General features: G+C 71.4%; 43 protein-coding genes. 20 read left to right on the forward strand and 23 right to left on the reverse strand.

The genetic code is table 11. The annotated features are described in order from the left end of the window. The first annotated feature begins 425 nt into the window (after positions 1 to 425). From dusA to E4F61_RS04895, 7 genes are all read left to right on the forward strand, one after another. Positions 426 to 1,433: a tRNA dihydrouridine(20/20a) synthase DusA gene (dusA, locus tag E4F61_RS04865; RefSeq protein WP_274380527.1), complete on the forward strand. Its 1,008-nt coding sequence runs from the start codon at positions 426 to 428 to the stop codon at positions 1,431 to 1,433. Continuing rightward, the gene (locus E4F61_RS04870; RefSeq protein WP_133478549.1) at positions 1,430 to 2,353 is read left to right on the forward strand and encodes an arginine deiminase-related protein; all 924 of its coding nucleotides are present in this window, start codon (positions 1,430 to 1,432) and stop codon (positions 2,351 to 2,353) included. Before dusA ends, E4F61_RS04870 begins: the two co-directional genes overlap by 4 nt. A gap of 111 nt (positions 2,354 to 2,464) precedes the next feature. Further along, positions 2,465 to 2,791, forward strand: a complete 327-nt coding sequence (locus E4F61_RS04875) for a hypothetical protein (RefSeq protein WP_133478550.1) — start codon at positions 2,465 to 2,467, stop codon at positions 2,789 to 2,791. Positions 2,792 to 2,920: 129 nt separating this feature from the next. Beyond that, positions 2,921 to 3,604 (forward strand): response regulator transcription factor, encoded by a 684-nt coding sequence (locus E4F61_RS04880; protein ID WP_133478551.1) that lies wholly within the window; start codon positions 2,921 to 2,923, stop codon positions 3,602 to 3,604. Positions 3,605 to 3,801: 197 nt separating this feature from the next. Continuing rightward, positions 3,802 to 5,202, forward strand: a complete 1,401-nt coding sequence (locus E4F61_RS04885) for an ATP-binding protein (RefSeq protein WP_133478552.1) — start codon at positions 3,802 to 3,804, stop codon at positions 5,200 to 5,202. Positions 5,203 to 5,237: 35 nt separating this feature from the next. Beyond that, positions 5,238 to 5,954, forward strand: coding sequence for an HAD family hydrolase (locus E4F61_RS04890; RefSeq protein ID WP_133478553.1), 717 nt, complete (start codon positions 5,238 to 5,240; stop codon positions 5,952 to 5,954). Beyond that, positions 5,951 to 7,333 carry a leucyl aminopeptidase family protein gene (locus E4F61_RS04895; RefSeq protein ID WP_133478554.1) on the forward strand — a complete coding sequence of 461 codons (1,383 nt, stop codon included), beginning with the start codon at positions 5,951 to 5,953 and terminating at the stop codon, positions 7,331 to 7,333. Before E4F61_RS04890 ends, E4F61_RS04895 begins: the two co-directional genes overlap by 4 nt. Before the next feature lie 36 nt (positions 7,334 to 7,369). Here the strand turns inward: E4F61_RS04895 and E4F61_RS04900 are convergent, their stop codons facing one another. The 4 genes from E4F61_RS04900 to E4F61_RS04915 are packed head-to-tail and all read right to left on the reverse strand — an operon-like array spanning position 7,370 to position 10,883. Then, the gene (locus tag E4F61_RS04900) at positions 7,370 to 7,972 is read right to left on the reverse strand and encodes a response regulator transcription factor (protein WP_133478555.1); all 603 of its coding nucleotides are present in this window, start codon (positions 7,970 to 7,972) and stop codon (positions 7,370 to 7,372) included. Positions 7,973 to 8,022: 50 nt separating this feature from the next. Further along, positions 8,023 to 9,177 (reverse strand): sensor histidine kinase, encoded by a 1,155-nt coding sequence (locus tag E4F61_RS04905; protein ID WP_202908946.1) that lies wholly within the window; start codon positions 9,175 to 9,177, stop codon positions 8,023 to 8,025. Between the two features lie 42 nt (positions 9,178 to 9,219). Continuing rightward, positions 9,220 to 9,984 carry an ABC transporter permease gene (locus E4F61_RS04910; RefSeq protein WP_133478556.1) on the reverse strand — a complete coding sequence of 255 codons (765 nt, stop codon included), beginning with the start codon at positions 9,982 to 9,984 and terminating at the stop codon, positions 9,220 to 9,222. Continuing rightward, positions 9,981 to 10,883 carry an ABC transporter ATP-binding protein gene (locus E4F61_RS04915; protein ID WP_202908947.1) on the reverse strand — a complete coding sequence of 301 codons (903 nt, stop codon included), beginning with the start codon at positions 10,881 to 10,883 and terminating at the stop codon, positions 9,981 to 9,983. The genes E4F61_RS04910 and E4F61_RS04915 overlap by 4 nt, the downstream gene beginning before the upstream one ends. Before the next feature lie 203 nt (positions 10,884 to 11,086). Here E4F61_RS04915 and E4F61_RS04920 point away from each other — a divergent pair, with 203 nt between their 5' ends. The 5 genes from E4F61_RS04920 to E4F61_RS04940 are packed head-to-tail and all read left to right on the forward strand — an operon-like array spanning position 11,087 to position 16,214. Then, positions 11,087 to 12,337 carry an efflux RND transporter periplasmic adaptor subunit gene (locus E4F61_RS04920; protein WP_133478557.1) on the forward strand — a complete coding sequence of 417 codons (1,251 nt, stop codon included), beginning with the start codon at positions 11,087 to 11,089 and terminating at the stop codon, positions 12,335 to 12,337. A 39-nt stretch (positions 12,338 to 12,376) separates the two neighbouring features. Next, positions 12,377 to 12,934, forward strand: a complete 558-nt coding sequence (locus E4F61_RS04925; RefSeq protein WP_133478558.1) for a DUF7010 family protein — start codon at positions 12,377 to 12,379, stop codon at positions 12,932 to 12,934. Between the two features lie 53 nt (positions 12,935 to 12,987). Next, on the forward strand, positions 12,988 to 13,680 hold the full coding sequence (locus E4F61_RS04930) for an ABC transporter ATP-binding protein (RefSeq protein WP_133478559.1): 693 nt from the start codon (positions 12,988 to 12,990) through the stop codon (positions 13,678 to 13,680). Between the two features lie 49 nt (positions 13,681 to 13,729). Then, on the forward strand, positions 13,730 to 14,890 hold the full coding sequence (locus tag E4F61_RS04935; protein WP_133478560.1) for an ABC transporter permease: 1,161 nt from the start codon (positions 13,730 to 13,732) through the stop codon (positions 14,888 to 14,890). A 10-nt stretch (positions 14,891 to 14,900) separates the two neighbouring features. Beyond that, positions 14,901 to 16,214 carry an ABC transporter permease gene (locus tag E4F61_RS04940; RefSeq protein WP_133478561.1) on the forward strand — a complete coding sequence of 438 codons (1,314 nt, stop codon included), beginning with the start codon at positions 14,901 to 14,903 and terminating at the stop codon, positions 16,212 to 16,214. 6 nt (positions 16,215 to 16,220) lie between these two features. Here the strand turns inward: E4F61_RS04940 and yedA are convergent, their stop codons facing one another. Beyond that, a complete protein-coding gene (gene yedA, locus E4F61_RS04945; RefSeq protein ID WP_133478562.1) occupies positions 16,221 to 17,159 on the reverse strand; it encodes a drug/metabolite exporter YedA in 939 nt (312 codons plus the stop codon). A 246-nt stretch (positions 17,160 to 17,405) separates the two neighbouring features. Between yedA and E4F61_RS04950 the strand changes: the two genes are divergently transcribed. Further along, positions 17,406 to 17,789 carry a hypothetical protein gene (locus tag E4F61_RS04950; RefSeq protein ID WP_133478563.1) on the forward strand — a complete coding sequence of 128 codons (384 nt, stop codon included), beginning with the start codon at positions 17,406 to 17,408 and terminating at the stop codon, positions 17,787 to 17,789. Here E4F61_RS04950 and E4F61_RS04955 read toward each other — a convergent pair. From E4F61_RS04955 to E4F61_RS05005, 11 genes are all read right to left on the reverse strand, one after another. Continuing rightward, positions 17,735 to 18,553, reverse strand: coding sequence for a methylated-DNA--[protein]-cysteine S-methyltransferase (locus E4F61_RS04955; RefSeq protein WP_133478564.1), 819 nt, complete (start codon positions 18,551 to 18,553; stop codon positions 17,735 to 17,737). The genes E4F61_RS04950 and E4F61_RS04955 overlap by 55 nt on opposite strands. Positions 18,554 to 18,611: 58 nt before the next feature. After that, positions 18,612 to 20,780: a carboxy terminal-processing peptidase gene (locus E4F61_RS04960; protein WP_133478565.1), complete on the reverse strand. Its 2,169-nt coding sequence runs from the start codon at positions 20,778 to 20,780 to the stop codon at positions 18,612 to 18,614. Positions 20,781 to 21,071: 291 nt separating this feature from the next. Next, complete coding sequence (gene lipA, locus E4F61_RS04965) at positions 21,072 to 22,085, reverse strand: lipoyl synthase (RefSeq protein WP_133478566.1); 1,014 nt, start codon at positions 22,083 to 22,085, stop codon at positions 21,072 to 21,074. Between the two features lie 142 nt (positions 22,086 to 22,227). Next, entirely contained in the window at positions 22,228 to 22,899 is a 672-nt protein-coding gene (gene lipB, locus E4F61_RS04970) for a lipoyl(octanoyl) transferase LipB (protein WP_133478587.1), read from the reverse strand. Between the two features lie 17 nt (positions 22,900 to 22,916). Further along, on the reverse strand, positions 22,917 to 23,195 hold the full coding sequence (locus tag E4F61_RS04975; RefSeq protein WP_133478567.1) for a DUF493 family protein: 279 nt from the start codon (positions 23,193 to 23,195) through the stop codon (positions 22,917 to 22,919). Between the two features lie 96 nt (positions 23,196 to 23,291). Then, complete coding sequence (locus E4F61_RS04980) at positions 23,292 to 24,233, reverse strand: CsgG/HfaB family protein (RefSeq protein ID WP_133478568.1); 942 nt, start codon at positions 24,231 to 24,233, stop codon at positions 23,292 to 23,294. A 141-nt stretch (positions 24,234 to 24,374) separates the two neighbouring features. Next, on the reverse strand, positions 24,375 to 25,583 hold the full coding sequence (locus tag E4F61_RS04985; RefSeq protein ID WP_133478569.1) for a D-alanyl-D-alanine carboxypeptidase family protein: 1,209 nt from the start codon (positions 25,581 to 25,583) through the stop codon (positions 24,375 to 24,377). 104 nt (positions 25,584 to 25,687) lie between these two features. Then, positions 25,688 to 26,929 (reverse strand): septal ring lytic transglycosylase RlpA family protein, encoded by a 1,242-nt coding sequence (locus tag E4F61_RS04990; protein ID WP_202908949.1) that lies wholly within the window; start codon positions 26,927 to 26,929, stop codon positions 25,688 to 25,690. Further along, positions 26,926 to 28,059 (reverse strand): lytic murein transglycosylase B, encoded by a 1,134-nt coding sequence (gene mltB / locus E4F61_RS04995; protein ID WP_133478588.1) that lies wholly within the window; start codon positions 28,057 to 28,059, stop codon positions 26,926 to 26,928. The genes E4F61_RS04990 and mltB overlap by 4 nt, the downstream gene beginning before the upstream one ends. 62 nt (positions 28,060 to 28,121) lie before the next feature. Continuing rightward, complete coding sequence (locus E4F61_RS05000; protein WP_133478571.1) at positions 28,122 to 28,490, reverse strand: VanZ family protein; 369 nt, start codon at positions 28,488 to 28,490, stop codon at positions 28,122 to 28,124. Further along, complete coding sequence (locus tag E4F61_RS05005; protein WP_133478572.1) at positions 28,487 to 29,692, reverse strand: class I SAM-dependent methyltransferase; 1,206 nt, start codon at positions 29,690 to 29,692, stop codon at positions 28,487 to 28,489. Before E4F61_RS05005 ends, E4F61_RS05000 begins: the two co-directional genes overlap by 4 nt. Positions 29,693 to 29,752: 60 nt before the next feature. Between E4F61_RS05005 and E4F61_RS05010 the strand changes: the two genes are divergently transcribed. Together E4F61_RS05010 and E4F61_RS05015 are read left to right on the forward strand one after the other, a co-directional pair. Continuing rightward, positions 29,753 to 30,502 (forward strand): pteridine reductase, encoded by a 750-nt coding sequence (locus E4F61_RS05010; protein ID WP_133478573.1) that lies wholly within the window; start codon positions 29,753 to 29,755, stop codon positions 30,500 to 30,502. A gap of 55 nt (positions 30,503 to 30,557) precedes the next feature. Next, positions 30,558 to 30,959 (forward strand): hypothetical protein, encoded by a 402-nt coding sequence (locus E4F61_RS05015; RefSeq protein ID WP_133478574.1) that lies wholly within the window; start codon positions 30,558 to 30,560, stop codon positions 30,957 to 30,959. Here E4F61_RS05015 and folK read toward each other — a convergent pair. From folK to tsaD, 3 genes are read right to left on the reverse strand one after another with little or no spacing between them, the layout of a single operon-like run. Further along, complete coding sequence (gene folK, locus E4F61_RS05020) at positions 30,956 to 31,444, reverse strand: 2-amino-4-hydroxy-6-hydroxymethyldihydropteridine diphosphokinase (protein ID WP_133478575.1); 489 nt, start codon at positions 31,442 to 31,444, stop codon at positions 30,956 to 30,958. The genes E4F61_RS05015 and folK overlap by 4 nt on opposite strands. Beyond that, on the reverse strand, positions 31,441 to 31,797 hold the full coding sequence (folB, locus tag E4F61_RS05025; protein ID WP_133478576.1) for a dihydroneopterin aldolase: 357 nt from the start codon (positions 31,795 to 31,797) through the stop codon (positions 31,441 to 31,443). Before folB ends, folK begins: the two co-directional genes overlap by 4 nt. Before the next feature lie 54 nt (positions 31,798 to 31,851). Then, entirely contained in the window at positions 31,852 to 32,901 is a 1,050-nt protein-coding gene (gene tsaD / locus E4F61_RS05030; RefSeq protein ID WP_133478577.1) for a tRNA (adenosine(37)-N6)-threonylcarbamoyltransferase complex transferase subunit TsaD, read from the reverse strand. Between the two features lie 154 nt (positions 32,902 to 33,055). Between tsaD and rpsU the strand changes: the two genes are divergently transcribed. After that, positions 33,056 to 33,271 carry a 30S ribosomal protein S21 gene (rpsU, locus tag E4F61_RS05035; RefSeq protein ID WP_115647413.1) on the forward strand — a complete coding sequence of 72 codons (216 nt, stop codon included), beginning with the start codon at positions 33,056 to 33,058 and terminating at the stop codon, positions 33,269 to 33,271. Between the two features lie 151 nt (positions 33,272 to 33,422). On the opposite strand, the gene E4F61_RS05040 is transcribed toward rpsU, so the two are convergent. The 3 genes from E4F61_RS05040 to E4F61_RS05050 all read right to left on the reverse strand — a co-directional run bounded on the left by E4F61_RS05040 (position 33,423) and on the right by E4F61_RS05050 (position 35,403). After that, complete coding sequence (locus tag E4F61_RS05040; RefSeq protein ID WP_133478578.1) at positions 33,423 to 33,986, reverse strand: hypothetical protein; 564 nt, start codon at positions 33,984 to 33,986, stop codon at positions 33,423 to 33,425. A gap of 124 nt (positions 33,987 to 34,110) precedes the next feature. After that, on the reverse strand, positions 34,111 to 34,584 hold the full coding sequence (locus tag E4F61_RS05045) for a hypothetical protein (RefSeq protein ID WP_133478579.1): 474 nt from the start codon (positions 34,582 to 34,584) through the stop codon (positions 34,111 to 34,113). 69 nt (positions 34,585 to 34,653) lie between these two features. Further along, positions 34,654 to 35,403: an HAD family hydrolase gene (locus tag E4F61_RS05050; RefSeq protein ID WP_133478580.1), complete on the reverse strand. Its 750-nt coding sequence runs from the start codon at positions 35,401 to 35,403 to the stop codon at positions 34,654 to 34,656. A gap of 97 nt (positions 35,404 to 35,500) precedes the next feature. Between E4F61_RS05050 and E4F61_RS05055 the strand changes: the two genes are divergently transcribed. From E4F61_RS05055 to E4F61_RS05065, 3 genes are all read left to right on the forward strand, one after another. Next, positions 35,501 to 36,001, forward strand: a complete 501-nt coding sequence (locus tag E4F61_RS05055; protein WP_133478581.1) for a hypothetical protein — start codon at positions 35,501 to 35,503, stop codon at positions 35,999 to 36,001. A gap of 147 nt (positions 36,002 to 36,148) precedes the next feature. Then, positions 36,149 to 36,751 carry a DNA-3-methyladenine glycosylase gene (locus E4F61_RS05060; protein ID WP_202908950.1) on the forward strand — a complete coding sequence of 201 codons (603 nt, stop codon included), beginning with the start codon at positions 36,149 to 36,151 and terminating at the stop codon, positions 36,749 to 36,751. 102 nt (positions 36,752 to 36,853) lie between these two features. Beyond that, positions 36,854 to 39,796, forward strand: a complete 2,943-nt coding sequence (locus tag E4F61_RS05065) for a bifunctional diguanylate cyclase/phosphodiesterase (RefSeq protein ID WP_133478582.1) — start codon at positions 36,854 to 36,856, stop codon at positions 39,794 to 39,796. On the opposite strand, the gene E4F61_RS05070 is transcribed toward E4F61_RS05065, so the two are convergent. Beyond that, a complete protein-coding gene (locus E4F61_RS05070) occupies positions 39,742 to 40,266 on the reverse strand; it encodes a hypothetical protein (RefSeq protein ID WP_133478583.1) in 525 nt (174 codons plus the stop codon). The two genes, E4F61_RS05065 and E4F61_RS05070, sit on opposite strands and share 55 nt — an antisense overlap. Before the next feature lie 136 nt (positions 40,267 to 40,402). On the opposite strand from E4F61_RS05070, the gene E4F61_RS05075 reads away from it, so the two are divergent. Next, positions 40,403 to 40,613, forward strand: a 211-nt coding sequence (locus E4F61_RS05075; protein ID WP_133478584.1) for a hypothetical protein, incomplete at its 3' end; no start/stop codon positions are given.

A 40,613-nucleotide genomic window follows, 5' to 3' on the forward strand; every position in this document is an offset into this window, starting at 1 on the left:
GCCGCTTCGCGGCGCGGCTTAACTCAGGTGTTCAGTACCACTGCCGCAGGCCGGGCGGGTTGCGGTAAGCGAAACAGGCGCGCTATTTATCGGCGAAAGTCCATGGATGCCGCATAAAGCGACGCACCTGCCACTTGAAGCGGCACGCGAGGCGCTGTTTACGAGTGGTAGTGGCGCTTTCTACGCCACGTGAGGCGCTCGAAGCGCCACCTATGCCCCTTTCGAGGGCGCGCGCGCCTGGAAAAGTGGCACGCGTGCCGCAAGAAACCGGACACGCGCCGCACAAAGCGACACGAGAGCGGCGCGGCAGGGACGCGCGTGGCGTGTGAAGTGGGATCGATGCCGAATAAAGCGCCAGCGGTGCCGCTTTTTTCGCCTTCAAAGCCATCGGGCGGTGCGTGCAAGCCGCCAATTACAATGGCGAGGTGAATAGTTCGCCTCCCGCGCCCCTCTCCGTAGCCCCCATGATGGATTGGACCGACACCCACTGTCGGGCCTTCCACCGCGTGCTTGCGCCCAGCGCGGTGCTCTACACCGAGATGGTGCACGCCAACGCCGTGATCCACGGCGACCGCGCCAAGCTGCTGGCCATGGATGCCAGCGAGCACCCCGTGGCGCTGCAGCTGGGCGGCAGCGAGCCGTCGCTGCTGGCGCAGGCCGCGCGCATCGGGGCGGACTGGGGCTATGACGAGATCAACCTCAACTGCGGCTGCCCGTCCGACCGCGTGCAGGCCGGGCGCTTCGGCGCCTGCCTGATGCGCGAGCCGGCGCTGGTGGCCGATTGCGTCGCGGCGATGATCGAGGCGGTGCGCGGCAGCACGCGGCCGCACGTGCCGGTGACGGTGAAGTGCCGCCTCGGCGTGGACGACGACGACGACTTCGCCACCTTCCTCGCCTTCATCGACACCGTGGCCGCGGCGGGCTGCGCCACCTTCGTGGTGCATGCGCGCAACGCGTGGCTGAAGGGGTTGTCGCCCAAGGAGAACCGCGAGGTCCCGCCGCTGCGCTACGACTGGGGCTACCGGCTCAAGGCCGAGCGCCCGTCGCTCACGGTGCTGCTCAACGGCGGCATCGCCGCGATCGAGCCCGCCGTGGCCCACCTGTCGCACGTGGACGGCGTGATGCTGGGCCGCGCGGCGTATCACGACCCCTACGTGCTGCATCGGCTCGATGCGCGCCTGGCGGGCAGCCCCGAACGCCCCCGCGAGGCGCTGCTGCGCGATTACCTGCCCTACGTGCAGCGCCAGCTCGACCGCGGCGTGCCGCTCAAGCACATCACCCGCCACATCCTCGGCCTGTTCCTCGGCGAGCGCGGCGGCCGCGCGTTCCGCCAGGTGCTGAGCGAGGGCGCGCACCGCCCGGGCGCGGACGTGTCGCTGATCGAGACCGCACTGGCCTGCACGCAGCCGCAGCCCGAGCAGGGCGCCGCATGATCACGCGCGACCGCGAGCGCTTCCTCGAGGTCGCGATGCGCTGCGCGCCGGACGTCGGCCCGGCGACCGCGCGCGGCGCGTTCCTGGTCACGCCCGAAGGCTTCGCGCGCGCCGAGCAGTCGGCCGAGGACAACCGCTACATGGCCGACGCCGCGGGCTACGACGCCGACGCCGCGCTCGCCGCGCATCGCCGCCTGCAGGCCGCGCTCGCCACCTGTCTTCCCGTCGTCGCGTTCCCCGGCGATGCAGCCACGCCCGATGCGACGTTCCCCAACAACGCGTTCGCCACCGCGCGCGTGGCCGGCCGGGGTCGCCTCATCGTCGGCCGCATGCGCCACGAGGTGCGCCAGCGCGAGACCCGCCGCGCGGACATCCGCGGCTTCTTCGGCGACGTGCTCGGCTACGAGACGGTCGACCTGTCCACGCAGGCCCATGCCTGCGAACTCCCCGGCGCGCTGGTGATCGATCGCGCGCGCGGGCTCGGCTTCGCCGGCCTGTCGGAGCGTTGCGACGAGGACGGCGCGCGGCGCATGCACGAGGCATTCGGCCTGCGCGCGACGTTCGTGTTCGACCTCGCGCCCGGCGAGTACCACACCAACGTGGTGCTGGCGGTGCTGGCCGGCCGCGCGATGCTCTACGCGCCGGGCGGTTTCGCCGACGCCGACGATGCGCACGCGATCGCGCGGCTGTACGCGCCGCATGCGTTCGCGCTGTCGCCGGAGGAGGCCGCGGCCTTCGTCGCCAACTCGATCGCGCTCGATCCGCAGCGTGTCTGGATGAGCGCGCGCGCCGCTTCCGCCCTGCGTGAAGGCACGCGCGCCGGGCTCGCGCGGGCCGGCTTTTCGGTGCAGAGTGTGGACCTCGACGCGATCGAAGCGGCCGGTGGTTCGCTGCGCTGCTGCGTCGCCGAGATCTTCTGAAGGACTGAACGGATGCGTGCGTGTGAAGCAAAAGTTCAGAGCGGATTCACCGCTTCGATCCAAGAATTCCTTCGCATCACGGTGCCCTGTCGCCGTCGAGTGAGCCGCGTCATGCCCTTTGGTCGTCCGTTCCTTGCCCTTTCCCTGTTGCTCGTCACCGGCGCCGCCCTTGCGGGTCCGCCCGGCGGTGGGAAGGGCGGCGCGCCCGTGCAGGCGCCGCGCACGGTGATGACCCACGAGAGCCGGGCCGACGAGCATTCGCTGGCCGAGTCCGTGCGGCGCGTCGAGCGTGCGACGGGCGGGCAGATCCTCAGCGCCGAGCGCGTGCCCTTCGACGGCCGCGACATGAACCGCATCAAGGTGCTGGACCAGACCGGCCGGGTGCGCGTGATCACCGAGGATTCCCAGCGTCACCCGCCCCGCGGCGGCAACGACTGACCGTTTCCTGACCGCCGCTCGTCGGCGGCCGCCGTACACGCCGCAACGACGGCGGCAATGGCTAAGCTACCTGAACAGCCGGCCGGCCCCAGCCGAGCCGAGCGCTGCGCTGCCTAGGAGCTTGGGAAAATGCGAATCCTGCTGGTCGAAGACGAAGCCCCCCTGCGCGAGACCCTCGCTGCCCGCCTGCGGCGCGAGGGCTTCGCCGTCGATGCGGCGCAGGATGGCGAGGAAGGGCTGTACATGGGCCGCGAGGTCCCGTTCGACGTCGGCATCATCGACCTCGGCCTGCCGAAGATGTCCGGCATGGAGCTCATCCGTGCGCTGCGCCAGGAAGGCAAGAAATTCCCCGTGCTCATCCTCACCGCGCGGTCGAGCTGGCAGGACAAGGTCGAGGGCCTGAAGCAGGGCGCCGACGACTACCTGGTCAAGCCGTTCCACGTCGAGGAGCTGCTCGCCCGAATCAATGCGCTGGTGCGCCGCGCCGCGGGCTGGAGCAAGCCGCAGCTCGAGTGCGGCCCGGTGGTGCTCGACCTCGCCGCGCAGACGGTCAACGTCAACGGCAGCAACGTCGACCTGACCAGCTACGAGTACAAGGTGCTCGAGTACCTGATGATGCATGCCGGCGAGCTGGTGTCGAAGGCCGACCTCACCGAGCACATCTACCAGCAGGATTTCGACCGCGATTCGAACGTGCTGGAAGTGTTCATCGGTCGCCTGCGCAAGAAGCTCGATCCCGATGGCCAGCTCAAGCCGATCGAGACCGTGCGCGGCCGCGGCTATCGCTTCGCCATTCCGCGCAGCGGCGAATAAGCCTGTCCCGCCGACGTCGGGCCCGCGCACGCGTGGCCTTCGGCGCGGCCGTCTGCGGTCCTCTGCGACAGACGTTCCCGTCCGGCTGAACCCATGCGGTTTCCACGACTGCACGCTCCCTTCGCCTCCTGCAATTCGCGCTGTACGCGGTGCGACCTGCAGTGGCCGCTCGCGCGTGCATCGCGCATGATCGGCGGATGAGGATCGGCCAACCGCGCTCGCTGCAGACACGCCAGTTGCTGGTGGCGAGCCTGTTCCTCGTCGCGTTCCTCGCGCTGGCCGGCTATGCGCTCGATCGCGCCTTCCTCAGGACCGCGCGCGACCACCTCCGCGAACGCCTGCAGAGCTACGCACTTTCGCTGGCGCGCGACGGCGAGTTCGCGCGCGACGGCACCTTCGTCGTGTTCAACACGCCCGATGCGCGTTTCCAGCGCCCGGGCAGCGGCCTGTACGCCGAGGTGGTGTTCCCGAACGGCCACTGGGATTCGGAATCGGCGCAGGGCCCGCGGCTGCCGCCCGCCCCGCTGCTGCCGGCGCGCCGGAGCCGCTTCGAGGGTCCGTTGGCGATGCACGAGATCGACGGTCGCGCCGGCGAGGTCTACCGCTACGGCATGGGCCTGATCTGGTCGAGCGACGACACCAACAAGGCGGCGGAATTCCCGTACACGATCTACATCTACGAGCACACCGACGCGCTGCGCGACCAGGTGACGGTGTTCCGCACCGCGCTATGGCGCTACCTCGGCGGTGCGGGCCTGCTGCTGTTGCTGCTGCAGGGCGTGATCCTGCGCTGGAGCCTGCTGCCGATGCGGCAGGTGATCGACGAGCTCAAGCGCGTGCAGCGCGGTCAGGCCTCGCGCATGAGCGAGCAGCATCCGCGCGAGCTCGAACCGCTCACCGATTCGATCAACGCCTTCATCGAGAGCGAGCGCGAGAACCTCGACCGCCAGCGCAACACGCTGGCCGACCTCGCGCATTCGCTCAAGACGCCGCTCGCGGTGATCCGCTCCAAGCTCGACGACGAGACCGCGCAGCCCGAATCGCTGCGCGACGAGGTGCGGCTGCAGGTGCAGCGCATGAACGACATCGTGTCCTACCAGCTCGCGCGTGCCGCCAGCCGCGGTCATGCGCTGTTCGCGCAACCGATCGCGATCGCGCCGCATGCCGAGCAGATCGTCACCAGCCTTGAAAAGGTCTACGCCGGCAAGGGCGTGATCTGCGAGTTCGAGCTGGACGAGGACATGCAGTTCTACGGCGAGGCCGGCGACCTGCAGGAGCTGCTCGGCAACCTGCTGGAAAACGCGTTCAAGTGGGCAAAGTCGCGCGTGCTGCTCACCGTCAAGCCGATCGCCTGCGCCGACGGCCGCCGCCCCGGCCTGCTGATCGCGGTGGACGACGACGGCCCGGGCATTCCGGCGGACAAGGTGGCGCTGATCCTGCAGCGCGGCGTGCGCGGCGACGAGCGCGTGCAGGGCCACGGCATCGGTCTGGCGATCGTGCAGGACCTGGTGCGCGCCTATCGCGGCGAGCTGCACGTGTCGGCGTCGGCCGAACTCGGCGGTGCGCGTTTCGAGGCCCGCATGCCGCCCGGGCCGTGAGGGGCCGCCACCGGCGCGACCGGTAGAATCGACCGATGCTTCCGCGAATCCGCGCCATCACGCTCGATCTCGACGACACGCTGTGGCCGATCATGCCGGCCATCGATCGCGCCGAGGCCGCGCTCGACGCCTGGCTCGCGGCGCACACGCCGCAGGTGGCGACGCAATGGCCGCTGCCGCGCCGGCAGGCGCTGCGGTTGCAGGTGGATCGCGAGCGCCCGGAGATGGCGCACGACATGACCGCGCAACGCCATCTCATGCTCGAGCGCATGTTCGCGCTGTCCGGTGAGCCCGCCTCGCACGTGGAGCCCGCGTTCGAGGCGTACTTCGCCGCGCGCTGCGAGGTCGAACACTATCCCGATACCGTCGACGCGCTGGAGCGCCTTGCCGCGCGCCTGCCGCTCGCCTCCGTCAGCAACGGCAATGCCTGCCTCACCCGCATCGGGCTGATGCCGCTGTTCCGCTTCCAGCTCGGCGCGCGCGAGCACGGCGCGGCCAAGCCGACGCCGAGCATCTACCTCGAGGCCTGCGAGCGCCTCGGCGTGGATCCGGCCGCCGTGCTGCACGTGGGCGACGACGTGGAGGCCGACGTCGTCGGCGCCGCGCGCGCGGGCCTGCGCACCTGCTGGATCGATCGTCGCGGCGAGCGCTGGCCACGCGACGACATCCGCCCCGACCTGCACCTTCCCGATCTCGCCGCGCTGGCCGACTGGGTCGACGCGCACCTCGCCACGGACACCCCCACCGCATGAACCTGCCCACCGGATTCGTCGATGCCTCCGCTTCCACGGCTGCGCTGCCGCTGCACGTGGTCGACCGCGCGCGTGCGCCGCAATGGCGCGAGGCGCTGGCCGACGCGGCGCGTGGCTGGGTCGAGGCGCAGGCCTTCGACGCGTCGCCGGGTACCGCCATCGTGCTGCCCGGCGCCGACGGCCAGCCGGCGGGCGCGCTGCTCGCCGTCGGCGACGCGCTGGATCCGTTCGCCTACGCGCACGCGCCGCTCGCGCTGCCGGCGCGGGACTGGTCGCTCGCGCACGACATGCCCGAGCCCGCGCGCGACGCCCTGCTGCTGGGCTGGGGCCTGGGCAGCTACCGCTTCACGCGCTACCGCGCCGCGCCGCGCCCGCCGGCGCGCCTGGCCGTCGACACGCTGCCCGACGAGGTGCGCGACGTGCTCGCGGCGATCGTGCGCGTGCGCGACCTCGTCAACACGCCGACGCAGCACATGGGGCCGGACGAGCTCGAGCGCACCGCCTGCGAGATCGGCGAGGTGCACGGCGCGCGCATCAAGGTGGTCAGTGGCGACGACCTCGTCGAGCAGAACTTCCCGGCGATCCACGCGGTCGGCCGCGCCTCGCACCGCGCGCCGCGGCTGATCCGGCTCGACTGGGGCGATGCATCGCATCCGCACGTGGCCATCGTCGGCAAGGGCGTGTGCTTCGACACCGGCGGCCTGAACATCAAGGCCGGCGAAGGCATGCGCAATATGAAGAAGGACATGGGCGGCGCCGCGCATGCGATCGCGCTGGCCGAACTGCTCATGGCGCGTCGCGTGCCGCTGCGGCTCACGCTGCTGGTGCCCGCGGTGGAGAACGCGATCGGGCCGGATGCACTGCGCCCCGGCGAGGTCATCGCCACGCGCAGCGGGCTGCACGTGGAGATCGACAATACCGATGCCGAAGGCCGGCTGATCCTCGGCGATGCGCTGGTGCACGCGGCCGAAGGCTCGCCCGCGCTGCTGATCGACTTCGCCACGCTCACCGGCGCCGCGCGGATCGCGCTGGGTCCCGACCTGCCGGCGCTGTACGCCAACGACGAGGCCCAGGCGAACGCGCTGCTGCAGGCGTCGAACGAGGCGCGCGATCCGCTGTGGCGCATGCCGCTGTGGCAGCCGTACTGGCGCTACCTGTCGAGCGGCATCGCGGACTTCGCGAACAGCGGCCCGTCGCGCATGGCCGGCAGCATCACCGCCGCGCTGTACCTGCAGCGCTTCGTACCCGCCGGCCAGCCGTGGCTGCACATGGACACCTACGCCTGGAACGACGCCGACCGTCCGGGCCGCCCTGCCGGCGGCGAGGCGCAGGGCCTGCGCGCGGTGTACGCGATGCTGCGGGACTTCGCGAAGACCTGAGCGCCGCGCGTCTGCTGACGCGAGCGCGCGCGGCCGCTACAACCAGCCCTTCTGCCGCGCTAGTCGATACGCCTCGACGCGATTGGCCGCGCCGAGCTTGCCGATCGCCTCGGACAGGTAATTGCGCACGGTGCCGGCCGAGAGGTGCAGCTGCGCGGCAATGTCGTTGCCGGTCATGCCTTCGCCGGCCAGGCGCAGCACCTGCCGCTCGCGGTCGTTGAGCGGGTCGGCCTCCGACCACGCATCCACCGCGAGCTGCGGATCGATCGCGCGGCCGCCGCGATGCACCTGCCGGATCGCGTTCGCGAGCTGCTCGGCCGGCGCGTCCTTGAGCACGTAGCCGCCGACGCCGGCGTCGAGCGCACGGCGCAGGAAGCCGGCGCGCGCGAAGGTGGTGGCGATGACGATGCGCACCGGCAGCTCGTGGCGGCGGATGCGCTGCGCGAGTTCGAGGCCCGTCAGCCCCGGCATCTCGATGTCGGTGACCAGCACGTCGGGCTTGAGGCGCTCGACCTCGCGCCAGGCCGCGATGCCGTCGGGCGCAGCGCCGACGACCTCGATGTCGGGCTCCAGCGCGAGCAGGGCGGCGAGCGCGCCGCGCACCATCGCCTGGTCTTCGGCCAGTAGCACGCGGATCATCGGCAGCGCTCGCGCATCGTCATCGCGCGAAGGCTAGCAGGCCCGCGACGTCAGGCGGCCGCGGCACCAAGGCCTTCGTCGGGCGGCGACGCGGCGGCCTTCGGCAGCGGCACGCAGGCCTCGAGCCGGGTGCCGGCCGCGGAGGATTCGATGCGCAGCTTGCCGCCCAGCGCTTCCAGGCGCTCGCGCATGCCCGACAACCCGTTGCCCGGCGCGATCGCGCCGCCGCGGCCGTCGTCGGCGATGCAGAGCTTCACCTCGCGCGGTGTCGACGAGAGCGTGACCTCGGCATGCCGCGCACGCGCATGGCGCTGGATGTTGGTCACCGCCTCGCGCACGGTGAGCGCGAGCACGGTCTCGATCTCCGGCGGCAGCGTGACCGGCGCGAGCGCGTACTGCAGCTCCACCGCATCGGCCTCCAGCAGCAGCCGCGCCGACGCCAGCTCGGCGCCCAGGCCGGCCGCGCGGATGCCCGTGACCGCGCTGCGCACCTGAGTCAGCGCCTCGCGCGCGACGCGGCTGACCTCGTCGAGCTCGCGCCGTGCCGCGGCGGGATCGCGCTCGACCAGCTTGCCGGCGAGCTCGGACTTCAGCGCGACCAGCGACAGCGTATGGCCGAGCAGATCGTGCAGATCGCGGCCGATGCGCTCGCGCTCGGCGAGGGCGGCGAGGCGGCGCACCTCGTCGTGGCTGAGCTTGAGCGCGGTGTCGGCCTGCCTGCGACGGATGTAATGCACGTTCATCAGGCCCACCACGAGGCCGACGATCACCGCGTTGAGCACGAACAGCCATGGAAAGCCGAGCCACAGCCAGTACGCGGAGTACAGGGCGAGCAGGGCGCACATCATCACGATCGCGCGGCGCGGCACCAGGCAGAACGGCACGTAGGCGCAGGCGTAGATGACGTAGCCCTGCGCGCCCGGATTGAGCGGCGTGATCGCGAAGCCGAGCAGCGCCATCGCCAATGCGCCCCACGGCACCCAGCGCCGGTCGCCGTAATGCACGCGGTGGAACAGCAGCAGGAAGACCGCGTAGCTCGCCAGTGTGGGGGCGAGCCAATGCGGAAAGGCCTTCCGGTCCATCAGCGGCACCAGGAAGATCCAGATCGACCACACGAGGTTGAGCCAGCTCAGCCAGCCGGTGCCCGGTTCCATCAGCCGCAGCAGGGGCGGCCGGCCGGCATCGACGCGCGCGTTCGGAGTCATGGCAAGAGGCCTCGGGTTCGCCGCCATGATGCCGCAGCGGCCTCAGCCGCGCGCCAGCCGTCGGCGTGCGGCCAGGCCGAAGGCGACGCCGTACACCGCCAGCACCGCGACGTGCAGCCCGGTGCGGCCGTCGCTGGTCGAGCCGACGACCGACAGCGCGATCTGCGCCAGGTGGTGCGCCGGCCACAGCGGCGCGAGCTTCGCGATGATCGGCGGCAGCATGGAGAGCGGCATCCAGAGCCCGGCGAGGAAGGCCATCGGCAGGTAGATCATGTTGATGATCGCCGGCGCGCCCTGGCCGCTGGCGATGCTGCCCACGTACAGGCCGATCGCGCAGAACGGCAGCACGCCCAGCATGTCGACGAGCACGAGCGTCACCGCCTGCGCGGGCGAGAGCGACACGTGGCCGAGCGTCATGCCGATCACCATCAGCAGCAGCGAGATCACGACGGCGAACACCATCGCCATCGCCATGCGAGAGAGCAGTACCGCGCCGGCCGGCACCGGCTGCGCGCGCTTGAGCGCCAGAAAACCGCGCTCGCGGTCCATCGCGATCGCCACGCCGAAGCCGAACAGGCCGGGCGCCATCACGCCGAACACGCCGTACGTGGCCAGCAGGTGCGTGGCGACCTGCGGCCCGCCCTTGTGGTTCAGCAGGATCGCGAACAGCGTGTAGAACATCGGCGGGAACACCAGCGTGGGCACCGCGAACGACGGCGAGCGCAGCAGGCGCAGGAATTCGTTGCGGGTTTCCAGCCAGTAGGCGCGGGCGCGGTTCGCGCGGGCGGGCAGGGCGACGGCGTTCATGCGGCCTCCTTGGTGATTTCGACGAAGGCGTCGGCGAGGCCGGCGCGGATGATCTCGAGGTCCGACAGCGTCGGATCCTCGGTGAGCAGGCGGTACACGACGGCTTCCACGGCCTCGGCGCAGACCTCCAGCCGCTCGCCGTCGTGCACGGCGGACTGCACGCCCGGCCACGCGGCCACGCGCGCCGCCTCCAGTCGCGACCGGCAACGCACGCGTCGCTGCGAAACGCGCGCGCGGATCTGCGCGACGCTGCCCTGCGCGACCACGCGGCCACCGTTGACCACCACCACGCGATCGGCGAGCGCCTCGGCTTCTTCCAGGTAATGCGTCGTCAGCACCACGCCCACGCCATCGGCGACCAGCTCGCGGATCGCCGCCCACAGCCTCTGGCGCGCGTCGATGTCGAGCCCAGTGGTGGGCTCGTCGAGGAACAGCAGGCGCGGCCGGCCGCAGACCGCCATCGCGAACTGCACACGGCGCTGCTGCCCGCCCGACAGTCGCCCGTAGCGGCGCTCGAGCAGGCCGTCCAGGCCGGCCAGCGCGACGCAGTCGGCGATGCTGCGTGGGTTCGCGTAGTAGCTGCGCGTGACCTCGATGAGTTCGCGCACCTTGAGCGTCTCGGGGATGCCCGCCGTCTGCAGCATCACGCCGATGCCGGCGCGCGCATCGAGCTCGCGCGGGTCGCGGTCGAACAGCTGCACGCGGCCTTCGTCGGCGGTCGCGAGCCCGAGCATCAGCGCGATGGACGTCGACTTGCCGGCGCCGTTCGGGCCGAGCAGTGCGAGCACCTCGCCGCCGCGGACCTCCAGGTCCAGCCCGTCCAGCGCGACGACCGCACCGTAGCGCTTGCGTGCGCCGGCCAGCCGGGCCAGCGGGGACATCGTGATCGTGGAACCCATGACGCCTCTCCGAGGGAACGTGGCGCCACGATGCGCGCCACGCGGCTCGCGCGGCAGTCGCGGCTGTCAGGCATTCCGCATGACAGACGTCAGGTGACGCCGGCGGGGCCCGGGTCTAACCTGCCGCCACGTCGCAGCAGCCCGTCGACCGGCACCCCCCGGACGGTCATGCTGGCGACATCCCACCGTCGTACTGGAATGCGATGAACACGTCCGCCGACCTGCTGAAGGAACTCCGCATCGACCGCAGCGCACCGCCGCCGCCGACCGGCCGCCGTGGCCTGTGGATCGGCATCGCGATCGGCGTGCTGGCGATCGGCGGCGGCGCGGCGTGGCTGCTCACGCGCGGCGGTGGTGGCCCCGAGGTGCGCGTGGCCGAGGTCACTGCGGTGGCGCCGGGCACGGGCGCCGCGGTGCTCGATGCCACGGGCTACGTCGTCGCGCGGCGCATGGCCACCGTGTCGTCGAAGGTGACGGGCAAGGTGCGCGAGGTGCTGATCGAGGAAGGCCAGCATGTCGACGCCGGCTACGTGATGGCCACGCTCGATCCGATCGATGCCGACGCGCAGCGCGCGCTCGCCGCCTCGCAGGTGGCCGCCGCGCGCAGCCAGATCGCCAGCGTGCAGGCGCAGCTGCGCGAGGCCGAGGCGAACGCCGCGCGGCTGTCGTCGCTGGTGCGTCAGCAACTGGTGTCGAAGGCGCAGTACGACCAGGCCATCGCGCAGCGCGACGCCCTGCGCGCACAGCTCGCGACCGCGCAGCGCAATACCAGCGTGTCGAGCGCGGGCCTGCGCATCGCGCAGCAGGGCGTGGACAACACCGTGGTGCGCGCACCGTTCGCCGGCGTCGTCATCGCCAAGGCCGCGCAGCCGGGCGAGATCGTCTCGCCGCTGTCGGCCGGCGGCGGATTCACCCGTACCGGCATCGGCACGATCGTCGACATGGACTCGCTGGAAGTCGAGGTCGACGTCGGCGAGGCCTACATCGGCCGCGTCAAGCCGGGCATGCCGGTGGTGTCGACGCTCAATGCGTATCCGGACTGGAAGATTCCCGGCGAGGTCATCGCGATCATCCCGACGGCCGATCGCGGCAAGGCGACGGTGAAGGTGCGCGTGGGCTTGGGCCAGCGCGACGCGCGCATCGTGCCGGACATGGGCGTGCGCGTGAGCTTCCTCGAGCGCGAGGCACCGAAGGCCGCGCCGCGCGCGACGGTGCTCGTGCCGTCGGCGGCGGTCGTTGATGCGGGCGATTCGGCGGTCGCGTACGTCGCCGAGGGCGACGACGCCAAGGCCACGGTCGCGCGCCGCACGCTGAAGCTCGGCCGCACGCTCGGCGACGACCGCGAGGTGCTCTCGGGCCTGTCCGGCGGCGAGCGCGTCGTGCTCGATCCGCCGGCCGATCTCGCCGACGGTGCGCGCGTGCGCATCGCCAAAGACAACGCCGGCGCGGAGTAACCGCCCGGTTCCATTCCCCCGCAACACGGAGAGCGCGGCATGAACATGGATCTGGATGCGATGCAGGCCGACATGCGGCGTGCCTACTGTGGCGGCGGCGCGGGCATGCTCGCCTCGTCGCTGGTGTGGACCGCGGCCGCGCTGGTCGCGATGCGCGGCGATGCGCAGCACGCGATCTGGACGCTGCTGATTGGCGGCATGTTCATCCATCCGCTCGGCATGCTGTTCGCGAAGCTGGCGGGCCGTTCGGGCATGCACCGTCGCGATAACCCGCTCGCCTGGCTCGCTGGTGCGTCGACCATCTGGATGATTGCGAGCCTCCCGCTCGCGTACGCCGCGTCGCGGCTGCACGCCGAATGGTTCTTCGCGGCGATGCTGCTGGTGATCGGCAGCCGCTATCTCGTGTTCGAGACGCTGTACGGCCTGCGCGTCTACCGCGCCTGCGGGTTCGCGCTGCTCGCGGCGGGGCTGCTGGCGGGCTACCTGCGGCTGCCGCCGTATGCCGGCGCGGCCGCCGGCGCCGCGATCGAGGCGGCGTTCGCCATCCTGATCCTGCTGCGCGACCGCGCCGCCGTCGCTGCGACCGGCACCGCCTGAACCTTCCCGGCGCGACGCGCCGTTCCTCCGTCAGTTCCGACAGGAGTCGTCATATGAACCCTCTCGTCAGCATCCGTGGCCTGCGCAAGACGTACCAGCGCGGTGCCGAACGCGTCGAAGTGCTGCATGGCATCGACCTCGACATCCCCGAAGGCGACTTCGTCGCGCTGATGGGGCCATCGGGCTCGGGCAAGACGACGCTGCTCAACCTCATCGGCGGCCTCGATACGCCCAGCGGCGGCGAGATCGACATCGACGGGCAGCGTATCGACACGCTGCGCGCCGGGCAGCTGTCGACCTGGCGCAGCAACAACGTCGGCTTCGTGTTCCAGTTCTACAACCTGATGCCCACGCTCACCGCGCAGAAGAACGTGGAGCTGCCGCTGCTGCTCACGCGCCTCAACGGCGCGCAGCGCGCGCGCAACGCGGCGATCGCGCTGCAGCTCGTCGGGCTGGCGGACCGCGCCAAGCACAAGCCGAACGAGCTGTCGGGCGGCCAGCAGCAGCGCGTGGCGATCGCGCGGGCGATCGTGTCCGATCCCAAGCTGCTGATCTGCGATGAACCGACCGGCGACCTCGACCGCCAGTCCGCCGAGGAGATCCTCTCGCTGCTGCAGACGCTCAACCGCGAGCACGGCAAGACGATCGTGATGGTCACGCACGATCCCAAGGCCGCCGACCACGCGCGTCGCACCGTGCACCTCGACAAGGGCGTGCTGGTGGACGAGCCGGCGCTCGCGCATTGATCACGGCCGGACGCGCGACCGCGTCGCCGTCCGCATTGGAGAGGTCGTCATGAAATACCTGCACCTCATCTGGGCTTCGCTGTTCCGCAGCCGCACGCGTACGCTGCTCACGCTGCTGTCGGTCTTCGTCGCCTTCTTCCTGTTCGGCATGCTCGACTCGGTACGCGTGGCCTTCAATTCGGCCGGAAGCGTCACCGGCGCGAACCGCATGGTCGTGGCCTCGCGCCTGTCGATCACGCAGATGCTGCCCTACAGCCTGGATTCGCAGATCGCGTCGATCCCCGGCGTTCGCAAGTCGTCGTACGCCGCGTGGTTCGGCGGCATCTACCGCGATCCCAAGAATTTCTTCCCGAACTTCTCGGTGGGGCCGGGTTATCTCGACCTCTATCCGGAGTTCCAGCTGCCGCCGGCGCAGCGGCGCGCCTGGGAGGCCGATCGCCAAGGCGCGATCGTCGGCGAGGCGCTGGCGAAGAAGTTCGGCTGGAAGGTCGGCGACACGATCCCGCTGCAGGCGACCATCTTCCCGACCAAGGGCAGCAACGACTGGCCGCTGAAGCTCGACGGCATCTTCCGCGTCGAGGACGAGAAGCTGAAGGGCCAGGAGCAGGTGCTGTTCTTCCACTGGAACTACTTCGACGAGGCCAACGACTACGTCAAGGGACGCGTCGGCTGGTACGTCGTGCAGCTCTCGAGCGCCGGTGCGGCGAACCGCGTGTCGACGTCGATCGATGCGCTCAGCGCGAACTCCGACCACGAGACCAAGACGCAGACGGAGGAAGCGTTCAACCAGTCGTTCGCCAAGCAGATCGGCGACATCGGCCTGATCGTCACCGCGATCATGGGCGCGGTGTTCTTCACCCTGCTGCTGCTCACCGGCAACACGATGGCGCAGGCCGTGCGGGAGCGCATTCCGGAGCTCGCGGTGCTCAAGACGATCGGCTTCAGCGATCGCAGCGTGCTCGGACTCGTGCTCGGCGAATCGATCCTGCTGGTCTCGCTGGGCGCGCTGCTCGGCCTGTCGTTCGCGCCGCTGGCGATGAAGGTGGTGACGCGCGGCAGCGGGGGCTTCATCCAGCTGCCGTCGAGCCTGCCGCCGGAGAGCTGGATCGCCGGCCTGCTGCTGATGCTCGCGTTCGGCGTGCTCGCCGGGCTGCTGCCCGCGCTGCGCGGCATGCGCCTGAACATCGTCGATGCCCTCGCGGGCCGCTGAGGAGAACGCCATGCGCATCAGGAAATTCTTGGGAAACCTCGGCACCGGGCTGCTGCTCGTCGCGATGCTGGTGGTGTGGGGCGTGCTGCCGTGGTTCGCGGTGGTCGCGCTGGCACTGCTGATGGCCGGCTGGCTGTTCGGCACGCGCGGTGGCCGGCTCGCACTGGCGGCGACGCAGGTCGGCATCGCCGGGCTGCCGCAACGGCTCGGCGCGTCGTCGGTCGTCGTGGTGGGCATCGCCGGCGTGGTGGGCGTGCTCGTGGCGATGCTCGCGATGGGCGAGGGCTTCCGCGCCACGCTCGCCAGCACCGGCGGCAACGACACCGCGATCGTGTTGCGTGGCGGCTCTCAGGCCGAGACCAACTCGGTGATCACGCGCGACCAGGTGCCGCTGCTCGAATCGCTCGACGGCATCGCGCGCGGTCCCGACGGGCGCGCGCTGGTGTCGGCCGAGCTCTCGCAGGTGGTGAACCTGCCCACGCGCGCCGACGGCACCGATGCGAACGTGCAGTTCCGCGGCGTCGGGCCGTTGGCCTGGGCGCTGCGACCGAAGCTGAAGATCGTCGAAGGTCGGCGGTTCACCCCGGGCCTGCGCGAGATCGTCGTCGGCCGCGGCGCGCAGACGCAGTTCCGCGGGCTGGAGGTCGGGCGCACGCTGAAGCTCGCCAACCAGATGTGGACCGTGGTCGGCGTGTTCCGGTCGGGCGACTCGCACGACTCCGAACTGTGGGCCGACGTCGACGTGCTCGGGCCGGCGTACCAGCGCCAGGCCTACCAGTCGGTGACCGTGAAGCTCGACGGGAAGACCGGCTTCAAGCGCCTGAAGGCCGCGCTCGCCGGCGACCCGCGGCTCAAGCTCGACGTGCTCACCACGCACGACTACTACGCCAAGCAGTCCGAGCGCCTGTCGACGGTCCTCAGCATCCTGGGCCGCGTGATCGGCGCGATCATGGCACTCGGTGCGGCGTTCGGCGCGCTCAACTCGATGTACGCCGCGGTGGCGGGCCGCGCCCGCGAGATCGCTACCCTGCGTGCGCTCGGCTTCCGCGGCCTGCCGGTGGTCACCGCGGTGATGCTGGAGACGATGCTGCTCGCGCTGATCGGCGGCGCGATCGGCGCGGCGATCGCATGGCTGCTGTTCAACGGCCACTCGGTGTCGACGCTGGGCAACAACTTCAGCCAGGTCGTGTTCCAGTTCCGCGTTTCGCCGGAGCTGCTATGGACCGGCGTGAAGTGGGCGCTGGGCATCGGCCTGGTCGGCGGCCTGTTTCCCGCGCTGCGTGCCGCGCGGATGGAAGTGACCGACGCGCTACGCGCGCAGTGATCGGGATTACGCCGGCGGTTCGCTCGGAGCAGCGGCCGCCGGCGTTTCCGCCGGTTTCGCGCCGCGCGCCTTCGCCAGCGTGATCACCACCACGCCGGCGAGGATCACCGCCATCGCACCCACCGTCTGCGCGGTGAAGTGTTCGCCGCCGAGCAACGCGCCGAAGACCACCGCCAGCGGCGGATTGACGTAGGCATAGCTGGTCGCGAGCGCGGGGCGCACGTGGTGCAGCAGCCAGATGTACGCGGTGAAGCCGAAGATGCTGCCGGCGACGACGAGGTAGAGCATCGCCATCGTCGACGACAGGCTCGGCACGGCGGCGAAGCGCTCGCCGTGCAGCACGCCGGCGAGCAGCATCCACAGGCTGCCGACCAGCATCTGTCCGCTGGCGGACATGAAGGGCTCGGGCAGGTCCTGGTCGCGGCTCCAGATCGAGCCCCAGGCCCAGGCGATCGGCGCGATGGTCAGGCAGACCAGGCCGAGCGTCGATCCGCGCAACTCGCTGCCTGCGTTGAGCCAGACCACGCCGAGGAAGCCGACCACCAGGCCGACCCATTCCACGCGCGACGGATGCCGGCCGCGCAGCATCGCGAACACGCCCGCGAACAGCGGCATCGAGGCCACCGCGATCGCGGCGAGGCCGGAACCCACCTGCGTCTCGGCGAGGTTCACCAGCCCGTTCGACAGCAGCACCATGAAGAGCGAGAGCACGACGAGCGTGCGCCACTGTTTCGCGGTCGGTGGCGTCGCGCCGCGCAGGCGCAGCACCACGAACATCAACGCACCCGCGATCGACATGCGCGCGGCGCCGAGGAAGAACGGCGGCCAGCCCTGCAGCGCGAAGCGGATCGCAAGGTAGGTCGAGCCCCACAGCACATAGAGCGAGCCGAGCGCCGAGGCGACGGCAAGCGGGGACGGCGCGCGCGGGACGGCGGCGGTGCTCATCGGGATTCCGGTCAGGGCCGCGGGCGGCGGGTCGCACAGCGTAGCGACTGGGACGCGGCGACGCGCGGGCGGGTCACGTCGGCGCGGGGCAGCGAGCTCGGCCACGCGTCGGATCCGCGGCGCGCAGGCTTCAGCTGCGTTAACGGCCGTAGCCCGTCCGCGTGTTGAGCGGCAGCGGGTGCGATCGGTAGGGTGTGTGTCGACACTGCGTGAAGCCGGCACCGCCGGCGGGGAAGCGTTTCCGTGATGGCCACTCCGATCCGCTCGCTCGGCGACGCCCGTTCGCATGCGCGATGGCTGCACGAGCTGCGCAACGTCGTCAGCACGGCCAGCGTGGCCGCGTCGATGGGCCGCCGGCTGGTGCGGGACGACCCGCAGGCCGCCGCCGAGGTGATGGTGGAGGCCGAGCGCGCGCTGTCCGCCTGCCGCGACCTGCTCGCCACGGCCGCCGAGCATGTGTGCGAGGACCCGTCGAGCGAGTCGCTCGTGCGGGCGCTCATCCGCCGCGAACCCGGCGCGGCACCGACCGAGCCGCGACGCGCGGCACGCCGCCGCGGCGACGCCGGTCGCCCGGTTCAGCCGCGCTCGCGGGCGAGCAGCGCCTGCTTGAGCGGCAGCCCCCAGCGGTAACCGCCGAGCGAGCCGTCACCGCGCACCACGCGGTGGCAGGGCACCACCACCGCCAGCCGGTTGCCGGCGCAGGCACGGGCCACGGCGCGCGCGCCGCGCGGCGCGCCCAGTTCGTCCGCCAGGCCCGCGTAGCTGCGCGTCTCGCCCCTGGGAATCCGCATCAGCGCATTCCAGACCCGCGTCTGGAAGGCCGTGCCGACCAGATCGAGTTCGACCTCCGCCACGCGGCCGGCCAGCGCATCGGCGACCGCGCGCAGGCGCGGCGCGAGGAACTCGTCGCGGCCCTCGTCGACGCGTTCCAGCGACGCACGCGGAAATTCGCGTCGCAGGCGCGACTCGAGCAGCGCCTCGTCGTCGCCGAGTTCGATCGCGCACAGGCCGCGTTCGGTCGCGGCGACCAGCGCGCGCCCGAGGGCGGTGTCGATCACCGACCAGCGCACCGCCTCGCCGGCGCCGCCGTGGCGGTAGCGCGACGGCGCCATGCCCAGGCGCGCGGCGCCCGCCTCGTACACGCGCGACGGTGAGCCGTAGCCCGCCTCGTAGACCGCGGTCGTGACGTCGGCGCCGCCGCGCAGCGCCTGCTTCAGGCGGCCGAGCTTGCGCTGGGCGAGGTAGTCCGCCGGACTGAGGCCGAAGTGCGCGGTGAAGCGCCGCTGCAGGTGCGCCGGGCTCCAGCCGATCGCGTCGGCCAGCTCGCGCAGCCCGGGCTCGCCCTCGTCGAGCAGGCGGCGGGCGCGGTCGAGCTTGGTGGCGGCGTCGTTCATGGCCCCAAAAATAACGGGCGCCCGAAGGCGCCCGCTATCCGTTCCTTGCGATGCGTGCTCAGTCGGCCCAGTGGCCGGGGCTGCGCGCGGTCGGCAGCACCTTGGCCGAGAGCTGGCGGTCGGCATTGAGCAGGCCCACCGCGTCGCCGAGGATCGTCGCCGCCTCGCGCAGCAGCGGATCCGGGCGCTTCTCGGCGAGCTTGTCGCGCTGCGCGTCCTTGGCGATGTCGCGCTCGCTGGCCTGCAGGCCGTCGTCGTCGTCGTCCGCCAGCGGATCCAGCGCGAGCCCGAGCTTGGCGCGCTCGGCCTGGCGCTGCTTGCGCTTGGCGTCCTCGCGGTCGCGCTCGGCGCGGCGGTCGGCCTCGTTGAGCGAGATCGACTTGTCGGCGCGTTCCTTGCGGAACTGCTCGACGTCCTGCTGCCACCACTGGAACTCCGGATCCTTCGCGATGCGCTGCGCGTGACGCTGCTCGAGCGTGGTGAGGATCGGGCGGAAGTCGCCGTAGGCGGTGTGCGGGACGGCGGCGATGCGCGCCCACGGCAGGGCGTTGTCGTAGGTGCTCTCGCCGAACTCGCTGGCGTCGACGGAGGCCGGGAACGCGATGTCCGGCACCACGCCCTTGTGCTGCGTCGAGCTGCCGCTCACGCGGAAGAACTGCTGCACGGTGAGCTTGACCTGGCCGAAGCGCGCGGCTTCGTTGGCCGGCCAGCGGTCGAGGTCGAGCAGCGTCTGCACGGTGCCCTTGCCGAACGTGGTCTCGCCGATGACGAGGCCGCGGCCGTAGTCCTGGATCGCGCCGGCGAAGATCTCCGACGCCGACGCCGAGCCGCGGTTGATCAGCACCGCGAGCGGGCCCTCCCACGCGATCTGCTTGTCGTCGTCGCCGTTGACGGTGACGCGGCCGCCGGACTCGCGCACCTGCACCACCGGGCCTTCGTCGATGAACAGGCCGGTGAGCTCGATCGCTTCGTCGAGCGAGCCGCCGCCGTTGTTGCGCAGGTCGAGCACGACGCCGTCGACCTTCTGCTCGCGCAGGGTCCCCAGCAGCTTCGCCACGTCGCGCGTGGCGGAAGCGAAGTCCTTGTCGCCGCGACGGCGCGCGTCGAAGTCCTGGTAGAACGCCGGCAGCTTGATCACGCCGATCTTCTGCGCGGGCTTGCCGTTCGTGGCCGGCACGTCGATGGTCTCCGCCTTCGCGGCCTGGTCCTCGAGGCGCACGCGGTCGCGCACGATGTTCACGCGCACCGGCTTGGCGTCGAGCGGCGATTCCGCCGGCACGATGTCCAGCCGCACCGTGGTGCCCTTGGTGCCGCGGATCTTCGCGACGACGTCGTCGATGCGCCAGCCGACCACGTCTTCCATCGGTCCGCTGCTGCCCTGGCCGACCGCCATCACGCGGTCGCCCGGCTTGACCTTGCCGGTCTTCGAGGCCGGGCCGCCGGCGACGATCTCGCGGATGGCGACCACGTCGTCCTGCTTCTGCAGCACGGCGCCGATGCCCTCCAGCGTGTTGGACATCGTGAGGTTGAAGTTGTCGGCCGTGCGCGGGGTGAAGTAGTCGGTATGCGGATCGACCGCGTTCGCATACGAGTTGAGGAAGGACTGGAACACGTCCTCGCCCTTGAGCTCGCCGATGCTCTGCACGAGGTTGGCGTAGCGCTTGTCCAGCGTCTTGCGGATCTCGTCGGGCTGCTTGCCGGCCAGCTTCAGGCGCAGCCAGTCGTTGCGCACCGATTCCTTCCACACCGTGTTGAGCGCGGCCTCGTCGGCCTCCCACGGCACGTCCTTGCGGTCGAAGCGGAAGCTGTCCTTGGTGCTGAAGTCGAAGTTGTCCTGCTTGAGCAGGTCGCGCGCGTACTGCGCACGCGACAGCGCGCGCTCGCGGTAGGCGGCGAAGATCGCGTAGGCCGGGCTGAGGTCGCCACTCTTGATCGCGTCGTCGAGCCGGGTCTTGTACGCGTCGAACTTCGTGACGTCCTGCGCGGTGAAGAACTGCTTGTTCGGGTCGAGCGCCTCGAGGTAGCGCTTGTAGATGTCCGCGCTGAGCGCGTCGTCCAGCGCCCGCGGGCGGTAGGCGTAGCGGCTGTCGGACAGCAGGCCGTAGACCAGCTTGGCGGCCGTGGCCTGGTCCTGCGTCGGGGCATTGGGGATCGCGCCGTCGGTCCGCGCGAGCAGCGCGAGCGGGGCGGCGAGCAGGAGGGCGAGCAGGGGAGTCTTGAGCTTCATCGGATCCGGGCGGTGGGGCCGCCGATCAGGTCCGGCCAATCGCCGGGAGTACCACGGTGGAGTCGGATGAGACAGCGGCCCAGTGCCGAAAGTTGCACGGGCTTTCCGCATCTGAACGCGATGGCCGGCGAAGCGCAACCCGATCGCGCGCGCCGTCGCCCGCGGTTCAGCCCGGATTGCGGACGTCGTCACCCAGCGGCGGCAGCGGCCTCGGCCCCACTATGCGCCGGCCGGCCGCGTAGACGATGTGCAGGCTGAGCGACGCTGCGTACCGCGTGCGGGCCGCCGGCCTCAGGCGGTCTCGACGACGCCGGCTTCCTTCGCCGAGCGGTCGGCGTGATAGGACGAGCGCACCAGCGGGCCGGAGGCCACGTGCGAGAAGCCCAGCGCGTAGCCGAAGTCTTCCAGCTGCTTGAACTCGTCGGGCGTCCAGTACTTCATCACCGGATGGTGGTGCGGCGTCGGCTGCAGGTACTGGCCGATCGTCACCATGTCGACGTCGTGCGCGCGCAGGTCGCGCAGCGTGTCCTGCACCTGCGCCATGGTTTCGCCGAGGCCCAGCATCACGCCGGACTTCGTCGCCACGTCCGGGTGCTGCGCCTTGAAGCGCTGCAGCAGCGTCAGCGACCACTGGTAATCCGCGCCGGGGCGCACGTTCGGATACAGGTCCGGCACCGTCTCGATGTTGTGGTTGAACACGTCCGGCGGATTCGTCGCGAGTATCTCCAGCGCGCGGTCCATGCGGCCCTTGCCGCGGAAATCCGGCGTCAGGACTTCGATCTTGGTGCGCGGCGAATGCTCGCGGATTGCCGCGATGCAGTCGACGAAGTGTTGGGCACCGCCGTCGCGCAGGTCGTCGCGGTCGACGCTGGTCACCACGACGTAGCGCAGGCCCATGTCCGCCACGGTCTGCGCGAGCTTGAGCGGCTCGCCGGCACCCGGCGGCTTCGGCCGGCCGTGGGCGACGTCGCAGAAGCTGCAGCGGCGCGTGCAGACCTCGCCGAGGATCATGAAGGTGGCGGTGCCGTGGCCGAAGCACTCGTGGATGTTCGGGCAGCTGGCTTCCTCGCAGACGGTGACGAGGCGGTTCTCGCGCAGCTTCGCCTTGAGGTTCGCCACCGCGTTGCCGGACGGGATCCGCACGCGGATCCACGACGGCTTGCGCAGCACCGGGGCGTCCTCGAACTTCACCGGGCTGCGCGCGATCTTGTCGCCGCCCAGCTGCTTCACGCCCTCGGCCAGCGGCGCGGGCGCGCCGGCATCGACGACGGCGAGGGGGATGCTGCGCGGAGCGGACTCGTTCATGGCGGCGGCCGAAGGGGAAAGATCCGGCACGCGGCCGGGGGGCTATTGTCCCGCGCCGCGGCGGCCAACGCCAAAACGGCGCGGGAACGCCGGTCCCGGCGGCGTGGAACGCTCGGGTGCCGGCCGCTAGGGGTAGCGCGGATCAGATGCGGGCGGGAAGGACGGGCGCCGCCGTGGCGGTGGACAGCCCGAACTGCGCCGACAGGTGCGCGACCAGCCGCGCCTTCACCGCGTCGAGCCCGGACGGCCCGCCGAGGTCGGCCATGCTCGTCACCGCCAGGCCCGCATAGCCGCACGGGTTGATGCGGTGGAACGGCGACAGGTCCATCGCGACGTTGAAGGCGAGGCCGTGGAACGTGCAGCCGTGGCGCACGCGGATGCCCAGCGCGCCGATCTTCGCGTCGCCGACGTAAACGCCGGGCGCGCCCTCGCGCCGTGCCGCGTGGATGTTCCAGTCGGCCAGCGTGTCGATCATGGCCTGCTCGACCTTGCAGACGTAGTCCTTCACGCCGACCTTGAGCCGGCGCAGGTCGAGCAGCGGGTACAGCACGATCTGGCCCGGGCCGTGGTAGGTCACCTGGCCGCCGCGGTCGACGTGGATCACCGGGATGTCGCCCGGCATCAGCACGTGCTCGGGCTTGCCGGCCTGGCCGAGGGTGAACACGGGATCGTGCTCGACCAGCCAGAGCTCGTCGGGCGTCGACTCGTCGCGCGCGTCGGTGAACGCCTGCATCGCGCGCCAGACCGGCTCGTAGGGCTGACGGCCGAGGTCGCGCACCAGGGCGGTCGGCACGCCGGCGGCTGCGGCCGGCATCGCGACCGCGCAGTCGCTCACAGCGTCCACTTCACGTCCGGATGGTCGCGCAGGGCCTGGTGCGCGCGCTCGTGCTCGTCGCGGTCGCGCGCGCGGAAGCGGATCCGCACCGAGACGTACTTGCCGTTCGACGAGGGCTTCCAGCTGATGTCCTCGTGGATCACGTCGATGCCCGCCTCGACGAGCCGCCGGGGCAGCTCGGTCTCCAGGCCGGCCTCGGCCGGGCCCATGGCGGACAGTTCGAATTCGCCGGGGAATTGGTACCCGTGCGCGGGATTGTCGGAATGGATGTCCATGCCCCGATTATGGGGACGGCAGCGCCGCGACCCAATGCGGGGCCGCAAACGATGACGGCCGCCCGAAGGCGGCCGTCGGCGCGGCGCGCGGGCCGGCTATCGGGACAGCTCGAGCAGCGTCGACGAAACCCAGCCCTTGTTGCCGAACTCGTCCTCGACCTGCCACATGACGCCCTGCTTCTCGCCGGTGGGGTACAGCATCATGCCGACGTCGAGCGGGCGCACGACCTTGCCCTTTCCGTCCGCGCTGGAGAACAGCCGCGCCGGCTTCGCCACCGTCACCGCCTGCGTCGCATTGGCGGCGCTCGCGTTCGTCGGCAGCCCGCCCAGCTGGGCGACGATATCGGTGTACGCCTTCAGGTAGGCCAGCGTGATCACCTGGCCGATCTCGGTGTTGGCATAGCCGCCGGCATTCGCACCGAGCACGCTGCCGCCGAACAGGCCCGCGCTGGCGCCCCAGCCGATGTCGGTCTTCTTCGCGTTGCCCTCGGCCATCGCGACCTGCTCGGAGGAGCGCACGTCGGTCACCGTCAGCACGACGTTCGCGGTCTTGCTCTTGAAGTTCAGGCCGCCGATCACCGCGCCCGCGCGGCCGCCGACGAGGCCGCCCAGCAGGCCGCCGACGTTGTTGCCGCTTGCGTTGCTGTTGGCGGCCACGAGGTCGGGGACCATCACGTAGTCGGCCGCCTTGATCTGCCCCTTGCCGATGTTCGAGCGGCCGCGCAGTTCGCCGCCCGACGCGAGTTCCCGCTCGCGCATCGCGGCATCCATGCCGGCCCCGCGATCGACCAGCGTGAAGCAGCGCGAGCGGCTCACGAAGAGCTTGATCAGCTTGCTCGGCGCGGGCAGCTGCTGCCCCGACCACCAGTTCGTGCCGGCTTCGGGCTCGAGCACCGAGAGCGTGCCCAGCGGTCGCGCGCAGGTCGGGATCTGCGCGGCCTGTTGCTGGCGGGTCTCGTCGATGCTCGCGGCGGTCGCCGGCAGGCACGCGGCGGAAACGAGGGCGGCGAGGAGGAAGGGGACGGTCCGGACTGTCATGGCGGCGGGGTTCCTGTGGCTGTGCTGCGGGCAAGCATAGCGGCCGTGAAGGTGCCGTTCATCGGTCGCACGTCATGGGGCCCGGGCAAGAAAAAGCCGGCACGCGGCCGGCTTCTTCGATCCCTCGGTGACGCAGGGGAATCAGGAATTCCACCACATCAGCAGCTCATGCCAGAGGCGCTTGAAGAAGCCGGCCTCCTCGACGGCGTCGAGCGCCACCAGCGGCCGCTGCGCCAGCACCTTGCCGCCGAGCATCACGCGCACGGTGCCGATCTGCTGGCCCTTCTTGATGGGCGCGACCAGCGACTTCGGCACGTCCATCACCGGCTTGAGCTGCTGGTAGCGGCCGCGCGGCAGCGTCACCAGCATCGGCTCGGACAGGCCGAGGCGGACGACGTTCTGCTGGCCCTTCCAGACCTTCTGCGTGGAGATCGGCTTGGCCGCGTCGTAGAGCTTGTGCGTCTCGAAGAAGCGGAAGCCCCAGTTCAGCAGCGCCTGGCTGTCGTCGACGCGCTTGGGCTCGGTCGGCTCGCCCATCACCACGGAGATCAGGCGCTGGTCGCCGCGCTGGGCGGAGGCCATCAGGCAGTAGCCGGCGCTTGCGGTGTGGCCGGTCTTGATGCCGTCGACCGACGGATCGCGCCACAGCAGCCGGTTGCGGTTGGTCTGCGTGATCGGGCCGACCGTGTATTCCTTGATCTTGTTGAGCGAGTACGACTCCGGGAAGTCGTGGATCAGCGCGCGGCCGAGCAGCGCGAGGTCGTGCGCGGTGGTGATGTGGCCGTCGGCCGGCAGGCCGTCCGGGTTCATCCAGTGCGTCTTCTTCAGGCCGATGCGCTTGGCGTACTGGTTCATCAGCGCGGCGAACGCGTCCTCGCTGCCGGCGATGTGCTCGGCCAGCGCGATGGCGGCGTCGTTGCCCGACTGCACGACCATGCCCTTTTCCATCTCGATCAGCGGCGCGGTCTTGTTGACCTCGAAGCCCGAGTACGAGCCCTCGGTGCCGGCGCCGCCCTTGCGCCACGCGTTCTCGGTCATCATGACCGGGTCGTCGCGCTTGACCTTGCCGGCCTTGAGTTCGGCGGCCACGACGTAGCTCGTCATCACCTTGGTGATGCTCGCCGGCTCGACCGGCGTGTCGTAGTTCTGGCCCGCCAGCACGTTGCCGCTGGCGTAGTCGATCAGGATCCAGGCCTTGGCGTCCACGGTGGGCGGCGGCGGGATCGGCAGCTCGTCGATCGCCGGCGGCGGCTGGTTGTTCGGCGCCGGGCCGGTCTGCGCGACGGCCAGGCCGAGCGTCAGGGTGAGGCCGGCGGCGAGCACGGCGGCGAGGCGGGCGGGGGACTTCATCGGTGAGGGGCTCCGGGCCGGCGCGGGCCGGCGGTGAAACAGGAAGGCGGTGCGGTGGACGGACATTCTGGACGCCGCCGGCCGCGTGGGAAACCGGGCTGCGGTCAGTCGCGGACGCGCTGCGGCGAGGCGAAGCCTAGACCGCGCAGCCGGGCGCCGAGTTCCGCCTCGGTCGCAGCCGGTACCGGCCCGATGCGCAGGCGCCAGATCGGCTGGCCGTTGGCGACCGCGTCGAGCAGGCGCGCATCGGCGATGCCGGCGCCGCGCAGCGTGGCGAGCGCGCGGTCGGCGTTGTCGCGGGTGGAGAAACTAGCGACCTGCAGCGTGATCGAATCGGCGGCCGCGGCGGGCGGCGCCAGCGGCGTCACGCGGATCGCGTCCGCCGATGCGGCGGTCGACGCCTGCAGCGGCGCCGCGGCCGCGAGCGCGGCATCGGCGGGTGCGGCGACGGGCGCCGCCGGAACACCCGGCGACGGCGGGACGGCCGGCGGGCGGGCGTCGTTCGACGCCACGATCGTCGGGCGGCCGGTGGCCACCCGCACGCCGCGCTGCTGCATCCAGTCCTCGAAGCCCTGGGCGCCGGTCGCGCTGTCGCGGCCATGCGCGGAATAGCGGTAGTCGCGCGTGGCGACGTCGAGCGGCGTCGACGTCGGCGCGGGGCTCGCGGGCGCCGCGGCGAACGTCGTGCCGGTGGCGGCATCGCCCGGCTGCAGCGCCTCGACGCGCACGCGGCCGGTGCCGGCGGGGTACACGCCCAGCTTCACGGCGGCGGCGAGGCTCAGGTCCATCACGCGGCCGTCGTGGAACGGGCCGCGGTCGTTGACGCGCACCACCACCGACTTGCCGGTGTCGAGGTTGGTGACGCGCGCGAAGCTCGGGATCGGCAGCGTCTTGTGCGCCGCCGAGAAGGCGTACATGTCGTACACCTCGCGGTTGGACGTCAGCCGGCCGTGGAACTTCTGGCCGTAGTACGAGGCGAGGCCTTCCTCGGCGAAGCCGTGCGTGTCGGCGAGCACGCGGTACTCCTTGTCGAGCACGCGGTAGACCGGGTTGTTGCCCACCTTCGAGCGCGGCAGCGCGACGACCTGCGGCTCGGGGATGCAGCTGATGTCGGGGATGACGCTCGGCGTGCGGTCCTTCTCGGACGGCCGGTACAGGCCGCCGGCGACGTAGTCCCCGCGCTTGCTGAGGTCTTCTTCCGCGGGTCGGTACCAGCTGCAGTCGCGCGTGGACGCGACGGGCGCAGGTGCCTGCACGATCGGAGCGACGGGGGGCGACGACGGGCGCGGTGCGCTCGCACAGGCGGCGAGGCCTGCGCACAGGAGCGCGACGACGATCTTTCTCATGGGGCCGGAGCGGTTCCCGATGCGGCGGCAGGAAGCGGCGGGACCTCGCGGCCGGCGATCGACTCCGCCAGCTGGTACACCGCCATCGCGTAATGCTTGGAGATGTTATAGCGGGTGATCGCGTAGAAATTGCGGAAGCCTAGCCAGTATTCGACACCGTTCGCGCCATCGAAGCGCAGCGGCACGGCCGGTGCGCCCGCCGGCACCGGCGCGAGCGGCTGGTAGCCGCGGGCACGCAGCTCGGCCAGCGTGTAGATCGGCTCCAGCGCATCGGGCTCGAACGCCGGCATCGCGGGGTCGTGCGTCGCGCGCACCGCCACCGTGCCGCCGCGCACCCAGCCGCCCTTCTTGGCGAAGTAGTTGGCGATCGACGCGAACACGTCGGCCTTGTCGTTGAACAGGTCGCGCTTGCCGTCGCCGTCGCCGTCCACCGCGTACTCGCGGTAGCTCGAGGGCATGAACTGGCCCCAGCCCATCGCGCCCGCGTAGCTGCCCTTCAGCTGCGTGATGTCGAAGCCGGTTTCCTTGCCGAGCGCGAACAGCTGCGCGAGCTCGCCGCGGAAGAACGCCTCGCGCTGGTTCTCGCGCTGCGCCTTGGCGGGGTCGCCGCTGCGCGGGTAGGCGAAGGCGAGCGTGTAGAGCGCATCGACGACCGGGTAGCTGCCCTTGTTGGCGCCGTAGCTCGTTTCCACGCCGATGATCGCGGTGATGATCTCGGCCGGCACGCCGAAGCGCGCCTCGGCGCTGGCGAGGTCGGCGCGGTTGTCGGCGAGGAACTGGCGGCCGCCGTTGATGCGCGCATCGGTCATGAAGATCGGGCGGTAGTCGCGCCAGGGCTTGGCCTCGGCGGGACGCGACATCGCGGTGATGATCGAATCGCGGATCTCGGCGCCGGCGAGCACGCGCTCGATGTAGGCCGGGTCGATGCCGTAGGCGTGCGCGGTGTCCTGCACGAACTTCGCGCGCGCCTGCTCGAACGGCAGGCGCGGACCGGCCGGCGGCAGCGGGGGCGTGCCCGGCGCCACGGGCGGCGCCTGCGTCGAGGGCGTCCGGGGGGGCGGCGGCACGGCGCAAGCGGCCGCGGCAAGCACGAGTGCGCAGGTCAGCGCACGCATCACGGGGTGTCGCATCGTCATGCGGCCGAGGTTATCACGCGATTTTTCGCTTCACGGACCGACGTCGCGGCGACGGTTCACGCACGTGCACGCAACGCGTTCGCGCAGCGCGTGAAGGCCACCAGCTGGCCGAGCAGCGCGCCGGTCGCATTCGCCAGCGCGTCGAGCACGTCGGGCTCGCGGGTCGCCGTGAACACGCCCTGCGCGCCCTCGATCGCGACCCCGAACGCGATCACCGCGAGCAGCGCGGCGACGCGCGCGCGGCGCGCGGCGAAGAGCGGCACCGACCAGCCCGACAGCACCGCGTAGCCGAACAGGTGCTCGAGCTTGTCCATGCCGTCGAACGCCGGCGGCGGCAGGTCGGACGCGGGCAGCAGCGAGCCGGTGGCGATCGCCGCGAACATGGCGATCCAGGCGGCGAAGGCCCAGTGCCGTGAGGTGCTCACAGCCGGTGGCTGAGGTCGCCGGCCAGGAACGCCGTGCCGAACTCGACGTCCTTCTCGAAGCCCATCGCCTGGAAGCGTTCGCCCATCTCGCTCGGCAGCGTGAGGCGCTTGACCTCGTTGCCGCGGCGCAGGCGCTCCTCGTCGTTGCCGATCTGCTCGATGCGCGAGAGCACGCCGGCCAGCCCGTTGCCGAGCAGGAAACTCGCCTGCGAGCAGTAGCCGGCGAGGTCGAAGCCGGCCGACAGCCCGGCTTCCGCCAATGCGGTGAAGTCGACGGACGCGGTGACGTCCTGCAGCCCCGGCCAGGCGAGCACGTCGTCGTGCATGCGATGCCGGTAGAAGGCGCGCAGGGTGCCGTCGGTCCGGTCGTCGGCGTAGTACTCGGCGCGCGCGTAGCCGTAATCGACGAACAGCATCGCGCCGCGCTGCATGCCGCCGGCGACCGCCTGGATCCAGTACGGCAGCTGCGGCAGCACCTCGGAGGTGTAGCCGTCGGGCAGCTCGCGGCCGAGGCGACGCTCGATGAAGCGCACGGCCTGCAGCAGCATCGAATCAGCCGGCCGCCACTGGGTGCCGAAGCGCTCGCCGTCGGTGGCCACGTACTGCTCCATCACCTCGCGGCCGCGGATCGAGAAGCGCGGCGTCGGCAGCGCGTCGATCACCTCGTTGGCGAACAGCACGCCGTTCCAGTCGTGCGGGACCGGGCCGTCGATCCATTCGACCAGTTCGAACAGCATCGGCTGCAGCCGCTCGAACAGGCGGGCGCGCTGGCGCTCGCGCAACTGCGCGGAGGGTTCGAGGATCAGGTAGCGCGCGGGCAGCGCGTCGAGTTCCATCAGCCGCATCAGCGCGGTCTGCGCGAACGCGCCGGTGCCGCCGCCGAGTTCGAGCATCAGTGCGCTCGGCCCCAGCTGCCGCAGGACGGGCGCCACCGCATCGGCGACGCAGGCGGCGAACACGGGCCCGAGCTCGGGCGCGGTGACGAAATCGCCCGCCTCGCCGAACTTGGTGGCGCCGGCGCTGTAGTAGCCGAGGCCGGGCGCGTAGAGCGCGAGTTCCATGAAGCGGGAGAACGGGATCGCACCGCCGGTGGCGGCGATCTCGTCGTGGATGTGGCGCGCCAGCCGCTGGCTGTGCTCGCGCGCGGCGGCGTCGGGCGTCGGCAGCGCGGCCGCGGCGCGCGCGGCGGGATCGATCGGCATCGGGACGGGGGACGTGGGAGACTCCCGCAGGATACGGGAGCGAGGCTGAAGGCGATGGCGATGCAGGCAGGCGCAAACCCGGGACGCGCGGTGCTGGTGACGGGCGCCGCGCGGCGCATCGGCGCGGCAATCGCGCGCGCGCTGCATGCCGCCGGCTGCGACCTCGCGCTGCACTACCGCGGTTCGCGCGACGCCGCGATCGCCCTGCACGACGAGCTCGATCGCGCGCGGCCCGGCTCGGTGCTGCTGCTGCAGGCCGACCTCGGCGAATTCGACCGCCTGCCCGAACTCGTCGCGCAGGCGGTCGGTCGCTTCGGCCATCTCGACGGGCTGGTGAACAATGCATCGACGTTCGCGCCGACGCCGGTGGGCGGCGTGACGCCCGCAGACTGGGACGCGGTGTTCGCATCCAACGCGCGCGCGCCGTTCTTCCTGTCGCAGGCCGCGGCGCCGCACCTGCGCGCCAGCGGCGGCGCAATCGTCAATCTCGTCGACATCTATGCCGAGCGCCCGTTGCGCGCGCACGCGGTCTATTCGATGGCGAAGGCCGCGCTCGCGATGGCGACGAAGGCGCTCGCGCTCGAGCTGGGGCCGGAGGTGCGCGTCAACGCCGTCGCGCCGGGCGCGATCCTGTGGCCGGAAAACGACGCCGACCCCGCCGCGCGCGACGCGATGCTCGCGCGCACGCCGCTCGGGCGCACCGGCACGCCGGCGGAGATCGCCGAGGCGGTGCGCTGGCTGCTCCTGGACGCGACGTACTGCACCGGCCAGGTGCTGGCCGTCGACGGCGGGCGCGAGGTGGTGGGATGACGCGCCTGCACGCGCCTGACGGCGTTCGCGTGCCGGCCGCGTGCGGGAGGGCGCGATGAGCCAGCCGTCGTCGGAGCACATCCGGCGCATCGCGCCCGGTGACGACCTGCCGCTGCACGCCGCGCGCGCCGCGGTGACCGCGGCGATCCGCGACGCCTGCGACGCCGGCGTGCGCAAACTGCTCGTCGATTTCCACGGCTGGCGCGGCAGCGAGCGGCCTTCGCTCGCGCTGCGCATCGACAGCGTCTTCGAATGGAGCGCCGCGGCCGCCACGGCACCCGGTTTCGTGCTGGCGCTGGTGATGCCGCCGGCGCTGGTCGATCCCGGCAAGATCGGCTTCATCATCGGCCGCCGCATCGGCTTCAACTTCGACGTGTTCGGCTCCGTCGACGAAGCCGCCGCCTGGCTCGAAGCCGAACCCGCGTTCGTGCCGCCCGCGGACGACTGGCGCGTTTAGCCCAGCGCGACGACGTCGCCCGCCGTGCCGTGCTCGGCATGGGCGGCCCACAGCTGCCCGAGCGTGCGGCCCGTGTGCGGGACGGCGACGTCGGGCGCGATGTCGGCCAGCGGACGCAGCACGAACGCGTGCTTCAGTTCCGGCCGCGGGATGCGCAGGTGGCCGGCGCCGTCGAGCACGCGGTCGTCGAACAGCACGATGTCGACGTCGAGCGTGCGGTCGGAAAACCGTGGGCCGCTGCGGTCGCGGCCGTGCGCATCTTCCAGCGCATGCAGCCAGTCGTTGAGCGGCTGCGGCTCGAGGTCGCTGTCGATGATGGCGGCCGCATTGAGAAAGGCGGGCCCGTCGAAGCCCACCGCCGGCGTGCGGTAGACGGGCGAGACGATGACGTTCCCGAAGCGGGCGTGGAGCGCGTCGATCGCCGCGCGCAGGTGCTGCTCGGGCGCGACGTTGCTGCCGAGGCTGAGGTAGGCGCGGCCGCTCATGCCGTCCGCGCGCGCTCGATCATCACGCCCACCGCGCGCGCGCCGCGCACCGCGCCGGGCTTGCTCAGCTTGAGTCGCAGGTGCTGCACGGGAAATTCCGCGAGCACGATCGCGGCGACGCGCTCGGCCAGCGTTTCGACCAGCCCGAAATCCGACTCGGCGACGAACTCGCGGATGCGCGTGCTCACCGCCTTGTAGTCGAGCGTGTGCGCGATGTCGTCGCTGGCCGCCGGCACGCGGTTGTCGAAGGCCATCTCGAGGTCGAACACCAGCGGCTGGCGGATGCGCCGTTCCCAGTCGTAGATGCCGATCAGCGCCTCGATCTCGAGGCCTTCGATGAAGACGTGGTCCATGGCGGCGTTCCCCTGCGGTGCGGCGATGCTACGGACGCGCCGCGCGATGTCCACTCATGCGAGCGCCACCGCCGGCAGCGTGGCCATGTCCCAGCGCGGCATCACCTGCACGCCGAGGTCCTCGTGCTGCCCGGCGGCCAAGCGCAGCGCGCCGGCGAAGGCGATCATCGCGCCGTTGTCGGTGCACAGCACCGGCGGCGGGAAGCCGACCGCGGCGCCGCGCTGCTCCGCGAGCGCGTGCAGCTTCTCGCGCAGGCGCCGGTTGGCACCGACGCCGCCGGAGACGACCAGCCGGCGGAAGCCGGTCGCATCGAGCGCACGCGCGCACTTGATGGCGAGCGTGTCGACCACCGCGTCCTCGAAGGCGCGCGCGATGTCGGCGCGGGTCGCCTCGGTCTGGTCCGAGGCGCGCCAGGCGAGCAGCACCTGCGTCTTGAGGCCGCTGAAGCTGAAGTCGAGGCCGGGGCGGTCGGTCATCGGGCGCGAGAACGTGAACGCGCCGGGTCGGCCCTGCTGGGCGATGGCCGCGAGCTGCGGGCCGCCCGGATAGGGCAGGCCCATCAGCTTGGCGGTCTTGTCGAAGGCTTCGCCGGCGGCGTCGTCCAGCGTCTCGCCGAGCAGCCGGTAGCGGCCGATGCCGTCGACGCCCACCAGCTGGGTATGGCCGCCCGACACCAGCAGCGCGACGAACGGCTCGGGCTGGCGGCCCGCGTGCAGCGCGGCGCGCTGTTCGGCGTCGTCCATCAGCGGCGCCAGCAGGTGGCCCTCCATGTGGTGGACGGCGATCGCCGGCACGTCGAGCGACCAGGCCAGCGCCCGCGCGACGCCGGCGCCGACCAGCAGCGCCCCGACGAGGCCCGGACCGGCGGTGTAGGCGACGCCGCCGAGATCGGTCGTCGACAGGCCGGCCTCGGCCAGCGTCTGCCGGATCAGCGGCAGGGTCTTGCGCACGTGGTCGCGGCTGGCGAGTTCCGGCACCACGCCACCGTACTGCGCGTGCAGCGCGATCTGGCTGTACACGGCATGCGCGCGCAGGCCCTCGGCGGTGTCGTAGACGGCGACGCCGGTTTCGTCGCAGCTGGTTTCGATTCCCAGGACTTTCAATGACTTGGCCTCGACGGACGGGCGGCCGGGAAGGCCGTCACAGCCGCCGTCAGGAAAAAGTGGGAGCGGCAGCTTGCGGTGCCGCGGGACAGGCCGATATCATAGGCGGCTCGCCTGGCCTGTGGCCGGCGGTCCCAACCACCCGAGATTCCGTATGCCGAGCGTCAAAGTCCGCGAAAACGAGCCTTTCGAGTTTGCCCTGCGCCGCTTCAAGCGCACCTGCGAGAAGGCCGGCGTCCTCGCTGAAACCCGCAAGCGCGAGTTCTACGAGAAGCCGACGCAGGAGCGCAAGCGCAAGGCCGCCGCGGCGGTGAAGCGTCAGGCGCGCCGTTCGTCGCGCGACGTCACCAAGCGCCAGCGCATGTACTGATCGCGTCGCCGGGCTTCCCGGCACGCGTCGATGCAGCACGAAAAGCCGACCACGCGTGCGTGGCCGGCTTTTCTGCGTTGTGGCGCCGGCGTCGTCGGGTCGGAATGGCGCGCGTGCGACATCCCGCCGCCCGAAGGTCGTGCCGCAGCGACTAATGGCCTTCCGCGGGCGGCTTGACCGGCCGTGAAGGCGCGGGCCGCGACGTGCGCGTCGTTGCCGGCGCGGTGCGCGGGCGGTTCGGGAAGAGCGGCGCCAGCTCGGCGTCGACCGCGACCGGGCGGGCCCAGCGGTCGTAGGCCGCCACGATGCCGCGCTTGAGCGCGAGGTAGCCCGGCGTGCCGGGCGCGAGGCCGAGCTCGTCGGCGATCGCGGCCCAGTCGCGCGACGGCTCGCGCTCGCGCAGCGCCACGATGTCGCGGCAGGGCCGGCCGGCCTGCATCGCCAGGCTGCAGGCGAGGTAGGCGTCGCCCGGCGTCCAGCCCGGCCGCGCCAGCAGTTCGACCACCAGCTCGCGCGGCGCGCGGTGATAGCGCACCAGCTCGTCGACGAACGCGTCGCGGTAGGTGGTGGCGTAGGTCCCGATGTCGGCCATGCGGCCATCGACCCACGCATCGCCCGAATGCGTCGCGTCCTGCGCATGCGCCGCGCCCGACGCCGCCAGGACGGCAGCGAGCAGCAGGCGGAGCAGGGCCGGATGGCAAGCGGGACGGGTCATGGGCGCGGGTTCGGACGGGCGGGGCGGATCATGCGCCCGTCCGCCGCAACCCGCCAGCGGCGCATGAAAAAGCCACGGCGCGGACGCCGTGGCTCGGTGCGCCGCTCGGGCGACGATGCGTCGATCAATCGCCGCGCCAGCGGTTGTCGTAGCCGTAGCGGTTGTCGTAACCGTAGCGGCCGTCGCGGTCGTAGCGCGGATCGTAGTACTGCGCCTTGCACTTGCCGTGCTTGTTGCACTTCACCTGTCGCTGCGGCTGGGCGTAATAGCCGTATGCGCGACCGTTCGGCGCGCCGCGCACGTAACCGGTGCGGTAACCGTTGTTGTAGCCGTTGTTGTAGCCGTTGTAACGGTTGTCCTGCACCACGCGGTAGTAGACCGGGCGACCGTAGGCGTCGCGGCCGACGACCAGCCGATCGTCCGCGCCGTAATCGCCATTGCGGTAGTACGGCTGGTTGCCGCGGAACACCACGTCGGCGATGTCGACGATCGCGCGGGTGAGGTCGTACGACTGGGCGTGCGCGGGGGCCGGCGCGAACGACGCGGCGCCGAACGCGGCGGCCAGGACAGCGGGAGCGAGCCAGCGGGAAAGGGCCATGGAAACCTCCTCGACCCCGCACCATGCGGAGCACGCTGCGACCATGCGTCAGCCCGGGTGAACCGGTATTTAACCCTTCGTCGACGCTTCAGTCGGCGTTGCGTGAACGCTCATCCCGCGTTCGATCGCGTCGAGCACGTCGTACAGCTCGACCGCATGGTCGATCGCATGCACGCGGCCCGGTGCGTCCGGCATGGCGTCGCGCTCGTGCACCCACGTCAGGTGGTAGGGGATGTGCACGCCGATCCCGCCGAGCGCGACCACCGGCGCGACGTCCGACCGCAGCGAGTTGCCGACCATCGCGAACTCGGATGCCGCGATGCCGAACTCGCGCAGCAGCCGCGCGTAGGTGGCGGTGTCCTTCTCGCTGACGATCTCGATGCGCTGGAACAGGTCGGCCATGCCCGACTCGCGCACCTTCGCTTCCTGGTGGAACAGGTCGCCCTTGGTGACGAGCACGACCGGCCAGCGCGACGCGACGCGCTCCACCGCCGCGCGGATGCCGGGCAGCAGCTCGACCGGGTGCTGCAGCATCGACTGCGCGAGCTGGACGATGCGGTGGATCGCCGCGGCGTCGATGCGCCCGGCCGTGATCTCGATCGCCGCCTCGATCATCGACAGCGCCATGCCCTTCACGCCGTAGCCGAACACCGCGAGGTTGCGCTTCTCGACCGCGTACAGCCGCGCGTGCAGCGCGTCGCCGCGCAGCTCGACGTACGGCGACACGATCGATTCGAACGTCGCCTGCGCCTGCGCGAAATAGTCCTCGCTCCGCCACAGCGTGTCGTCGCCGTCGAAGCCGATCATCTTCAGTGCCATGCGCGCAGTATGCCGCGTCCCCTCACGCCTCTTGCACCGTTCGCGCGCCACGCTGCCGCTACGGCGAGGACGCCGCGCAACCGCCTTCGAGGACCCCATGAAGATCCGACACGTCTACAGCACCACCGACCTCGACATGGCACGCGCCGCGATGAACGCCGCCCGCGAGGCGGGCGTCGGCGAGGAATGCGTCATGCTGGTCGCACGCTCGGACATCGAGCTCGACTCGATCCCCAACAGCCACAAGGAAGCCGACAGCGACTTCGTGCCCGGCGCGCTCAAGGGCATGGCCGCGGGCGCCGGCACCGGCCTGCTGCTCGGGCTGGCCGCCGTCGTGTTCACGCCGCTCGGGCTGACGCTCGCCGGTGCCGGCATCGCCGCGCTCGCGGGCGCGGGCATCGGCGGTTTCGCTTCATCGTTGTTCGGCTCCGCGCTGCCCGACCCGGTGCGGCAGAAGTTCCACGACGAGATCGCGGCCGGCCGCATCCTGGTGGTGATCGACTGCAACGACGACGTCGCGCGCGTCGCCGGGCCGGCCATCGAGGCGACCGGGGCCACGCACCTGCCGTTCGAACACGCCACCAGCGCGCTGCGCTGATCAGCCGCTGCAGGCGCGCAGGCCGAGGTTGAGCAGGATCGTCAGCACGACGGAAATGATCAGGCTCGGCAGGCAGCCGGCGAGGCGGACGCGGGCGGGCATGGGCACCGGGATGGCGGGACGGCAGTCGATCCTGGGCGGGTCGCGGTGAGTGCGCCGTCGCGGCCCCGCGGTCGCACCCTGCCGCGCGCGTTCTATCGCCGCGATCCGCGCATCGTCGCGGTCGAACTGCTCAACAAGGTACTGGTGCGCGACGACGGCCGCCGCGGACGCATCGTCGAGACCGAGGCCTACTGCGGCGCGGACGACGCCGCGGCGCACAGCTACCGCGGCCCGACGCCGCGCACCGCGACGATGTTCGGGCCGCCGGGGCGGCTGTATGTCTACTTCACCTACGGCATGCACTGGTGCTGCAACCCCGTCTGCGGCGAGGCGGGCGAGGGCGTGGCCGTGCTGCTGCGCGCGCTCGAGCCGATCGGCGGCCTGGCGCTGATGCGGGCCGCGCGGCCCGCCGCCTCCGCCGACCGCGACCTCTGCCGGGGCCCCGCGCGGCTCTGCGCCGCGTTCGGGATTGACGGCGAGGACGACGGCCTGGACCTGACCGTCGCGGCCGGCCGCCTGCGCATCGTGGACGACGGCGTGCCGCCGCCGGCGCAGCCCGTGGTGGCCACGCGCGGGGGGATTTCACGCGCGGTCGAGGCGCCGTGGCGCTGGTATGTTCCCGGCAGCCCCTTCGTGTCCAGGTCATGAACGATTGCGGCGCCGGGATTCAAGCTGGTCGGAGTACGCCCGTTAACGGCGTAGGGAGGGCCCGCCTCCCGGGCGGGGCACGCGCGGCGAAGGCGGCCGGAGATGGACACGATGGGAACGGCGGTGGGTGCGATCAGGAAGGAGGGCGAGGTGGCTGAGGCCTGGCAGGTCGGGCATGCGCTCGGCCGCCTGCTGGACGCCGCCGGCGTGCCGGACTTCGCGCAGCGCGTCGCCGCCTATTTCGAGGGCGAGGGCTTCGGGCACCCGCTCGCGCTCTGGTGCATCGGGCCGGGCGATCCGCAGGTGCACGACCCGGCGCGCCTGCGCGAGCACGACGTCGCCACCGCGCTGCGCGCCCGTGCGACCCACGGCTGGGCCACCGACGGCACCACCGGCCGCGTATCCGCCTGCATCGAGGTGCAGGACAACGGCGACAGCATCGGCATCGTCGTCGACGGCCCGCAGCACGTGCGCCAGCAGCTGCGCGCGCACTGCGACCTGCTGGCGCCGATCGCGCGCGCGGTGTTCGAGAAGAACCGCCTGACCGAATCGATGCGGGCGCTCGAGCGCTCGGAGCAGCTGCAGTCGGCGCTGTTCCAGATCGCCGACATGGCGAGCTCGGAGATGGACCTCGAGGACATGCTGCGCGAGCTGCACGCGATCGTCGGCCGCTTCATGTACGCCGAGAACTTCTACATCGCGCTGTACGACGAGCAGAAGGACGCGATCCGCTTCATCTACCTGGTCGACACCGAGGACGACATCGTGCGTCCGCCGAACGAGTTCATCCCGATGTCGGTGATGGACCGCGGCCTGACCTGGTACGTGATCCGCGACAAGCGCCCGCTGATGGGCTCGATGGAGCAGATCCGCGAGCAGATCTCCGGGCCGATGCGCGACATCGGTGCCGATTCGCTGGACTGGATGGGCGTGCCGATCATGGTCGGCACGACGGTGCGCGGCGTGCTGGTGGTGCAGAGCTACGTCGAGCGCCCGCGCTTCACCCAGGCCGACCAGGCGCTGCTGACCTACGTCGGCAGCCACATCCTCACCGCGCTCGACCGCAAGCTGCAGCAGGAAGAGCTCGAGCGCCGCGTCGAGGAGCGCACGCAGGCGCTGACGCTGGAGATCCAGGAGCGCCAGCGCAGCGTGCGCATCCAGGAAACGCTCTACCGCATCGCCGAGCTCTCGCACACCGCCACCAATCTCGACGAGTTCTATGCCGCGGTGCACCGCATCGTCGGCGAGTTCCTCGATGCGCGGAACTTCTACATCGCGCTGCTCTCCGACGACGGCAGCACCGTGCACTTCCCGTATTTCGTCGACCAGTCCGGCAACCGCGCCGAGAGCCGCCCGGTCGGGCGCGGCATCTCCGAATACGCGATGCGCCAGGGCAAGCCGCTGCTGCTCGACATGACCGATCCGGACACCCTGCAGCACATCCGCGAGCTGCAGCAGCGCGGCGAGCTGCGCGCGATCGGCAAGGAATCGGTGGCGTGGCTCGGCGTGCCGCTGGTGCTGGGCGACCGCGTGATGGGCCTGCTCGCGGTGCAGAGCTACACGGCGGGCGTCGGCTACAGCGCGCGCGACCGCGAGCTGCTCACCTTCATCAGCTACCAGATCGCGAACGGTCTGGAGCGCCAGCGCGCGGCCGCCGAACTCAAGAACGCGTACCTCGACCTCGAGCAGCGCGTGGCCGAGCGCACCGTGGAGCTGTCCGAGCAGATCGAGGTGCGCGAGCAGATCGAACAGCGGCTCAAGCACGAGGTACTGCACGACTCGCTCACCGGCCTGCCCAATCGTGCCTACCTGCGTGACCAGCTGGTGCGCGCGCTCGCCCATCGCGAACGCGATCCGCACTACCGGTTCGCCGTGCTGTTCATGGACCTCGACCGGTTCAAGGTCATCAACGATTCGGTCGGCCACCTGGTGGGCGACGCGCTGCTCAAGGAAGTCGCGCGGCGCTTCGCGCGCTGCGTGCGCGGCGGACGCGACATGGTCGCGCGGCTGGGCGGCGACGAGTTCGCGATCCTGATGGAAGTCGATTCGCCCGAGTCCGCCATGCGGATGGGCCATCGCGTGATCGAGGCGCTCAAGGAGCCCGTGCGCGTGGAGAGCAAGGAGCTCTTTACCGGCGTCAGCGTCGGCATCACGCTGAGCAGCCCGCATTACACGTCGCCCGAGGACCTGCTGCGCGACGCCGACATCGCGATGTACCGCGCCAAGGCCGGCGGGCGCCACCGCATCGAGGTGTTCGACGAGCAGCTGCACGAGCAGGCGCTGCAGTTGCTGGAAGTCGAGAGCGACCTGCGCCGCGCCATCACGCGCCAGGAATTCGAGCCGTATTTCCAGCCGATCGTGCGGCTGGTGGACGGCGCGGTGGTCGGCTACGAGGCGCTGATCCGCTGGAACCATCCCGAGCGCGGCGTGCTCGCGCCGGGCGCGTTCCTGCACGTCGCCGATGCGAGCGGCAGCATGGAAGCCATCGACTGGCAGATGTTCGACCGCGCGCTCGACTGCATTCCCGGGCTGCTGCAGCCGGGCCAGTACGTGAACCTGAACTTCTCGCCGCGCCATTTCCGCTCGCAGGAGCTCGACGAGCGCTTCCTGCGGCTGGTGGCCGACAAGGGCGTGGACCCGTCGCAGGTGCGCATCGAGGTCACCGAGGGCGCGCTGCTGGAAAACCCCGAACAGATCGGGCAGGTGTTCAACCGCCTGCGCGAGAACGGCGTGCTGATCGCGCTCGACGACTTCGGCACCGGCTATTCGTCGCTGAGCTACCTGCACCGCTTCAAGCTGCACACGGTGAAGATCGACCGCTCCTTCATCAGCGACCTGCAGATCGAAGAGGAAGGCGGCAGCACGGCGGTGGTGCGGGCGATCCTCGCGCTGTCGCGTGCGCAGCGGCTCGAGGTGGTGGCCGAGGGCATCGAGACCGAGGCGCAGCGCCGCGCGCTGATGACGCTCGGCTGCGAACTGGGCCAGGGCTACTACTTCGCGAAGCCCGCGTCGCTCGGGTCCATCCTCGCCTCGCGGGGCCAGTGAAGCGCCCGGCAGGCGCGCACCACCCGGACGAGCGCCTCGCCCGGCGAACCGGTGGCGAGGGTGCGCCCGCCGGCCGACACCGCGAAGCGGCGCGCGACCAGCATGCGATCGAGGATCGGCGCGTCCAGCGCGATGCGTGAGGACAACGCACGGTCGGCGCCGCGCGCGACCGGGTAGTCCATGCCGGTGCCGTCGGCGAGGAGGGTGACCTGGCCGTCGCCGGGAACCACCTGCGCCGGGGCGATGCGCAGGTCCAGGACCGGATCGCCGGGGTCGCACCGCAGCCAGACCCGCGGTTCCCCGTCGCGCGCCGTCCAGACCGCCTGGGCGCGGATGCCACTGCCCCGCAGCTGCCAGCGCCCGTCCGCGGCGACGGCCGCCGCCGCCGGGGTGCCGGCCGCCGCCAGCCCGGCCGCCAGCGCGGCGACGGCGATCAGGGCGGCAGGCTCATAACGTGACGGGCTTCTCATTTACATGCGACCGTAGCGCGCCCACGTTAAGAGCGCGCGGTCGTCCGACGGGCGGCGTTATCCGCGCCGTCACTCCCCCATGGCCCCTCGCTAACGGCCGTCCGCGGAGCATCGAAGGCCGACAACGGAGGCCACGATGGGCACCAACATCCACGAGAAGCACCTGCGCGATTCCGGCCATTCCAACCCGCCGCCCGGTCCCGACAAGCTCGGCGGCGGCACCCATGCGCTGCGCGCCGGCAAGGACGGCCCGACCCAGCGGAAGTCGGTCCAGCCCAAGGAACCGCCCACGCGCGACGAGGGCCGCGACGACCGCCGCAGCGGCAGCGACAGCCACCGCGGCCGGA

The organism is Cognatilysobacter segetis, from assembly GCF_004359965.1.
Taxonomy (GTDB): Bacteria; Pseudomonadota; Gammaproteobacteria; order Xanthomonadales; family Xanthomonadaceae; genus Cognatilysobacter; species Cognatilysobacter segetis.

Bases quoted from the DNA above. Each gene is read 5' to 3' on its own strand.
- E4F61_RS04870 (WP_133478549.1), top strand. From the start codon at position 1,430: ATGATCACGCGCGACCGCGAGCGCTTCCTCGAGGTCGCGATGCGCTGC.
- E4F61_RS04875 (WP_133478550.1), top strand. From the start codon at position 2,465: ATGCCCTTTGGTCGTCCGTTCCTTGCCCTTTCCCTGTTGCTCGTCACC.
- E4F61_RS04880 (WP_133478551.1), top strand. From the start codon at position 2,921: ATGCGAATCCTGCTGGTCGAAGACGAAGCCCCCCTGCGCGAGACCCTC.
- E4F61_RS04885 (WP_133478552.1), top strand. From the start codon at position 3,802: ATGAGGATCGGCCAACCGCGCTCGCTGCAGACACGCCAGTTGCTGGTG.
- E4F61_RS04890 (WP_133478553.1), top strand. From the start codon at position 5,238: ATGCTTCCGCGAATCCGCGCCATCACGCTCGATCTCGACGACACGCTG.
- E4F61_RS04895 (WP_133478554.1), top strand. From the start codon at position 5,951: ATGAACCTGCCCACCGGATTCGTCGATGCCTCCGCTTCCACGGCTGCG.
- E4F61_RS04900 (WP_133478555.1), bottom strand. From the start codon at position 7,972: ATGATCCGCGTGCTACTGGCCGAAGACCAGGCGATGGTGCGCGGCGCG.
- E4F61_RS04905 (WP_202908946.1), bottom strand. From the start codon at position 9,177: ATGACTCCGAACGCGCGCGTCGATGCCGGCCGGCCGCCCCTGCTGCGG.
- E4F61_RS04910 (WP_133478556.1), bottom strand. From the start codon at position 9,984: ATGAACGCCGTCGCCCTGCCCGCCCGCGCGAACCGCGCCCGCGCCTAC.
- E4F61_RS04915 (WP_202908947.1), bottom strand. From the start codon at position 10,883: ATGGGTTCCACGATCACGATGTCCCCGCTGGCCCGGCTGGCCGGCGCA.
- E4F61_RS04920 (WP_133478557.1), top strand. From the start codon at position 11,087: ATGAACACGTCCGCCGACCTGCTGAAGGAACTCCGCATCGACCGCAGC.
- E4F61_RS04925 (WP_133478558.1), top strand. From the start codon at position 12,377: ATGAACATGGATCTGGATGCGATGCAGGCCGACATGCGGCGTGCCTAC.
- E4F61_RS04930 (WP_133478559.1), top strand. From the start codon at position 12,988: ATGAACCCTCTCGTCAGCATCCGTGGCCTGCGCAAGACGTACCAGCGC.
- E4F61_RS04935 (WP_133478560.1), top strand. From the start codon at position 13,730: ATGAAATACCTGCACCTCATCTGGGCTTCGCTGTTCCGCAGCCGCACG.
- E4F61_RS04940 (WP_133478561.1), top strand. From the start codon at position 14,901: ATGCGCATCAGGAAATTCTTGGGAAACCTCGGCACCGGGCTGCTGCTC.
- yedA (WP_133478562.1), bottom strand. From the start codon at position 17,159: ATGAGCACCGCCGCCGTCCCGCGCGCGCCGTCCCCGCTTGCCGTCGCC.
- E4F61_RS04950 (WP_133478563.1), top strand. From the start codon at position 17,406: ATGGCCACTCCGATCCGCTCGCTCGGCGACGCCCGTTCGCATGCGCGA.
- E4F61_RS04955 (WP_133478564.1), bottom strand. From the start codon at position 18,553: ATGAACGACGCCGCCACCAAGCTCGACCGCGCCCGCCGCCTGCTCGAC.
- E4F61_RS04960 (WP_133478565.1), bottom strand. From the start codon at position 20,780: ATGAAGCTCAAGACTCCCCTGCTCGCCCTCCTGCTCGCCGCCCCGCTC.
- lipA (WP_133478566.1), bottom strand. From the start codon at position 22,085: ATGAACGAGTCCGCTCCGCGCAGCATCCCCCTCGCCGTCGTCGATGCC.
- lipB (WP_133478587.1), bottom strand. From the start codon at position 22,899: ATGCCGGCCGCAGCCGCCGGCGTGCCGACCGCCCTGGTGCGCGACCTC.
- E4F61_RS04975 (WP_133478567.1), bottom strand. From the start codon at position 23,195: ATGGACATCCATTCCGACAATCCCGCGCACGGGTACCAATTCCCCGGC.
- E4F61_RS04980 (WP_133478568.1), bottom strand. From the start codon at position 24,233: ATGACAGTCCGGACCGTCCCCTTCCTCCTCGCCGCCCTCGTTTCCGCC.
- E4F61_RS04985 (WP_133478569.1), bottom strand. From the start codon at position 25,583: ATGAAGTCCCCCGCCCGCCTCGCCGCCGTGCTCGCCGCCGGCCTCACC.
- E4F61_RS04990 (WP_202908949.1), bottom strand. From the start codon at position 26,929: ATGAGAAAGATCGTCGTCGCGCTCCTGTGCGCAGGCCTCGCCGCCTGT.
- mltB (WP_133478588.1), bottom strand. From the start codon at position 28,059: ATGCGACACCCCGTGATGCGTGCGCTGACCTGCGCACTCGTGCTTGCC.
- E4F61_RS05005 (WP_133478572.1), bottom strand. From the start codon at position 29,692: ATGCCGATCGATCCCGCCGCGCGCGCCGCGGCCGCGCTGCCGACGCCC.
- E4F61_RS05010 (WP_133478573.1), top strand. From the start codon at position 29,753: ATGCAGGCAGGCGCAAACCCGGGACGCGCGGTGCTGGTGACGGGCGCC.
- E4F61_RS05015 (WP_133478574.1), top strand. From the start codon at position 30,558: ATGAGCCAGCCGTCGTCGGAGCACATCCGGCGCATCGCGCCCGGTGAC.
- folK (WP_133478575.1), bottom strand. From the start codon at position 31,444: ATGAGCGGCCGCGCCTACCTCAGCCTCGGCAGCAACGTCGCGCCCGAG.
- folB (WP_133478576.1), bottom strand. From the start codon at position 31,797: ATGGACCACGTCTTCATCGAAGGCCTCGAGATCGAGGCGCTGATCGGC.
- rpsU (WP_115647413.1), top strand. From the start codon at position 33,056: ATGCCGAGCGTCAAAGTCCGCGAAAACGAGCCTTTCGAGTTTGCCCTG.
- E4F61_RS05040 (WP_133478578.1), bottom strand. From the start codon at position 33,986: ATGACCCGTCCCGCTTGCCATCCGGCCCTGCTCCGCCTGCTGCTCGCT.
- E4F61_RS05045 (WP_133478579.1), bottom strand. From the start codon at position 34,584: ATGGCCCTTTCCCGCTGGCTCGCTCCCGCTGTCCTGGCCGCCGCGTTC.
- E4F61_RS05050 (WP_133478580.1), bottom strand. From the start codon at position 35,403: ATGGCACTGAAGATGATCGGCTTCGACGGCGACGACACGCTGTGGCGG.
- E4F61_RS05055 (WP_133478581.1), top strand. From the start codon at position 35,501: ATGAAGATCCGACACGTCTACAGCACCACCGACCTCGACATGGCACGC.
- E4F61_RS05065 (WP_133478582.1), top strand. From the start codon at position 36,854: ATGGACACGATGGGAACGGCGGTGGGTGCGATCAGGAAGGAGGGCGAG.
- E4F61_RS05070 (WP_133478583.1), bottom strand. From the start codon at position 40,266: ATGAGAAGCCCGTCACGTTATGAGCCTGCCGCCCTGATCGCCGTCGCC.